This window comes from Streptomyces flaveus, assembly GCF_014647675.1.
GTDB classification, from domain to species: domain Bacteria; phylum Actinomycetota; class Actinomycetes; order Streptomycetales; family Streptomycetaceae; genus Streptomyces; species Streptomyces flaveus.
On sequence record NZ_BMPQ01000012.1, the window covers coordinates 139250 to 196172 of the forward strand.

Below are 56923 nucleotides of genomic sequence, written 5' to 3' on the forward strand. Positions count from 1 at the left end.
GCGACCGTGGCGATCAGCTCGGCGTGGCTGCGCTCGGTGCGGCGGCGGGCCTCGGTGTCGCGCAGCGAGACGACGACGCGGCGGACGGGGCCGGTGGGTGCGGTGCGTATGTAGCGCGCGGAGACCAGGACCTCGCGGCCGCCGGGAAGGAGCAGGTTGCGCTCGGGCTGTCCGACACGGATCGCGAGGCCGCCGTACGGGTCGGTCAGCTGCCACCAGCGGCGGCCTTCCAGGTCTTCTAACGGGAGCGCCCACTCCAGCTGCCGGCCGAGCGCGTCGGCGGCGGGGACGGCGGTGATGCGGGCGGCGGCGGCGTTGAAGCAGATGATGCGGCCGCGCTCGTCGGCGATCACCAGTCCGTCGGGCAGGTCGTCGGGGTCGATGCCGAGGTCGGTGAGATCACCGCGCAGGGATGCGGGTGCGCTGTGCACGTCCCGTGCTCGCAGTGCCCTTTTCGCACCGCTCGTTCCGACACTCATCCCCGTACCCCACCTCTCGGACCTGGCGAGTGGGCCCCCGAGCCCGTCACCCTACTAGCTCATAGTGACGGAACGGACCCCCTCAGGGACGTGCACCGCGGGTGCGTTGCGCACGGGCGGACGCGTAGAGACATACGGCGGCCGCGGTCGCGAGGTTCAGGCTCTCGGCCTTTCCGTGAATGGGTACGCGCACCACGGCGTCCGCCAGCGCACGCGTCTCCTCCGGGAGTCCCCATGCCTCGTTTCCGAACACCCAGGCGGTGGGCCCGCTCATGGTGCCTCGGTCGAGTTCGTCGTCCAGGTCGTGCTCACCGGCCCCGTCGGCGGCCAGTACGCGCACCCCGGCGCCCTTGAGCCCCGCGACGGCGTCCGCCACGGGCACCCCGACGGCGACGGGCAGATGGAACAGCGACCCGACCGACGCCCGCACCGCCTTGGGGTTGTAGACGTCCACGGACGCGTCGGTGAGGACGACGGCGTCCGCTCCCGCGGCGTCCGCGCACCGCAGCACGGTTCCGGCGTTCCCGGGGTCCCGTACATGCGCCAGTACGGCGACCAGCCTGGGTCCGGCCTCGATGATCTCCTCGAACGGCGTGTCCAGGAACCGGCAGATCCCGACGAGGCCCTGCGGGGTGACGGTCGTGGAGATGTCCGCGATCACGTCCTCGTCGGCGAGGTGCACACGGGCTCCCGCATCCCGGGCCTCCCCCACGATGTCGGCATACCGCTCCGCGGCGTCGAGGGTCGCGAACAGCTCGACGAGCGTGGGCCCGGTGCCGCCCCGATGCCCGGCCGCCTCCCGCACGGCCTGCGGCCCCTCGGCGAGGAACAGCCGCTCCTTGCCCCGGAAGTTCCGCTTGGCGAGCCGCCGCGCGGCGGACACACGGGCGGAGCGCGGGGAGATCAACTCGGGGGCGGATGGCATGGGTTCACCTTCGGTGGGATGGCGGAGGGGGTTCGTGTGGTTTCTCGCCCCCGCCGGCCCCGGACGCACTCGAACCCGCAGGCGGTGGGCAGCCTGCGGGTCCGGTTGACGTTACGTACGCGGCTGAAGCCGAGCGCAGCGTCACGCCGCCTTCGGCGCGTTCACGTCCGACGGCAGCGCCTTCTGCGCGACCTCGACGAGCGCGGCGAACGCGTTGGCGTCGTTGACGGCGAGGTCCGCGAGGATCTTGCGGTCGACCTCGACGTTCGCGGCCTTGAGGCCCTGGATGAAGCGGTTGTAGGTGATGCCGTTGGCGCGGGCAGCGGCGTTGATCCGCTGGATCCACAGCTGACGGAAGTCGCCCTTGCGCTTCTTGCGGTCGTTGTAGTTGTAGACCAGCGAGTGGGTGACCTGCTCCTTGGCCTTGCGGTACAGGCGCGAACGCTGACCGCGGTAGCCGGAGGCCTGCTCGAGGATCGCCCGGCGCTTCTTGTGGGCGTTGACTGCCCGCTTGACGCGTGCCACTTGATTAACTCCTTGTAGCGGGGCCGTGGTTGGACTCACACGACCCGAAATCGATTGGGTCCCGGTCAGAGATCAGGTACGCGATGCGTTCCTGACGTCACTTGCCGAGAAGCTTCTTGATCTTCTTGGCGTCGCCCGGGGCCATCTCGGCGTTGCCGGTGAGGCGACGCGTCAGACGGGACGACTTGTGCTCGAGATAGTGGCGCTTGCCGGCGCGCTCACGGAGCACCTTGCCGGAGCCGGTGATCTTGAAGCGCTTGCTGGAACCGCTGTGCGACTTGTTCTTCGGCATAGCGCCGTTCTCTCCTCGTCAGTGGCGTTCCGATGCCCGGTCGTGAAACCGGGCACGGCGGAACGTCAGATGTATCGGTTGGCATCCCCGGACTTTCGTCCAGGGACCTGGACCCCAGGACCTGCGCCCTGGAATCAGGCGTCGGCGGAAGCCTCGGCCGGAGCTTCCTCGGCGACGTTCTGCGACTTGCCAGGGTTGGCCTTCGCTTCCGCCTTCCGGGCTTCCTGCGCCTGGCGGGCCTCGGCCATCGCCTCGGTCTTCTTCTTGTGCGGACCGAGAACCATGATCATGTTTCGGCCGTCCTGCTTCGGGTTCGACTCCACGAACCCGAGGTCGGCCACGTCCTCCGCGAGACGCTGCAGCAGTCGGTAGCCGAGTTCCGGCCGGGACTGCTCGCGACCACGGAACATGATCGTGATCTTGACCTTGTCGCCCTGCTTGAGGAACCGGACGACGTGACCCTTCTTGGTGTCATAGTCGTGCGGGTCGATCTTCGGCCGGAGCTTCATCTCCTTGATGACCGTGTGCGCCTGGTTCTTGCGCGCCTCACGGGCCTTCATGGCCGACTCGTACTTGAACTTCCCGTAGTCCATGAGCTTGCAGACCGGCGGACGCGCGTTCGCGGCCACCTCGACCAGGTCGAGGTCGTACTCCTGCGCAAGCTCCAGGGCCTTGGCAAGCGGAACAATTCCGACCTGCTCGCCGCTGGGACCGACAAGTCGCACCTCGGGAACGCGAATCCGGTCGTTGATGCGGGGCTCGGCGCTGATGGATCCTCCTCGGTTAGCACCACACGGCTGTCTGGCAGACAGCTCGCGTACGTCTCTTCAACTGGGACCAACCACCGGGAGCCATGAAAAATGCCCCGGACGGGACGCAGGCGGGGCTCCAATGACAACCGGAGCACCGCCGCGGTAGCCCGCGGGGCGCATATCCTGCGGCTCCATCGTCCGTACGGAACGATGGTGGCCGCCTGACCGGGTGACCCGCCGTCCCGGAGGACGGCCAGGTGGGAGATCGGAGCCTCCACTTGCGGGTCGGGCACGCTGCGTGTTTCCTGGCGCGTCCGACCGGTCGTTACACAAGGTTAGCAGCGCCCTCCGGAAACCGCTAATTCGGGCTAGTCGGGTCTCCAGGAACCCCTGAAGACACCTGCGGTCGGGGCCGCCGGACGCCGGGCCTATCGTGTGGAGCATGAGTGACACCCCTCCTGAGACCCCCGACTTCGACGCCATGACCCGCGACATCGCCGAGGTCCCGGCGGTCGAGGTGATCGTGACGGTCGCCGTCAACCTGATGAGCGCCGCCGCCGTGAAGCTCGGTCTGACGGAGGAGGGTGAGAAGCACAAGGACCTGGACGAGGCGCGCAAGCTGGTGCACGCGCTGGCCGGGCTGCTGGACGCGAGCGCGACCGAGATCAGCTCCTTCCACGCGGCGCCGCTGCGCGACGGCCTGAAGTCGTTGCAGCTGGCGTTCCGCGAGGCGTCGGTCGTCGCGGACGAGCCGGGCCGGGGGCCGGGCGAGAAGTACACGGGTCCGGTCTTCGGCTGAGACCGGCTCCGGGGGCGTACGACGGACGTACGAGAAACGAGAGGCGTACGGGGCTTCAGGGCCGTACGTAAAGGGGCTCGCCCGGTGGGGTCGCCTCGGTCGGCAGGAGTGCCAGGTCGAGGCCGCGTACCAGGCGGGCCCTCAGTGTGTCGTCGGCGGCCAGGCGGCGGGCGACGGAGCGGGCGGTCTCGGCGGGCGTGGCGGAGGGGTCCAGTACGAGGGCGAGGGTGCCGTCGGCCTGGCCGGGGCCGAGGTGGGCGCGCAGGACGGCGGGCTCGGCGGCGACGGCGGCGCGTACGGCGTCGGTCACGGCGGGGTCGGCGAGCGGGTCCGTGCTGGTGCGGCCCTCGGCGAGGGCGAGCAGGGCGGGGCCGGTGAGTTCGTACGGCACGGGTCCTGCGAGGTCGAGCACGATCGTGTCGGCCTTCTCGTGGGCAGCGGCCTGCAGGGCCTGGTGCAGGGGTACGGCGACGGGGCGGGCAGCCGGGTCCCAGCGGGCGAGCGACTCGGTGGACGTGAAGGCGGGCAGGGCGGTCCGGGTGCCGGCCTTGAGTGTGGGGACGGCCATGTCGCTGGTCTTCTCGCGGCGCAGGCCCTTCTCGTCCTCCTCGGTCTCCCCCAGGACGGCCACGACGGGTACGAGGAGCCGGGCGCCCTTGAGCGCCTCCAGGACCGGCGCGTGTGCGGACCGATCCTCGGCCCAGGCCGCGAGCGCGGCGCTCAGCCGGGGGTCGGCGGAGCCGTCGTCGTCGGAGAAGCCGGAGTCGGGAATGTTCTTGTTCGCCACGGTCATCGACTCTATGCGGGTGTCACTCACAGGCTTCCCGCGGCCCTGGAAACACGTTGTTCACCTGGCTCAGGGTTTTCTCAGCGATCCCTTACACGTTTCTGACGTGCGGCTAACCGGAGACACAGCGCCGGGCCCCAGCATCGCGGGATGGACCCGCAGAGAGTTCGTCGGCCCGGCGCCCGCCCGTCCTGGCGCAGGCCTCTCCTCTACACCGGTGTGGCCTCCGTCGTGCTTGTCGGCGTCACGGCCTCCGGGTCCTCGTACGTGCGGGCGCAGCCGCCCGGCGGCACCGGCGGTCTCGTATCGTCCTCGGCAGCGCCCACCGCGGGCGCGCAGGCAGCGGACGCATCTCGGACCCCGGAGGCGGCAGTGGAATCCGTGGCGGCGGCTGTGAGCCCGACCCCCACCCCGACTCCTGCGGTGGACCGGGACGCGCTGCTCGCCGAGGCGATGGAGTCCGTGGCCGTGGAGGACGGCGCGGAGGTGTCGGTGGCGGTGCTTGATCCGGAGTCCGGGGAGAGCGCGGTGTACGGGGACGGGGCGTTCGACACCGCGAGCATCGTCAAGGTCGACATCCTGGCGGTGCTGTTGCTCCAGGCGCAGGACGCGGGGCGGGAGTTGACGGCGTCGGAGAAGACGTACGCCACCGCGATGATCAAGAACAGCGACAATGTGTCGGCGAGCGAGCTGTGGGACGCGATCGGGCGGGCGGAGGGTCTGGCGGCGGCGAACGAGCGGTTCGGGCTCAGCGGCACCGAGGGCGGGGACGGGGCGTTGTGGGGGCTGACGCAGACCACGGCGGTCGATCAACTCACCCTGCTTGAGCAGGTGTTCGGGGACGACTCGGAGCTGAGTGAGGCGTCGCGGGCGTATCTGCGGGGGCTCATGGGGGACATCGCGGTGGGCCAGGACTGGGGAGTTTCGGCTGTCGGATCCGAACAAGCCGAAGGCACGGCTGACGGGTCCGCCGGGTCCGCCGGGTCCCAATTCGCCCTGAAGAACGGGTGGTTGCCGCGCAGCCAGACCGGGCTGTGGGTCATCAACAGCATCGGTCGGGTGATGGTGGACGGCCGCGGGTATCTCGTCGCGGCGCTGTCGAAGGGCAACTCCACGAAGGCGAAGGGGGTTTCGCTGGTGGAAGCGGCGGCGAAGGCGGCGGTGTCGTCGCTGCGGGATGCGGACGTCTAGTAGTCGGGGTCGCCGTCAGTCGTGTGGCGTGGTTCGCGGCGGCCGCGCCAGAGCACGACCGCGCCGATCAGGAGCACCCCGCCGAGGCCGCCCGCGACGGGCCCCGCCCAGCCGGTCGAGGAGTCCTCGTCCGGGATGTCCGGGCCCGAGCCGAAGTACTTGTCGCCGTACGCGGCCGAACTCAGCCCCTCCGGCTTGAGCTTGCCGCCCTGCTCGATGGCGGCCGCGGGGTCGACGAAGCCGGAGCCGCGGGAGTCGTCGCGGCCGCCGGTGGGGGCGTTGCGGGCTGTGTCCTCCAGGAGCTCCTTGATCTGGGCCGGAGCCAGGTTCGGGTGGGCGGCGCGGATGAGGGCGACGGCGCCGGAGACGAAGGCCGAGGCGGCGCTGGTGCCCCAGCCTTCGTAGTACTTGCGGTCCGGGTCGGCGATGACGACGTCGACGCCGGGTGCGCTGACGGTGGCGTACCAGCGGCGGGTGGAGAACGAGGCGCGGGTGCCGTACTTGTCGACGGCGGTGGCGGCGATGACGCCCGGGTAGGCGGCCGGGTACGAGATGTGGTCGCCTTTCTCGCCGCCGTTTCCGGCCGAGGCGACGACGACGGAGCCCTTCTTCAGGGCGTACTGCACGGCGGCGTCCTCGGTGGCCTCGGGGTGGGCGGACTTGGAGTCGTCGCCGAGGGAGAGGTTGATGACGTCTGCGCCGTGGTCGGCGGCCCAGCGGATGCCTTCGGCGAGGGCGTTGCCGCGGGTGTTGCGGGCCTTGCCGCGGGCCGAGTCGCCGTCTTCGAGGATCACGCGGACGGGGAGGATCTTGGCCTCGGGGGCGATGCCCATGACGCCGTCGGCGTTGCCGGGACCGTGTCCGTTACCCGCGATGATGCCCGCCATCGCGGTGCCGTGACGGGCCCAGGCACGGTCGCCCCGGCCGGCGCCGAAACCGACCATGTCCTTGCCGGCGAGGACGTTGCCGGCGAGGTCCGGGTGCTGGGCGTCGACGCCCGTGTCGAGGACCGCGACGGTGATGCCCTCGCCCTTCGTCGTCTGCCAGGCCTCCTTGGCGCGCATCGCCTCCAGGGCCCACTGCTGGGCGCGTATGCCGTCGGCGTGGGCGGTGGTGGGCGGGACGAGGGCGAACGATGCGGCGAGGAGGGTGGCGAGGACTCCGGTCCTGCGGGCGCCGCCCAAGCCTGTGTTCTTACGGGCCTTACGGGTCATGACGGCTTCTCCGTGGCCGGGTTGACGGTTTTACGGAGGCCGCGCTCGATGCGGTCGGCGAGGCCTTGTGCGTCGTGGCCGAGGCCCGCCTGGGCGGGCGGTGTGGTGGCGTCGGTCTTCATGGCGTCCTCGGCGGGCTGCGGCTCGGTGACGGTGCGGCCGTCGGCGAAGCCGGAGACGGCGTAGACGACCACGGGGGCGTCAGTCAGGACCGACACCGTCCACGACGCGCGCTGGTCGTCGCCGAACCCTGCGGCGACGGTGCCCTTCGCCGCGTACGGGCGGGGCATCAGGTCGCGCCGCCCATCGAGCCCCTCGTCCTCGAACTGGCTGCTCAGCACGCCCATGGCCGCGGAGTCCGCCTTGGTGAACAGGAGGCCGACGGTGGTGACATGGCTGCGGGTCGCGTCCGTGTACGTCGCGCGCAGGAGGCGCAGGCAACCGGCCGGGGCGAGGGCCTTGCGCAGGAGCGGGTCGAAGGCGTCCGCGCAGCCGCTGTCCGGGGCGACGGCGATACGGGTCCAGGTACGGTCGGCTCCGCCGGGCCCCGCGCCCTCTCCCTGCACGGTCGGCGGAAAGAGCTCGTCCACAGGGACGCTGTGCCAGAGATCCCCGGCCGCCGTGAACGAGTCCCGCGCCCCGGCGTCCCCTCCACTGTCTCCGGTCAGCCAACTCCCGGCCACCGCACCCCCGATGAGCCCGAACCCGAGTACGACACAGGCCGCGGCAGCCGCGACCCGGGGCCGGACTCGGGCCCCTATGGGCCGCAGCCGCGCGGTGTCGTCGTCGTACGTGTCCGGGGGCGCGAGCGAGACGAAGGGGCGTCCGGCGGGAGCGCCGGCCGGTGCCGGTTTCGGCGGGGGATCGGCGGGCGGCTCGGCGGGAATGGGCCGAAGCCGTCTCGTGGTCTCGCTGAAGGTCTCCTCGGGCACGCTCGCACGCCGGGGCGGGACGACCGGAGGCGCCGGGACACTCGGCCTCGGCGGCGCGAAAGGCCGCTGGGGAAAGCCGGGAGCCACCCGCTGAGGCGTGACTGTCGCCTTCGGCTCGGCGACGGGGGGCGGCGGTACGAGTAGGCCGTCGCCGCTCCTGGTGGTCGAGCGCGGCTCGGCGGCCGGGCGCGGTGGGACGCCCGGGCTCTCGACGCGCGGCAGGGAACCGGTCGCCGAAGGCGGCGTGTCCGGGAAGCGGGCCGAGGCGGGCGGAGGCGGTGGCGTTGCCGGGGGCCGCTGCCGGCTGTCGGTGGGCCGGAGGTCCGGGAAACGGAGCGGCCCGACCGGTGGAGTCTCGCGATCGTCGTACCCCTCGAAGGCCCGGCGGCCGTCCTCGTCGAACCCACGTGCCGGAGCCGCCCCACCCCCGGGCAGCGCCCCCGCGATGCCGGACCTCCGCGGCGAGCCTTCGGGGTCGCGTCTCGGCAGCGGGACCGTCGTTTCGGCTTCCTCGGAGGCCTGGTCCGCCGGTGTGCCCGGAGCTCCGCCCGGTGGAGTCGACGGGCGTGGGGGGACGGGGGTACGACGCGCTTCCGTGCTCAATGCACCCCCCGTTTCCTCGTACTCGGGCAACCGGCCCGCCAAAGGAACTCCTCCCGGACCGTTCCCTTTCTGCGTGCGCGTCACTCTACGGGTTGACACTGTGCGAGTGGGAATCAGTACGCTGGCCCGCGGCATCTGCCCGGAACGTCCCCCTACCCTGCGGTAATCACGTCTGGCAGGCTTCGGGGCATGACTGGCCGCAGCGCAGACCGGGCCCGCTACGACCGGGCCACCGCTCACCTCGACGCCCCCGTCGCGATCGTGGACCTGGAGGCCTTCGACGCCAACGCGGAGGATCTCGTACGGAGAGCGGCGGGCAAGCCCATACGCGTCGCGAGCAAATCCGTACGCTGCCGGGCCCTTCTCGAACGCGTCCTGGCCCGGGACGGCTTCGCCGGGATCATGTCGTTCACGCTCGACGAGTCGCTGTGGCTGGCCCGCTCCGGATTCGAGGACGTACTGCTCGCCTACCCGTCCGCCGACCGCAAGGCGTACGCGGAACTGGCGGGCGACCCCAAGCTCGCCGCCTCCGTCACCGTCATGGTCGACGACCCGGCGCAGCTGAAGCTGATCGACGACGCCCGGGACGGCGGACGTGAAGTGGTGCGCGTCTGCCTGGAGTTGGACACCTCGCTGAAGCTGCTCGGCGGGCGGGTGCGCGTCGGCGCTCGCCGTTCGCCCCTGCACTCCCCCGCCCAGGTCGCCGAGATGGCCCGCGCGGTGGCCCGGCGGCCCGGCTTCCGGCTCGTGGGGATCATGGCGTACGAGGGGCACATCGCCGGTGTCGGCGACGCCCTGCGCGGACGGCCGCTGCGCTCGCGTGCCATCCGGCTGATGCAGGCCGCGGCCCGCAGGGAGTTGGCCCAGCGGCGCGGCGAGGTCGTGCGTGCGGTACGGGCCGTGGCGCCGGACCTCGAGTTCGTCAACGGCGGCGGCACGGGCAGTGTCCAGCACACCGCCGCCGAGGACTCCGTCACCGAGATCGCGGCCGGATCGGGGCTCTACGTCCCGCGTCTCTTCGACAACTACACCTCGTTCAGCGGGCGTCCGGCCGCGCTCTTCGCCCAGCCCGTCGTCCGCAGGCCGGGCGTGGGCGTCGTGACCGTGCTCGGCGGCGGCTACCCGGCCTCGGGCGCGGCGGGAGTCGACCGGCTGCCTGAGCCGTACCTTCCCGAGGGGCTGCGGTACGACCCCCAGGAGGGGGCCGGCGAGGTACAGACACCGCTGCTCGGCTCCCCCGCCGACGATCTGCTCATCGGCGACAAGGTGTGGTTCCGGCACGCCAAGGCCGGTGAACTGTGCGAGCGGTTCGAGGTGCTGCACCTCGTGGAGGGCGAGACGGTGACGGCGACGGTCCCGACGTATCGAGGGGAAGGCCACACCTTCCTGTAGACACACGCGATCAGCCGTACGCACTACCGCGTGGGACCGACGCTGCTGCCCACCCCTCCGCTCGTGTCCCCGTCGTCCACCGGCCGGATCCCCTTGGTGATCTTGTCCATGTCGGTGAGCGGCGGCCCGTCCTGACCGGCGTCGAAGACGAACCGCACCATGACCGGTGCCTGGGAGCCGACGCTGGACGGGAACGCCAGCGACTGGACGTAACCCCCGGGCCCCTTCTCGGTCTTGACCTGCCAGCGCACGAAGTACCCGGTGCGGCCCGCGACCGCGACCGGCCCCTGCTTGACCAGCTTCTTGGACGTGATGCCGCCGTAGGGACGCCGGTCGAGCTGGTCGCGGTCGTACGCCTGGTCCGCCGCCTCCGAGATGTCGTCCTTGGCGAGCGCCTCGGGGGACTTCTCGTCGTTCGCGGTCACCGTGCGCGAGATGACCCTGCCGTGGCGGCAGAGTCCGTCGTCGCCCGGGCAGGTGTAGGTGTCGGGCGTGGTCAGGACGACGTTGTCCTCGGCGACGTACTGGGGTCTGACCCAGCCGTCGAGGAGCGGGAAGGTGATGCCGTTGAGCTCGTCCACGACCACGGAGGGATCGTCGGCGGACGGTTCGGAGGTGGACTCCGAGGGCGTGGGCGAGGGCGGGTCGCCGACGGGCGCGGATGACTCGGGCGCCGGGGTGGTGTTCGCCTCCGGGGAGCCGTCGTCCCGGTTCAGGACGACGGCTCCGGTGACGATCGCGGCGACCAGGACGGCTGCCGCGGCGACGAGGGCGATGACCTTCGCACGGCCGGAGCCGCCGGGTGTGGGAGCGAACCCGGACTGTGCCGTGGGCTGTTGAGGTTGCGCTTCGGGGGCACGCATGTGCTCGGTCCACCTGGTGCCGTCCCACCAGCGCTCGACATGCGGCGCCGAGGGATCGCGGTACCAGCCGGGCGGGGGCGTCATGCTCATTCCGGAACTGTAAGCGCCCCTCCACCGTCAGTACACGGCCGTCTACACAGGTGTGACGTACGCGCCCGCGATCCCGCCGTCCACCAGGAAGTCGGTGGCGTTCACGAAGGACGAGTCGTCGCTGGCGAGGAAGGCGACCGCCGCGGCGAGCTCCTCGGCCTCCGCGAACCGCCCGACCGGGATGTGCACGAGACGGCGCGCGGCCCGCTCCGGGTCCTTGGCGAACAGCTCCTGGAGGAGCGGGGTGTTGACGGGCCCGGGGCACAAGGCGTTGACGCGGATGCCCTCGCGGGCGAACTGCACGCCCAGTTCGCGGGACATGGCGAGGACGCCGCCCTTGGAGGCGGTGTACGAGATCTGGGAGGTCGCCGCACCCATCCGGGCCACGAACGACGCCGTGTTGATGATGGAACCCTTGCCCTGGCGCCGCATGTAGGGGATCGCGGCCTTGCAACACAGGTACACGGAGGTGAGGTTGACCTCCTGGACCCGCTTCCAGGCCTCGAGGCCGGTCTCCAGGATGGAGTCGTCGTCGGGCGGCGAGATGCCCGCGTTGTTGAAGGCGATGTCGACCGAGCCGTAGGTGTCGTACGCGGTCTTGAACAGCGCCTCGACCTGCTCGGGGTCGGTGACGTCGACCTTCACGAAGATCCCGCCCACTTCCTCGGCGGCCCCCTTGCCGCGCTGCTCGTCCACGTCTCCGCAGACGACATGGGCGCCCTCGGAGGCGAGCCGGCGCGCGGTGGCGAGGCCGATGCCGCTGCCGGCACCGGTGATGACGGCGGTGCGGCCGACGAGGCGGCGGCAGATGGTTTCGTCGGTCACTGTGCGGGGCCCTCCGTGCTGATGAAGACGTTCTTGGTCTCGGTGAAGGCGGTGAGCGCGTCCGGGCCGAGCTCGCGGCCGAGTCCGGACTGCTTGTAGCCGCCGAACGGGGTCCAGTAGCGGACGCTGGCATGGGAGTTGACGGACAGGTTCCCGGCACGTACGGCCTGGGACACGCGCAGCGCCCGGCCGACGTCCCGGGTCCAGATGGAGCCGGAGAGTCCGTACTCGGTGGCGTTGGCGAGCCGGATCGCGTCCGCCTCGTCGTCGAAGGGCAGCACGACGGCGACCGGTCCGAAGACCTCCTCGACGGCCACGCGCGCGTGCGGCTCGATTCCGGTCAGGACGGTGGGCGGGAACCAGAAGCCGGGGCCTTCGGGGGCGGTGCCGCAGATCCCTTTCAGGTCGTCGGTGACGTACGAACGTACGCGTTCCAGCTGAGCCTTGGAGATCAGCGGGCCCATCGCGGTCTTCTCGTCGGCCGGGTCGCCGACGAGGACGGACTCGACGGCGGGGGCGAGGAGTTCGAGGAAGCGGTCGTACGCCGAGCGCTGGACGAGGATGCGGGTGCGGGCGCAGCAGTCCTGGCCGGAGTTGTCGAGGAAAGACATGGGGGTGGCCGCGGCGGCGGCTTCGATGTCGGCGTCGGCGAAGACGATGTTCGGGCTTTTGCCGCCGAGTTCGAGGGTCACGGGCTTCAGGAGCGCCGAGCCCTTGGCCAACACCTGTTTGCCCACGGGCGTTGATCCCGTGAAGACGATCTTCGCGACTCCGGGATGCTCGACGAGCGCGTTGCCCGCGACGGAACCCACGCCCGGGAGTACCTGGAAAAGCCCCTCGGGAAGCCCGGCCTCCAGGGCGAGTTCGGCCAGCCGCAGCGCCGTCAGCGGGGTCGTCTCGGCGGGCTTGAGGATGACCGCGTTGCCCGCCGCGAGCGCCGGAGCGGTGCCCCAGGCCGCGATGGGCATCGGGAAGTTCCAGGGCGCGATCACAGCGACGACACCGAGGGGTTCGAGGATCGTGACGTCGAGCCCGCCGGCGACGGGGATCTGCCGCCCGGTCAGCCGCTCCACTCCCCCGGCCGCGTAGTCGAGCAGATCGCGTACGTTGCCGGCTTCCCAGCGGGCGTTGCCGATGGTGTGTCCGGCCTCCCGCACCTCCAACTGGGCGAGTTCCTCGAGGTGTTCGTCGACGGCGACGGCGAAGCGGCGCAGCAGCCGGGCCCGCTCGCCCGGCGCGAGGGCGGCCCACCCGGACTGTGCCTTCGCCGCCCGTACGACGGCGGAGTCGACGTCCTCGGCGCCGGCGGCCGGGACGGTGGCGATGACCTCCTCCGTCGCCGGATTGAGGACCTGGAGCTCATGCTCGTACGACACGGACGGACCTCTCACATGCGTTCGAAGGAGCGGCGCAGCTCCCAGTCGGTCACCGCGGCGTCGAAGGCCTGGAGTTCGACGCGGGCCATGTTGCGGTAGTGGGCGACGACCTCGTCCCCGAAGGCGGCCTTGGCGATGGGGCTGTTCTCCCAGAGCTCGGCGGCCTCGTGCAGGGTGGTGGGGACGTGCTCGTACTCGCCGGTGTACGCGTTCCCGGTGCACGCCTCCGGCAGCTCCAGTTGCTGCTCGATGCCGTACAGACCGGCCGCGACGAGTCCCGCGACGGCCAGGTACGGATTGACGTCGCCGCCGGGCAGCCGGTTCTCGAAGCGCATCGAGCGGCCGTGGCCGACCACACGCAGGGAGCAGGTGCGGTTGTCGTAGCCCCAGGCGGCGGCGGTCGGCGCGAAGGAGCCGGCCTGGAATCTCTTGTACGAGTTGATGTTGGGCGCGTACAGCAGGGAGAAGTCCCTGAGTGCGGCCAGCTGTCCGGCGAGGAAGTGCCGCATCACGTCGGACATGCCGCCGGGCCCGTCGCCGGCCATGGCATTGCGGCCGTCCTTGTCCGCGAGCGAAAGGTGGATGTGGCAGGAGTTGCCCTCGCGCTCGTTGTACTTCGCCATGAAGGTGAGCGAGACGCCCTCCTGGGCGGCGATCTCCTTGGCGCCCGTCTTGTAGATGGCGTGCTGATCGCAGGTGACCAGGGCCTCGTCGTACTTGAACACGATCTCGTGCTGCCCGGGATTGCACTCTCCCTTGGCGGACTCGACGGTCAGCCCGGCGGCCTGCATCTCGTTGCGGATACGCCGCAGCAGGGGCTCGACACGGCCCGTGCCCAGCACCGAGTAGTCGATGTTGTACTGGTTCACCGGGGTCAGCCCCCGGTAGTTGGCGTCCCAGGCCTGCTCGTAGGTGTCCTTGAAGACGATGAACTCCAGCTCGGTGCCGACCTGCGCGGTGTAGCCGAGTTCGGCGAGGCGCTCCAGCTGGCGGCGGAGGATCTGGCGGGGCGCGGCGACGACGGGCGCGTCGTTGTTCCAGGCCAAGTCGGCCATGAGCATGGCCGTACCGGCGTTCCACGGCACCTTGCGCAACGTGCTGAGATCCGGACGCATGGCGAAGTCGCCGTAGCCGCGGTCCCAGGAGGACATCTCGTACCCGTCGACCGTGTTCATCTCGGTGTCGACCGCGAGGAGGTAGTTGCATCCCTCCGTACCGTGCTGGAGGACGTCGTCCAGGAAGAAGCGCGCGGCGAACCGCTTGCCCTGAAGTCGCCCCTGCATGTCCGGGAAGGCCAGGACGACAGTGTCGATCTCGCCACTCGCGACGAGTGCGTGCAACTCCTCGACACTGAGGGGTGATGTGCGATGGGCCACGGGAAAGGCCTCCTTCGGTCGGCCGAGAGCCATAAGGTATTGCCGAGAACCATTGCTTGGGAAGGGGGCACGGCCATATGACGCAGCCGGATGCGCGCGGCGTGAACGACCGGCCGGGCGATCAGCTGGCGCCCGTCCTTCGGCCGGTCCGCGCGGGCAACGGCTTCGAGGAGGCACTGGAGCAGATCCTCCAGGTGGTCCGGCTCGGTCTGGTGCCCGGTGGTGAACGGCTGCCCGCCGAGCGGGAGTTGGCGGAGCGGCTCGGGATCAGCCGGGTGACGCTGCGCGAGGTGCTGAAGGTGCTCCAGGACCAGGGTCTGGTCGAGTCGCGGCGCGGGCGGTACGGCGGCACGTTCGTCCGGCCCAGGACCGAGGCGCCCGGCGAGGCCGAGTTGCGCCGCCGGGTCGAGGGCGTGGACATCGAGGACGTACTGCGCTTCCGGGAGGTCCTGGAGGTGGGTGCGGCCGGCCTCTGCGCGACCCACGGCCTGTCCGCCGACCAGTCCGCGCGCCTGCGCGAGGCCCTCGCCCGCACCCACGACGCACCGCTCGCGGAGTACCGGCGCCTCGACACGCTCCTCCACCTCACGCTCACCGAACTGTGCGGCTCCCCGAGCCTCACCGCCCAGTACGCGGCCGTACGCGCGACCATGAACGACCTTCTCGACTGCATCCCGCTCCTGGTACGGAACCTGGAGCATTCCCAGCAGCAGCACACCGCGATCGTCGAGGCGGTGCTCGACGGGGACGCGGACGGTGCGCGGGAGATGATGCGCGAGCACTGCGCGGGCACTGCGGCCCTGCTGCGCGGCTTCCTCACGTGACGCGCCACCTGACGCGCTGACTCGGCTTCGGGACTCATGGCACGCACCACGGCCTCCCGACGCGAGGCCCGATTAACGGGCATGTAACGCACAGCTATTGCTTTCTGACCCCATGGCCCGCAAAGGTATGGATCCGTTCCATTGTGTGTCACTGCGCTGCCGGGGTCTTTCGTGTGCCTGGCGGCCCCTTCCGCCCGAGCGTCCGCCGCCCTGTGGGGAGTCCGCCCATGTCCACCGATTCCACCAACCCACCCGCCGCCCCTGAGGCGGACGACTATCTGGAGCGCAGAGCCCTGCGCCGGGGCAGCGCCGGCTGGCTGCTGCTCACCGGCCTCGGCGTCGCGTACGTCGTCTCCGGTGACTTCTCCGGCTGGAACTTCGGACTCGCCGAGGGCGGCTTCGGCGGCCTCGGGATCGCCATGGTCCTCATGGGCCTGATGTACACGTGCATGGTCTTCGCGCTCGCCGAGCTGTCCTCCATCCTGCCCACGGCGGGCGGCGGCTACGGCTTCGCGCGCCGGGCCCTCGGGCCCTGGGGCGGCTTCCTGACCGGCACGGCGATCCTCATCGAGTACATCCTCGCGCCCGCCGCCATCTCCATCTTCATCGGCGACTACGTCGAGTCGCTGGGCCTGTTCGGGCTCACCTCCGGCTGGCCGGTGTACCTGGCCTGCTTCGTGATCTTCATCGGCATCCACCTGTGGGGCGTCGGCGAGGCGCTGCGCTTCAGCTTTGTCGTCACCGGGATCGCGGTGTTGGCGCTCCTGGTGTTCGCGGTCGGGGCGCTCCCCGACTTCGACGCCTCGAACCTCAACGACATCCCGGTGGACGCGAGCGCCTTCGGCTCCAGTTCCTGGCTTCCCCTGGGCCTGCTGGGCATCTGGGCCGCCTTCCCGTTCGGCATGTGGTTCTTCCTGGGGGTCGAGGGCGTACCGCTCGCGGCCGAGGAGACCAAGGACCCGGCGCGTACGCTGCCGAAGGCGATCCGCTGGTCGATGGCCATCCTGGTGTTCCTGGCCCTGCTCACCTTCTTCGCCGCCGCCGGGGCACGCGGCTCGGACGCCATCCAGGAAGCGGGCAACCCTCTCGTCGAGGCGCTCCAGCCCGACGGTGAGGCGACGACGCTGAGCCGGATCGTCAACTACGCGGGTCTCGCGGGCCTGGTCGCGTCGTTCTTCTCCCTGATCTACGCGGGCTCGCGTCAGCTCTTCGCGCTCTCGCGGGCCGGCTACCTGCCCCGCTTCCTGTCCCTGACGAGCAGCCGCAAGGCCCCCTACCTGGGCCTGCTGGTGCCGGGCGCGATCGGCTTCGCGCTGGCCGCGGCGACGGGCGACGGGGCACGCATGCTGAACGTGGCGGTCTTCGGCGCCACCATCTCGTACGCGCTGATGTCGCTCTCGCACATCGTGCTGCGCCGCCGCGAACCGAACCTCGAGCGGCCGTACCGTACGCCGGGCGGTGTGCTGACGTCCTCGGTGGCGCTGGTGCTGGCGTGTTCCGCGCTGGTGGCGACGTTCCTGGTGGACGTGACGGCGGCGTTCATCGCACTCGCGGTCTACGTGGTGGCGGTCGCCTACTTCGGTCTCTACAGCCGCAAGCACCTGGTGGCGAAGGCACCGGAGGAGGAATTCGCGGCGCTGGCGGCCGCCGAGGCAGAGTTGGAGCGGAACTGATCCAGGAGAGCACGAAAAGGGGTTCATGGTGGGCGGCAGGCCGCTGATCGGAGTCAGTACGTATCTGGAGTCCGCGCGCTGGGGCGTGTGGGAGCTGGAGGCGGCGCTGCTGCCCGTCGGATATCCGCGGCTGGTGCGGGACGCGGGCGGGCTGGCCGCGATGCTGCCGCCTGACGATCCCGCGCACGCCGCCGCGGCCGTGGCCCGGCTCGACGGGCTGGTGATCGCGGGCGGCCCGGATGTGGATCCGGCACGGTACGGCGCCGTGCGCGAGCCACGTACGGGGCCCGAGGCCCGCGAGCGGGACAGCTGGGAACTCGCTCTGATCGACGCCGCGTTGGCCTCCGGCACTCCGCTGCTGGGGATCTGCCGGGGGATGCAGCTCCTGAACGTGGCCCTCGGCGGGACGCTCGTGCAGCACATCGAGGGGCATGCCGAGGTCGTCGGCGTCTTCGGCCGCCACACCGTGAAGCCGGTTCCCGGCTCCCTCTACGCCGGCCTGGTGCCCGAGGAGACCTCGGTCCCCACCTACCACCACCAGTCCGTGGACCACCTCGGCTCCGGCCTCACGGCTTCGGCCCACGCACCGGACGGAACGGTGGAGGCGCTGGAACTCTCGGGTCAGGGCTGGGTGTTGGGGGTTCAGTGGCACCCCGAGATGGGGGACGACGTCCGGGTGATGCAGGGGCTGGTTCGCGCCTGCATCTGACCGGGTGCCTCCATCGGAATGCTCGGTCCAGCGGACCCTCTCCAAGAGCCATGGCCGAAGCTCACGTACGACGGAAACTCAGGAGGCCGCCGACCCGGCAGTCTCCTGTTCCGCCTCCACCTGCGCGTTCCAGTCCCGCTTCGCCGCCTGCCAGCCGTCCTCGTTGTGGCCGAGGCGCCAGTAGCCGGAGATCGACAGGTTCTCGCGCGGGATCTGGTGCTCGACGCGCAGCAGTCGGCGCAGCTCCTTCACGAAGCCCGCCTCGCCGTGCACGAAGGCGCACACCCGGCCCTCCGGAAACTCCAGCGCCCGTACGGCCTCGACCAGCGCCTCGCCGATCGGGCGATCGCCGCGGTGCAGCCAGACGACCTCCACGTCGGAGGCGATCTTCTGCTCCTCGTCCTGGCCCTCGATCTCGACGAAGGCGTACACCTTGGCGCCGTCGGGCATCGCCTCCAGGGAGGCGGCGATGGCGGGCAGCGCGCTCTCGTCCCCGGCCAGCAGATGCCAGTCGGCATCGGCATCGGGCGCGTACGCCCCGCCGGGGCCCAGGAACCGGACGATCTCGCCCTGCTGGACCCGCATGGCCCACGGCCCGGCGAGGCCCTCGTCGCCATGGATCACGAAGTCGAGCGTCAGCTCACGCAGCTCGGGGTCCCAGGCGCGCACCGTGTACGTACGCGTCACGGGCCACTGCTCGCGCGGGAACTCCTCGCGGATCCGGGCCATGTCGAAGGGCTCCGGATACGTCACGCCCTCCGCCCCGAACAGCAGCTTGACGTAGTGATCGGTACTGCTGCCCACGGAGAATTCGGCGAGGCCTTCACCGCCGAGAACCACGCGCTGCATATGCGGGGTGAGCCGCTCCGTGCGGACCACCCGCGCGGAGTGGGGCTTCGGAACCCTGCGTGCCGGACGCTCTGCCATGACGGCCTCCCGAAATTTACTAAGGCTTACCTAAGTTAGCACCTCCTTCTAGTTAACACCTCGCGCTTGATAAGTCGATATCCACGCTTGGGGTGTTGATGACCACACCTTTAGAAATGGCGAAAGCCTGGCCCTGAAGGGCGAAGTGCGGGCTGTCACGGCTCACGATCCGAGCGTCACCAGCAGTCGCTGCAGTGAGCCACCCAGACCCCAGCGAGCCGCAAGCTCCTCCAAGGCCGCCGGGTCGCGGGGCGCACTCGGCAGTGTCGTGTCCACCACCGGCAGTGGTACGTCGTCGGCCACCTTGACGACCTTGGGCGCGACAGCCACGTACGGCCGCGCCTCGTCGAGGCGTTTGCGCTGCGAGGGCGTGAGCTTCGCCTTCGGGTCGTCGACCGCCGCCATGATCCCGGCCAGGTCGCCGAACTCGGCCAGCAGCTTGGCGGCCGTCTTCTCGCCGATGCCCGGCACCCCCGGCAGACCGTCGCTGGGGTCGCCGCGCAGCAGCGCCAGATCCGCGTACCCCGGACCGTTCACCCCGTACTTCTCGCGCAGCAGCGCCTCGTCCGTGAGCTGCATGCTGCCCACGCCCTTGAGCGGATACAGCACCCTCACCTGCCGCTTGTCGTCGACCAGTTGGAACAGGTCACGGTCGCCGGTGACGATGTCGACCGGGCCCGCGGCGCGGGCCGTGAACGTGCCGATCACATCGTCCGCCTCGTACCCCTCGACCCCCACGCGGGCGATGCCCAGCGCGTCCAGGACCTCCTCGATGACGGGCACCTGGGGCGAGAGGGTGTCGGGCACTTCCTCCTCGTCCGGGCCCGCCTCGCGCTCCTGAGCGACGCGGTGCGCCTTGTAGGAGGGGATCAGGTCTACGCGCCACTGGGGCCGCCAGTCCGCGTCCATGCACGCCACGAGATCGTCCGGGTGGCGGTCCCGCACGAGCCGGTCGATGAATTCGAGCAGCCCCCGCACCGCGTTCACCGGTGTGCCGTCCGGGGCCTTCACGGAATCCGGGACTCCGAAATAGGCGCGGAAGTACAGCGAAGCGCTGTCGAGAAGCATGATTCGGCGAGAAGGCTGCGTCTGCTGCGTCACGCCAAGCATCATGCCGTACGCCACTGACAGTCACTGTCCGAAGTGGTCTGCCGGTGAAACGGAACGCCGCTACCCATTAAACGTAAACAGCCTGTGAACCGGGACACCCTTGCGTTTGGTCCAGACAACCGGGGGCAGGTGCCGATCCGGAGCGAAGCCGGTCCCATTTTCAACCACACCTGACAAACAGGGAACAAAGGAGACCGGACGAGCGGGCGGAACCCGCGTCGCTCCACGGCCCGCCGGCGGGGGAGGCGGGCCGTCTTCGTTCGACTTGAGAGGTACAAGTGTCATCCAGGCTGCAAGCCGAACACCTCTACAAGGTGTTCGGCAGACGACCCGAGAAAGCGGTCGAGCGACTCCACAAGGGCGGTGACCGTGAGGAACTGCGCGCCGACGGCACCACCGCCGCGGTGATCGACGCGTCCTTCACGGTCGAACCGGGCCAGACCTTCGTCGTCATGGGTCTGTCCGGGTCCGGCAAGTCCACGCTGCTGCGCATGCTGAACGGACTGCTGGAGCCCACCGCGGGTCAGGTGCTCTTCGACGGTCAGGACCTGACCGCGCTGAGCGACCGAGAGCTGCGCGAGGTCCGCTCGAAGAAGATCAGCATGGTCTTCCAGCACTTCGCGCTGTTCCCGCACCGCAGTGTCCTCGAGAACGCCGCGTACGGCCTGGAGGTGCAGGGTGTACCGCGCGCCGAGCGCGAGATGCGTGCCGCCGACGCCCTCGCCATGTGCGGTCTTGGCGGCTGGGAGAAGTCCTGGCCCGACGAGCTGTCCGGCGGTATGCAGCAGCGCGTGGGCCTGGCCCGTGCTCTGGCCACCGACGCCGACCTGCTCCTGATGGACGAGTCCTTCAGCGCCCTCGACCCGCTGATCCGCCGCGATATGCAGGACCAGCTGATCGAGCTCCAGAAGAAGCTCAAGAAGACCATCGTCTTCATCACGCACGACCTCAACGAGGCCATGCGCCTGGGCGACCGTATCGCCGTGATGCGCGACGGCCGCATCGTCCAGATCGGCACCGCCGAGGACATCCTGGTCCGCCCCGCAAACGATTACGTCGCCTCCTTCACCAAGGACGTCGACCGCTCCCGCGTCCTCACGGCCGAAGCCGTCATGGACACGAACCTGCGGGGCGACGAGGCGGACTGCGGCTGTGAGACCGCGCGGCCCGACAGCTCCTTCGTGGACCTCTGCGCGATCAGCGCCCGCGTGCCGCACTCGGTCGCGGTGCTCGACAAGAAGCAGAAGCTCGTCGGGGTCGTACCGCGGCAGCGGCTGATCGGCTTCCTCGGGGACGAGCAGGGCGAGCCCAGGCCCTGTGACGCACCGCGTGACAAGGTTGTCAAGGTGGTGAAGACCGGTGCCTAGGATCCCCTTCGGCGACTGGGTCAACGACACGGTCGACTGGCTGCTCAGCAACATGGCGTGGCTCTTCGACTTCTTCAAGACCGTCTTCGAGGGCACGTACGACGGAATCAACGCCGTCCTGCAGGCCCCGGAGCCGCTCCTCCTCGCGGGCATCTTCGCCGTGATCGCGTTCTGGCTGCGCGGCACGTCCGCCGGTGTCCTCACCTTCGTGGGATTCGCCTTCATCGACTCCCTCGAACTGTGGGAGAACGCGATGGTGACCCTGTCGCTCGTCCTCGTGGCGACGATCATCGCGCTCGCCGTCGCGGTACCCGTGGGCATCTGGGCGGCGCGCTCCGACCGGGTGAGCAACCTGGTCCGGCCGGTGCTCGACTTCATGCAGACGCTGCCCGCGATGATCTACCTCATCCCGGCGATCCTGTTCTTCGGCACCGGCGCCCCCGCGGGCATCGTGGCCACCATGATCTTCGCGCTGGCACCCGGCGTCCGCATGACGGAGCTGGGCATCCGCCAGGTCGACAAGGAACTGGTCGAGGCCGCCGACGCGTTCGGCACCACCCCCGGCAACACCCTGCTGCGCATCCAGCTGCCGCTGGCGCTTCCCACGGTCATGGCCGGCGTCAACCAGGTCATCATGCTGGGCCTGTCCATGGCCGCCATCGCGGGCATGGTCGGCGCCGGCGGACTCGGCGGCGACGTGAACGAGGCCCTCGGCCAGCTGAACGTGGGCCTGGGCTCCGAGGCCGGCGTCGCCATCGTCATCCTGGCGATCTACCTGGACCGTATGACCAGCTCGCTGGGCACCCAGGTCTCGCCGCTCGGTCGCCGGGCCCTCGCCAAGGTGCGTGCCGCGCAGGGCCTGAAGATCTGGACCTACCGCCCCCGGCCCGCCGTGGCCATGATCGGCGTCGTCGTGCTCGCTCTGGTCGCCGGCGGCATGGGCGTCTTCGGCGGTACGAACTCCGAGACCACCGCCGCCGACTCCTCGAACGTCGGCCAGGGCAAGAAGATCACCATCGGCTACATCCCGTGGGACGAGGGCGTCGCCTCCACCTTCCTGTGGAAGGAGATCCTTGAGGAGCGCGGCTACGAGGTCGAGGCGAAGCAGCTCGAGGCCGGCCCGATGTATACCTCTCTCGCGGGCGGCGACATCGACTTCCAGACGGACGCCTGGCTGCCGACCACACACGAGCAGTACTGGACGAAGTACGGCAAGCAGCTCGAAGACCTGGGCTCCTGGTACGGACCGACGTCCCTGGAGCTGAGCGTGCCCTCCTACATGAAGGGCATCGACTCCATGGAGGACCTCAAGGGCAAGGCCTCGGAGTTCGGCGGCAAGATCACCGGCATCGAGTCCAGCGCCGGCATGATGAGCCTGCTCAAGAGCAAGGTGCTCAAGGACTACGGGCTCGACAAGGAGTACAAGGTCGTCGACAGCTCCACGCCCGCGATGCTGGCCGAGCTGAAGCGCGCGTACGCCAAGCAGGAGCCCATCGTCGTCACGCTGTGGTCGCCGCACTGGGCGTACAACGACTACAAGCTGACGAAGCTCAAGGACCCGAAGGGCGCCTGGGGCAAGGGCGACGGGGTGCACACGGTCTCCCGCAAGGGCTTCACCGAGGACAACCCGGTCGTCGGCCAGTGGCTGAAGAACTTCAAGATGACCGAGAAGCAGCTCACCAGCCTCGAGGCGGAGATCAACAAGGCGGGCGAGGGCAAGCAGCCGCAGGCCGTGAAGGCCTGGCTGAAGTCGAACCCCGGCGTCGTCGACAAGCTGGCCCCGGTCGAGAACTCCACGGGCGGCGACCTGGCGGAGGCGAAGCGTCCGGTGGACGTCGCCTTCTTCCCCTGGGACGAGAACGTCGCCGTCACCTACCTGTGGAAGAACGTCCTGGCCCGCCGCGGCTACACGCTGAACCTCAAGCAGATGGACGTCGGCCCGGTCTACACGGGCCTGTCCACCGGCGACATCGACGTCAACTTCGACGCGTGGCTGCCGTACGCCCAGGCGAACTACTGGGACAAGTACAAGAACAACCTGAGAGACCTGGGCACCTGGTACCAGCCGACCTCGCTGGAGCTCGCCGTGCCCTCGTACGTGAAGGACGTGAAGTCCCTGGCGGACCTCAAGGGCAAGGCCGACACCTTCGGCGGCAAGATCATCGGCATCGAGCCGGGCACCGGCGAGATGAACCTGCTCAAGAAGGACGTCCTGCCGGGCTACGGCCTGGACAAGGAGTACGAGGTCGTCGACGGCTCCACGCCCGCGATGCTGGCCGAGCTGAAGCGCGCGTACGCCAAGAAGGAGCCGATCATCGCCGTCCTGTGGTCCCCGCACTGGGCCTACAGCGAGTACGAGCTGACCAAGCTGTCGGACGAGAAGAAGCTGTTCGGTGAGGGGAACACGATCCGTACGATCACCAACAAGGCGTTCCCGGACCAGTACCCGCAGCTCACGAAGTGGATCAAGAACTTCAAGATGAGCGAGGACGAGCTCGGCACCCTGGAGGCCGAGATCAAGGACCGCGGCCAGGGCAACGAGGAGGAGGCCGTCGCCGCGTGGCTGAAGGAGCACCCGGACATGGTGAGCCGGATGACTCCGTAGCAGTGCGGTAGTACGGCAGCAGTCGGCCAAGGGGTGGGCTTCGCCCGCCGGGACCGTGTGGTTCCGGTGCGACGAAAGTCCACCCCTTTGTTTACAGCCTTGTGACGGGCGCATGAAACGGTTTGCCGAACGTGCGTAGGGTGCAAACAAAACATCGGGAGACATTGGCTCGTACGTTCTTCGTATGTAGTACCCCAGACGTACGAAGAGCGGGCCGTCACCGAGCCGCCCGCACCGACCCTGCACCGACGACGCACAGGAGGGAGCCGAAGCGATGGACGACAACAAAGATGCCCTTCGGGTGGGCGCGGCCGTCCGGCGGCGGCGCCGGGCACTGGAGCTCACCCTCGCCGTCGTCGCCGAGCGCAGCGGACTGTCGGTGCCCTTCCTGAGCCAGGTCGAGAACGAGCGGGCCCGGCCCAGCATGCGCTCCCTCCAGCGCGTCGCCGACGCCCTCGGGACGACCTGCGTCGAACTCCTCGCCGCCGCCGACCCGGCGCGCAGCGTGGACGTGGTGCGCTCCGACGACTCCGAGTTCACCCACGAGCCCCTCGTGCGCCCCCTGGTGCGCGGCCACCACCAGTTGCACGCCATGGAGTTCAGCGGGGACCACGACGCGGGCCGCGAATTCCAGCACCGCAACGACGAGTTGATGTATGTCGCGGACGGCGCCGTCGAGGTCGAGGCGGAGGGCCGCGCGTACCGGCTGGGGCGCGGCGACACGCTGTACATGACCGGTGGCGTACGGCACCGCTGGCGGGCGACCGTGCCGGACACCCGCGTACTGGTCGTGGCGGTCGCGGACCACATCGAGGCGGCGGAGGACACACAGCGGTGAGGGCGGTGTCCCTGGTGCCGTCCCTCACGGAGGCGGTGGCCGCCTCGGCGCCGGGCGTGCTGGCCGGGGCGACGGACTGGTGCACGCATCCCGTCGATCTCGATGTCGTACGGATCGGGGGCACGAAGAACCCGGACGTCGAGCGAATCGTGCGGCTCGCACCCGACCTCGTGATCGCCAACGAGGAGGAGAACCGGGAGCCGGATCTGACCGCCCTGCGGAAAGCGGGGCTCGAGGTACTGGTGACCGAGGTGCGGAATGTGCCGCAGGCGTTTCGTGAGCTGGAGCGGGTGCTTGAGGCATGCGAGGTTCGGGGTCGGCCCCGGTGGCTGGACGAGGCGGAGGCGGTCTGGGCAGACCTGCCGGCGCCGGAGCACCGCCTCCGTGCGGCCGTGCCGATCTGGCGGCGGCCGTGGATGGTACTCGGCCGGGACACCTTCGCGGGTGACGTACTGGCGCGACTGGGCGTGGACAACGCGTACGCGACGCACCCGGAGCGCTATCCACGCGTGCCCATCAAGGAGTTGCAGACCGCCGAGTTCGTGGTACTACCGGACGAGCCGTACCGTTTCACGGCCGAGGACGGCCCCGAGGCATTCGAGGGCCGACCCTGCGCATTGGTCAGCGGACGGCATCTCACTTGGTACGGCCCTTCATTGGCCGAGGCGCCTGGAGTACTCGGCAGAGCAATTGCCTCCACCGGTTGAGCAGCTTCCCGAAGAAGCCCGCACCCCCAACAACCCGCAGCCTCCCACCGGCGGGAGGGGTCGTGGGCCGGTGCGTCGTATGCCCGTCGCTTAGCTTCGGTCTCGGAGAACCAGGGCCTTGTACCAGGCCAGGGCCGTATGCCCGCCCTGCGACGGGCTGACGCACCGGCCCACGACCCCGACCCACCCACGGGCCCAAGGGGCGCGGGGAACGGCGCGACCAGCCACAACGCACCCGCCCCCAAAAAACGAACCCACCCGCCGGAGGCCAGGTGCGAGCCCCTAAGGGCTTGGCACTCCCACATAGAGTGGGCTTATGAGCGCGGCTGAACAGGAGTTTCCCGAGCCCACCGGAGGCCTCGCCCGCCGAGTGCCCGAACTCGGAGCATTGGAGTTGCTGCTTGCTGTGGCACGGCTGGGAAGTCTGGGACGGGCGGCGCGGGAGCTGGGGATCACGCAGCCGGCGGCCAGCAGCCGGATCCGGTCGATGGAGCGGCAGTTGGGCGTGGCTCTGGTGGACCGTTCGCCCACGGGGTCGCGGCTCACGGACGCCGGTGCGCTGGTGACGGACTGGGCGCAGCGGATCGTGGAGGCGGCGGAGGCGTTCGATGCCGGGGCGCAGGCGTTGCGTGACCGGCGTGACTCGCGGTTGCGGGTGGCCGCGAGCATGACGATCGCGGAGTATCTGCTGCCGGGGTGGCTGATCGCGCTGCGCGCCCAGCGTCCGGACACGGCCGTGTCGTTGCACGCCGGGAACTCCGCTGTCGTGGCCGAGCGGCTCCTCGCCGACGAGGCCGATCTCGGCTTCGTGGAGGGGCTGTCCGTGCCGACAGGGCTCGACTCGGCGGTCATCGCCCACGACCGGCTGATCGTGGTGACGGCGCCCGGGCATCCGTGGGCGCGGCGGCGTCGGCCGCTCGAGGCGACGGAGCTGGCGGCGACGCCGCTGATCCTTCGCGAGAAGGGTTCCGGGACGCGTCAGGTGCTGGACGCGGCGCTCGGAGGACTCGCTCGGCCGTTGATCGAGCTTTCGTCCACTACGGCAGTCAAGGCCTCCGCGGTGAGCGGCGCGGGGCCGGCGGTCCTGAGCGAGCTCGCTCTCGGCGAGGAGCTGTCGGCCCGTCGCCTCGTCTCGATCCCTGTGGCGGATGTGCGCCTCAGCCGGGCGCTTCGTGCGGTGTGGCCGGTGGGGCATCGGCCTACGGGGCCGGCGCGGGATCTTCTGTCGCTGACGGTCGCCTCCGGCGGCTGAGCGGGTGGGTTCGCGGTCGTTCGGTTCGTGGTCGTTCGGCTCGTCGTCGGGTGCGGGTTGATGGATCGCGTTTTTCCAGCATCCGCAACGGCGTGAGGACTTCGGCCCCCGGCAGACACGACCGCGTCATGCGAGCGAAACAGCTGCTGCCTAATTTCTGTCGCCCGACAGGAATTCCGCACTCCCCATTCCGCTCCCCTGTGCCCAAGGCAGGTGCCGCCGTGACGACGACCGCCCCCTCCGACGTCCATTCCGAGCCCCCGGACTCCCCCGGCGACGGCTCCCTCGCCGAGTTCGGCTACCGCCAGGAACTGCATCGCAGCCTGGGCCGCTATGCCTCGTTCGCCGCCGGGTTCTCCTTCATCTCGGTGCTGACGACCGTCTTCCAGTTCTTCGCGTTCGGCTACACCTTCGGCGGCCCGGTGTTCTTCTGGGCCTGGCCGGCCGTACTGATCGGCCAGTTGCTGGTGGCAGCCTGCTTCGCGGAGCTGGCCGCGCGCTATCCGATCTCCGGTGCCATCTACCAGTGGTCGTCCCGGCTCTCCAACCTCACGTTCGGCTGGTTCGCCGGCTGGATCATGGTGATCGGGCAGATCGTGGTGGTCGCTGCCGCGGCGCTCGCCCTGCAGGTGGTGCTGCCCGCGATCTGGTCCGGCTTCCAGCTGATCGGTGACGACCCGGCGCCGACGTCGGCGAGCGGCGCGGCCAACGCGGCGCTGTTCGGGGTGATCCTGCTGGTCCTGACGACCTTCGTGAACGTCATCGACATCCGCGTGATGTCCCTGATCAACCGCGTAGGCGTCACCGCCGAGATCATCGGCGCCGTCCTGATCATCGTGCTCCTGCTCACCCACTCCGAGCGCTCCCCCGGCATCACCTTCCACACCGGAACGGCCGCCCAGTCGGGCCTGTTCGGGGCGCTGCTGGTGGGTTCGTTCGCGGCGGCGTACGTGATGATCGGCTTCGACAGCGCGGGTGAGATGAGCGAGGAGACGCATCATCCGCGGCGTACCGCGCCCCGTACGATCCTCACCGCGCTCGGTGCGGCGGGACTGCTCGGCGGACTGATCATCCTCGGCGGTCTGCTGGCCGCGCCCAGCCTGACCGACGGCCGGCTCGGCGTCGAGGGCCTGAGTTACGTCCTGACCAGCAGCCTGGGCGACGGGGTGGGCCGGCTGCTGCTCGCCGACGTGGTGGTGGCCATCGCGGTGGCGACCCTCGCGATCCAGACGGCGGCCTGCCGCATGCTGTTCTCGATGGCCCGCGACGGCCAGCTGCCGTTCTCCCGACGGCTCGCGAAGGTCAACCCGCGCACCGGAATGCCGAGCGCGCCCGCCCTGGTCGTCGGCGTCCTCGCCGCGGCCCTCCTGCTCCTCAACTTCGCCTCGCCGGAGGCGTTCCTCGCCATCGGCACCACCTGCATCGTGATGCTCTATCTCGCGTACGCGATGGTGACCGGACCGCTCCTCTGGCAGCGCCTTCGCGGCAACTTCGCAGCCGAAGGAGCCGCAGGCACCGACGAAACGGGCCGCCCGTACTTCTCCCTCGGCCGCTGGGGTGTCCCCGTCAACGCACTCGCCCTGCTCTACGGCCTGTTCATGACGGTCAACCTCGCCTGGCCTCGCGCGGAGGTGTACGACCCGGCGGGCGGGCACTGGTACTTCCAGTGGTTCACCGTTCTGTTCCTCGGCGTGACGCTCGTCCTCGGTGGCGCCTATCGGGTGTACAGGGCGCGTACCACGGTCGCGGAGGCCCCTGCGTACGCTTGACCAGGTGAGACGTAGGAAACGGATTCCGTCCGCTCCCCTGCCGCAGCGTGCGGGGGTGGATCCGGTGCGGGTGCGGTTGCCCGTCGAGGGGGCGTGGGGCACCGTGCGGGAGCACCTGGTCGAGCGGCTCGCGGCAGGGGCCGGGGTGATCGACGGGATGCTCGACGCGGGGCTGATCGTCGGGGCGGACGGGCGGGCGGTGGCGGCCGACGCGGCGTATGTGCCGGGGATGTTCGTGTGGTTCCACCGGGAGCTGCCGGACGAGGTGCCGGTGCCGTTCGACCTCGATGTGGTGTATCGCGACGAGCACATCGTCGTGGTCGACAAGCCGCACTTCCTGGCCACGACGCCGCGCGGCAGTCATGTCGCCGAGACGGCTCTCGCGCGGCTGCGGCAGGAGCTGGGCATCCCCGCGCTCACGGCCGCGCACCGGCTCGACCGGCTCACGGCCGGCCTTGTGCTGTTCACGGTGCGGCCCGAGGAACGCGGCGCGTACCAGTCGCTGTTCCGCGACCGCCTCGTACGCAAGGAGTACGAGGCGGTGGCGCCGTACCGGGAGTCGCTGACGCTGCCGCGCACCGTGCGCAGCCGGATCGAGAAGGAGCGCGGGGTCCTGGCCGCCCAGGAGGTGCCGGGTGAGCCGAACGCCGTGACCCTGGTCGAACTGGTCGAGCACCGGGACCAACGCGCGCGCTACCGGCTGGGGCCCCGCACCGGGCAGACCCACCAGCTGCGGGTGCACATGAACGCGCTGGGTGTGCCGATCCTCGGCGACCCGCTCTACCCGGTGGTGACCGGCCCCGTACCGGCCGGTGACTTCCGGCGCCCGCTCCAACTGCTGGCGCGGGTGCTGGAGTTCACCGATCCGGTCACGGGGCGCAGCCACTCGTTCGTGAGCGGCCGGACGCTGGAGGCGTGGTCCGCGTACGAGAACTGGGCCACTCGGTGACACTCCGTCAGTAGCCGCGCCACCAGCGGACGAAGCGCTGCCAGGCGCCGAGGCGGCGCTCGGGCTCCGCGGCCGGAGCCACGGTCTCGGACTCGGGCTGGGGAGTCGCGGGCTGCGGTGCCGGGGCGGGTTCGGGCGCCGGGGCGGGTGTGGTGACCTGCCAGTCCGCACGCGGCCGCCGGCCGGCGGGATGTGCGCCGGGCTGTTGCGTGTCGTCCTGCGGCGGCTTCGCCATGAACGTCACCGGGAGCTCCACCATGTGCCGGGAGGAGATGGACGTGGTCCAGCGCAACTCGTGTTCCTCGCAGGCGAGTCGGACGTCCGGCAGCCGCATCAGGAGCGCGTCGACGCCGACGTCGGCGATGGCACGGCCGATGTCCTGGCCGGGGCATTCGTGCGGGCCGCCGCTGAAGGCGAGGTGCGAGCGGTTGCCCTGCATGTTGGCCGTGAGGTCCGGGCGGACGCGCGGGTCGACGTTGCCGGGTGCGATCCCGAGCAGCAGCCCGTCGCCCTTGCGGATCCGCTGACCGCCCAACTCGGTTTCCTGCTTGGCGAAGTAGCCCAGGACGGCGCTGAACGGCGGCTCGTCCCACAGGGACTGCTCGACCGCCTCGGGCACCGTCATCTGGCCGCCGTTGAGCTGGGCGCGGAAGCGCGGGTCGGTGAGCACCATGCGCAGCACGTTGGCGATGAGGTTGGTGGTGGCCTCGTACGCGGCGATCAGTACGAGCCGCAGGTGCTGCGCCACCTCGTCGTCGGTGAGCGCTGCCGGATGCCTGATGAGGTGGCTGGTGAAGTCGTCCTGGGGCTGGGCACGACGGCGGAGGGTGAGCCGGTTCAGGGCGCCCATGACGTATTCGTTGCTGGCGATCGCGGTCTCGGTGCCCTTGATCATGTCGCGGGCGGAGTGCACCATGCGGTCGTTGTACTCCTCGGGCATGCCGAGGATCTCGCACAGCACGGCCATCGGGAGGTGCTCGGCGAACTGGCTGACCAGGTCGGCGCTGCCGTCCTCGCAGAAGCGGTTGACCAGGAGCTGCGTCGAGCGGTTGATGGAGCGGCGGATGCCGCGGTGGTCGATGGTCGACATGGCGCCCATGACCGCCCCGCGCAGCCGCAGGTGCTCGTCGCCCTCGGCCATGGCGCAGATGGGCTGCCAGGCGAAGAGGGGCATGAGCGGGTGGTCGGGGCCCGCCGTGCCGTCCCGGAGGGGGTTCCAGATGCGGCTGTCGCGGGTGTACTGCGAGGGAGTGCGGACCATGTGCAGGTTCTCGGTGTGGCCGAGCACCACCCAGATCGGCACGTCGTTGTGGAGCAGCGCGGGGGCGACGTTGCCGTGTTCGGCGCGGAGTTTCTCGTACAGGGCCCCCAGGTCCTCCGCCTCGGGGCCGTACAGGCGGCGCAGTCCGCCGGGACCCATGCCGTGGGCCGGGCAGCCCGGCGGCGGGCCTGGCGTGGGGTCGTACATACCTGGGTCGTACATACCGGGGTCGTCCCTACCGGTTCGGGAGTGGGGTTCAGGCGTCACGGTGGTCGCTTTCGAAGCTGGGGTGAAGCTGGGGTCGAATTCGAAGCTGAAGTGGTGTCGTCGGCTTGGCAGTTGACGGGCAGGTCAGGCGGACGCGGAGGCCATGGCGATCGAGTGCAGGAAGCGCATCAGGGTCATCAGCACGTCACGGCTGGAGGCCCTGCGGCGCGCGTCGCACTTCACGATGGGGATCTCCTCGGGAAGGTCTAGCGCGGCGCGCAGGTCCTCCATGGGGTAACGGGGCGCGTCCGGGAAGTCGTTGACGGCGACGACGAACGGCACCCCGCGCTCCTCCAGGCGGCCGATGACGTCGAAGCTGACTTCCAGGCGCCGGGTGTCGATCAGTACGACCGCGCCCAGGGCGCCCTCGAACAGGCCGTTCCACAGGAACCAGAAGCGCTCCTGGCCGGGGGTGCCGAACAGGTACAGCACCAGCTGTTCGGTGATGCTGATGCGGCCGAAGTCCATGGCCACGGTGGTGGCCGTCTTGCTCTCCGAGCCGTAGTTGTCGTCGACTCCGACGCCGGCCTGCGTCATGGTCTCCTCCGTGGTCAGCGGCCTGATCTCGCTGACGGAGCCCACCATGGTCGTCTTGCCGACGCCGAAACCACCCACGATCACGATCTTCACGGCGGCCTGCGCCGTGTGCGGAAGATGGTCCTCGGCGCGAGGGCCCGTGATGGTGTCAGAGCTTTTGAAGTCCATGCATCACCGCTTCGAGGAGGGAACGGTCGGGCAGCTCCGAGCGGACGATCGGGGCTCGCGCCTGTACCAGTTCGGCCGCCAGCAGCTCCGTCAGCAGTACGGTCACCACGCTGAACGGCAGATCGAGATAGGCCGAGAGCTCGGCCACGGACAGAGGGGTCCTGCAGAGCTGGAGCAGTGCCGACTGTTCCGGCTGGGCGGTGGGCGGCGGCGCGTCGTCACTCGCCACGATGAGGGTCACCAGGTCGAGCGGGGCTCGATCGCCGTCCTCGACCTGGCCGGTGAGGATGTACAGCCTGCCCGGCTGGTTCGTCTCGCCCTGCCCCTCTCGTATCGCCGGGACCGGCGCCGGGTCCGGGATCTGCTCGGGACTGTGCTCCGGCGGTTCCTTGGGGAAGCGCCGTCGTCGTTGCGGAGGAGTCATACGGCCGTCCCGTTCCGCCGGGGCGGACTCGTCAGGTGGGCACCGATCCGTACGACGAGGTCGCGCATGCGGTTGCTCATGAGCCCGGCGTCGACGGTCTCGTCCGCGAGGACGGCGAGATAGGCGCCCGGGCCCGCGGCCATCATGTAGAAGTAGCCGCCGTGGATCTCGATGATCACCATCCGCATCCGGCCGTCGGTGTCCGGGATCTCGGTGGCGACGGCCGCGGCCAGGCTCTGCAGTCCGGCGCAGGCCGCGGCGATGCGGTCGGCGGCGTCGGGATCACCGCCGTACCGGGCGATGCGCAGGCCGTCAGCGGAGAGCACGACGACCTGCCGGGTTCCTTGCACCCCGTCGGACAGCTCCTTGAGCATCCAGTCGAAGTTGGCTCGCTGCTGGATCACTTGAGGTCCCCCTCGTCATCGGCCTCGGCAGGGGCCGGAGTGTTCTTCGCGCCTGTTGTCTTGTCCTGGTCGCCTTGGCCGTCCTGGTCGTCGTCTCCGCCCTTCAGGCCGGCCATGAACGCCTCGACCCACAGGCCGGGTTCGGGTTCGTCCTTCTTCGGCTCGGGCTGCGCCGCGGTGGAGGATGCGGACCAGTCGATGACGGGGCGGCCGGCCTTGCGCGCAGCCTCCGCCTCCGCCTCTGCCGCCCGGGCCTCGGCGATCCGCTGGCTGAACGGGATCTTGACCCGGCTGCGGCGCTGCGGCAGACCGTTCGCCGTCCACTCGGTCACCTCGGGGACGTCGTCCTCCATCGCGGCCACCGAGTCGGGGATACGGGGGCCGGTGGTGGGACGGCGCCGCTTGGGCTTGCGCTCCGGTCCCTCGACACCGCCGAAGTCCACCTTGGGCACGGAGGAGGCGCCGATGCCGTGGGCGAGGCCTGAGGCGGGTTCGGTTTCCTCGGTGAGCATGTCGCGGGGCACGACGATCACGGCGCGTACCCCGCCGTACGCCGACTGCCGCAGCGAGACCTGCATCTTGTACATCTGCGTGAGGCGGCCCACGACGGCCATGCCGAGCCGCGGGGCCTCGCCGAGGTCGTTGAGGTCGATGCCGACCTGGGCCTTCTCGAGCATGCCCTCGGCCCGGCGGCGCGCCTCCTCGCTGAGGCTGACGCCGGCGTCCTCGATCTCGATGGCGACGCCGGTCTGTACCTCGACGGCGGTGACGTGCACCTTGGTCTGCGGCGGCGAGTAGCGCGTGGCGTTGTCGAGGAGTTCGGCAGCGGCGTGGATGACCGGTTCGACCGACGGGCCGTCGACGTTGACCTTGGCGATGGAGTGCAGCTCGATGCGCCGGTACTCCAGGATCCGGGACATGGCACCGCGCAGCACGCTGTAGAGCGGTACGGGCTTGGGCCATACGCGGCCCGGGCGGGAGCCGCCGAGCACGGCGATGGAGTCGGCGAGGCGGCCGATCAGCGCGGTGCCGTGGTCGATGCGCAGCAGGTCGTCGAAGACCTCGGGGTTGCGCCCATGGTCCTCCTCCATCTCGCGCAGTTCCTTGTTCTGCTGGTGGACGATGGCCTGGACGCGCCGGGCGATATTGACGAAGGCGCGCTGCGAGGCGTCGCGCATCGCTTCCTCGTGATCCACGATCGACAGCAGGATGCGCAGCAACTCACGCTGGGACTCGGGGAGTTCCCGGACGGCGGGGTCCGCCTCGGCGGTTTTGCGGATCGCCTCATCGGGGGAATCGCCACTGCGCAGCCGGTACAACGCGGCGGGCAGCAGCTCCTTGCCGAGGTGGAAGATCTCGTCGTCCTGGGCGGCGATGCGCTGGTCCAAGTAGGCCGTACGGCGCGCGAGTTCGGCGCGGACGGCGCGGACGAGGCGCCCGCGGCGGACCGCTTCGGCCACGGTCGCGATCACCAGGAGCGTCGCGATGCCTCCGCACCAGCCGACGGCGACCCGGGCCGCTTCCGTGACGACGGCGACAGCGGCTCCGGACGCCGCGGCCATCAGTATGGCCGGCAGCAACAGCACGCGGGCGTAAGGAAGTTCACGGCCAACGGGAGGCGATTGAACACTCACCATGTATGCCCTCTAAGACAAATCGGCTGGGGATCTGGGGGGGGAGTTCTCTGGATCTTCAGAACATTGGGGAACAAGCGCACGAATACGCCGCAACTCGGGGCGCTGCGGGCGAGCTTAGTCCGACCAGATCATCGCCAAGTCATATTCAGCAAGCGCCTGAAATCGCCCGCGCGGCAGGAGTACGCTCAGCCTCATTTATACGCTCAGGCACTATTCGAACACGATGCGTCACTGCGTACGAGCGCACGAAAACCCCTCATCAGAAGGGGTGAGGCCCGGCTCGCCGAGGCGAATTCCGGCTCAGATTCCCGCGATGCGCAGCGCCGCGTCCGCGGTGGCTTCGGCGAAGGCCGTCACGGGCCGGTCGGGGTCGGAGCGGTGGACCAGGATGACGCCCTCGATCAGCCCGAACACCAGGTCCGTCCGCAGATCCAGCTCACTCTTGGCGAGCGCGCCGCCCGCCTCGGTCGCGGCGAGCAACTGCCGGTAGGTGTCCTTGAGTTCGGCCCGTACGGCATGGAAGCCGGCGAAGCGTTCGGCGCGCACCTCGGGCAGCAGATAGAGCCCGCCGAGGTTGTGCGGACCGCCGCAGAGCAGTTCGACGTCCGTGCGGCACAGGTCCCACAACCGGCCCTCGGCCGGAGTCATGTCCTCGGCGAGGAGCTCCCGGGCGAAGGCCAGCGAGGGGGTGACGGTGGACTCCAGGAGCTCGGCGAGGAGCTCCTCCTTGCCGGAGACGTAGTGGTACATCGACGCCTGCCGCATGCCCGCCCGCTCGGCGACGGCCCGGGTGGTCGTGGCCGCGTACCCACGCGTCGTGAACAACTCCGCGGCGGCGGCGAGCAGTTCGTCACGCGGCGAGAGACCGCTGTCCGGTCGCCGCTCGGCCCGTGGCCTGCCCACTCGTCGTCCGCTGGTGCCCATGTCTTCGATCGTCGCACACGGCCCCGGACGACGATCTCGGTGAGACATCGGTAACGGAGCGGCAACGCCGGGGCAATGGCGCGGACTCGCCCGGCTCCTAATTTCTGTCGGGCGACAGAAATTGCGTACGGACATGACGTACGGACATGACCGCCCCTGCCGAGCCGGAGGTCCCGCAATGGCGACAGCGACCACGTACGGAGCCCGGGCGCACGCCCGCGCACAGGAAGGCGCCCGCGCCGAGGCGATGCCGGTCGTCCCGGCGAGCGCCTGGCCCGCGCCGCCCTGCGAGGCGGGCCATCTGGTGTGGGCGGAGACCGTGGCGGGCGGCAACTACACGCACAGGGTGCTGGCCCGCGGCACGGAGCTGCGGCTGACCGACCTCAGGGGCGATGCCTGCGCGCATCTCCTCCTGTTCGCCGCCGACCGCCCCTGGGAACGACTGAACGTCGCGGACACGGTCAAGATCCAGTGGAACGCCTACCTCGGCGAGGACCGGCTGCTCCTCTCCGACCAGGGCCGCGTGCTCGCCTCGGTGATCGCCGACACCTCCGGGCGGCACGACGCGCTGTGCGGCACCTCCACCCTCGTACGGAACACGCAGCGGTACGGGGACGGAACGCCGCAGTCCGCGTCTCCGGCAGGGCGTGAGCTGTTCAAGCTGGCCGCCGCGAAGAACGGTCTGGCACCCCGGGATCTCCCGCCGTCGCTGTCCTTCTTCCAGGGCGTGGAGGTACGCGACGACGGCGCCCTCGACTTCACCGGCTCGGCCGGAGAGGGCGCGAGCGTGACGCTGCGGGCCGAGCAGGACGTCACGGTGCTGCTCGCCAATGTGCCCCACCCGGCCGACCCGCGCGCCGACTACACCAGCACCCCGCTGGAGGTGCTGGCCTGGCGCGCCGAGGCCACCCCACCCGGTGACCCGCTGTGGGAGGCCTCCCCCGAGGGCCGCCGTGCCTTCCTCAACACCGCCGAATTCCTTGCCGCGAGGGGGCTCGCATGACCGTCACCACGACCGTCGTCCCGGCCCGCTCCGCCTGGTCCGCCATTGTGCGGAGCGGCGAGACGCTCACCATCACCGACCTGCAAGGCAACCAGGCCGTCGACTTCCTCGCGTACGACGCCCATGACACGGCCGTCCGCTACAGCGCGCCCGACACGATCCACGCCCAGGGCAACATCTTCCTGACCACCGGCAGTGTGCTCATGTCCAACGAGCACACCCCGCTGATGACCGTGGTCGAGGACGAGGTCGGCCGGCACGACACGGTGGGCGGCGCCTGCTCCAAGGAGTCGAACACCCTGCGCTACGGCCACCACACCTGGTCGCAGCACGCGTGCGTCGACAACTTCCTCGCGGAGGGCGCCAGGTACGGCCTCGGGAAGCGCGATCTCGTCTCGAACATCAACTGGTACATGAACGTGCCGGTCGAGAAGGACGGCACCCTCGGGATCGTCGACGGTCTCTCCGCCCCGGGCCTGAAGCTGACACTGCGCGCCGAGCGCGACGTACTCGTCCTGGTCTCCAACTGCCCGCAGATCAACAACCCTTGCAACGGCTTCGAGCCGACGGCCGTGGAGATGACCATCGGTGAGGCGGGCGCCCGATGAGCGAGGGAGGAACGTCCTTCGACACGCTCCTCGTCGCCAACCGGGGCGAGATCGCGGTCCGGATCATGCGTACGGCACGGGAGTTGGGCCTGCGTACGGTCGCGGTGTACTCCGACGCCGATCGCTCGGCACCCCATGTGCGCCTGGCCGACCAAGCCGTCCGGCTGGGTCCGGCACCCGCCAAGGAGTCGTATCTCGACGCCGATCTCGTCCTCAAGGCGGCGAAGGACACGGGTGCCGGAGCGATCCACCCGGGCTACGGCTTCCTCTCCGAGGACGCGGCGTTCGCGCGGCGCTGCGAGGAGGCGGGGATCGTGTTCGTGGGCCCGACGCCCGAACAGCTGGAGCTGTTCGGGGCGAAGCACACGGCCCGGGCGGCGGCTGAGGCGGCCGGGGTGCCGCTCGCTCCGGGCACGGGACTGCTCGCCTCGCTGGACGAGGCTCTGGTGGCCGCGGACCGCATCGGCTACCCGGTGATGCTCAAGGCCACGGGTGGCGGGGGCGGGATCGGTATGTCGGCATGTCGCTCTGCCGATGAGTTGATCGATGCCTGGGACCGGGTGCAGCGCGTCGCCGCGGCCTCCTTCTCCCTGGCCGGGGTGTTCCTGGAGCGGCTCGTCGAGCAGGCCCGCCATGTCGAGGTGCAGGTCTTCGGCGACGGCGCGGGCCGCGTCGTCACCTTCGGCGACCGCGACTGCTCACTCCAGCGCCGCAACCAGAAGGTGGTGGAGGAGGCTCCCGCACCCGGGCTCCCCGCCCATGTACGCGAGCAACTGGCCTCCGCCGCCCGGGACTTGTGCGCTTCGGTCGACTACCGCTCCGCCGGAACCGTCGAGTTCGTGTACGACGCGGTGCGCGAGGAGGCGTACTTCCTGGAGGTCAACACCCGGCTCCAGGTGGAACATCCGGTCACTGAGGAGATCTATGGCGTCGACCTCGTCGCGTGGATGCTGCGTCTGGCGCGCGGGGACTTCGATGTCGTACGAGACCCTGGGGAGCCGCGCGGTCATGCTGTCGAGGCCCGCGTGTATGCCGAGGACCCGTCGCGTGAACACCGGCCCAGCGCGGGCCTGTTGACCCGGGTCGAATTCCCGTCTGGCGTACGCGTGGACGGCTGGGTCGAGACCGGCAGCGAGGTCACCACGTCGTACGACCCCATGCTCGCGAAGCTCGTCGCGTACGGCTCCGACCGTGCGCAGGCGCTCGCGCGGCTGGACGAGGCGCTGGCCGGGACCCGTCTCGACGGCATTGAGACGAACCTGGGGCTGGTGCGGGCGGCGCTCGCGTCGGACGACTTCCGGGCGGCGGCGCACTCGACGGCGACGCTCGCCGGTGTGAGCGACCCGACGTCGCGTATCGAGGTCGTCTCCGGCGGAACGCTGACGACGGTCCAGGACTGGCCGGGGCGGACCGGCTACTGGCAGGTGGGTGTGCCGCCCTGCGGGCCGATGGACGACCTGTCGTTCCGGCTCGGTAACCAGGCGCTGGGCAACGACGAGGGGGCACCCGGCCTCGAATGCACCTTGCGGGGACCGTCGTTGAGGTTCACGCACGCGACGACGGTGTGTGTCACGGGTGCTCCGGCGCCGGTGGCGGTCGACGGCGGGGCGGTCGCGCAGTGGGAGCCGGTGACCGTGCCGGCAGGGGGCGTACTGGAGATCGGCACTCCTGCCGAGCACGGCCTGCGGACGTACGTACTTTTCGCGGGCGGCCTGGATGTCCCGGCGTTCCTGGGGAGCGCCTCGACCTTCACGCTGGGCCGGTTCGGCGGCCACGGCGGGCGGGCGCTGCGGACCGGGGACGTGCTGCGCGGGGGCGCGGTCGCGTCCTCGGGGGCGGCGGTGCCGGAGGGCGCGCGGCCGGTGTTCGGCGGCGTATGGCAGGTGGGCGCGCTCGAAGGCCCGCACGCCGCACCGGAGTTCTTCACCGAGGAGGACATCCACGACTTCTACGCGGCCGACTGGAAGGTGCACTTCAACTCGGCACGCACGGGCGTACGGCTGGTCGGTCCGAAGCCCCGCTGGGCCCGCTCCGACGGCGGCGAGGCGGGACTGCACCCCTCCAACATCCACGACACCCCGTACTCGGTCGGCGCCGTCGACTACACGGGCGACATGCCGGTCCTGCTCGGCCCCGACGGCCCCTCGCTCGGCGGGTTCGTGTGCCCGGCGACAGTCCTCAGCGCGGAGCGCTGGAAGCTCGGCCAGCTGCGTCCCGGGGACACGGTGCGCTTCGTACCGGTGGACGATGGGGGTCCCCCCGCTCGAGCGAATTCGAGAGTGGGGGAAGGTGCGGCGCGGCCCGCGATCGTGGACGGTGGCGTGCTGGCGCGGGACGGTGACGTGACGTACCGGCGCAGCGGCGACGACCATCTGCTGGTCGAGTTCGGGCCCATGCAGCTGGACCTGGCGCTGCGCATGCGGGTGCACGCCCTGATGGAGGCGGTGGCAAAGGCCCGCCTCGAGGGAGTCACCGACCTCACGCCGGGCATCCGCTCCCTCCAGATCCAGACGGACCCGCGCCGCCTCCCCCAGCATCAACTCCTCGCGTCCGTACGGTCGTTGGTGGCCACACTGCCCTCGACGGACCAGCTGGTCGTGCCGTCCCGCACCGTCCACCTCCCCCTCTCCTGGGACGACCCGGCGACCCGCGAGGCGATCGCCCGCTATATGGCGGGCGTCCGCGACGACGCGCCCTGGTGCCCCTGGAACATCGAGTTCATCCGCCGGGTCAACGGCCTGGACTCGGTGGAGGACGTGTACCGGACGGTCTTCGACGCCGAGTACCTGGTTCTCGGCCTGGGCGATGTGTACCTGGGCGCCCCGGTGGCCACACCCCTGGACCCCCGCCACCGCCTGGTCACGACGAAGTACAACCCGGCCCGCACCTGGACCGCCGAGAACTCGGTCGGCATCGGCGGCGCGTACCTCTGCGTCTACGGGATGGAGGGCCCCGGCGGCTACCAGTTCGTCGGCCGCACGACCCAGGTCTGGTCCGGCTGGCAGCAACGCGGCGCCTTCGAACCGGGCTCCCCCTGGCTGCTGCGCTTCTTCGACCGCATCAAGTGGTACCCGGTGACCTCGGACGAACTGCTGGAACTACGGGCCGACATCATCTCGGGCCGCTTCGTGCCACAGATCGAGGAGGGCGTCTTCTCACTCGCCGAGTACGAGGCGTTCCTGACCGAGAACGCCGACTCGATCGCCGAGTTCAGGACCCGCCAGGGCGCCGCCTTCGCGGCGGAACGGGACGCCTGGGAGGCCTCGGGCGAGTTCACCAGGGCGGAGACGGCCTCGGTTCCGGCACCAGCCCGGCCGGAGGTGACGGTCCCACCGGGCGGCCACCTGGTGGAGGCCGAATTCGCCGCGTCGGTCTGGCAGCTGAACGTCGCCCGGGGCGACGAGGTGACCATGGGCCAGCCGCTCCTCGCCCTGGAGGCCATGAAGATGGAGTCGAGGGTGCACGCACCGATGGACGGCATGGTGACACAGATCCTCACCAAGCCGGGCGCCCAGGTGGAGGCGGGCACGGCGCTGATGGTGCTGGCGCCCACGAGCTGACTCCGCCCGGCGGTCTGTGGGCAGCCGTCCCGCCCGTCTGTGGGCAGGCGTCGCCGGTCTGTGGGCAGTCGTTCCGCAGGGCGGAACGGGTGGGCACAGACCGGCCACCGGGCCGCAGCCGACAACGAAACCCTCAGCAAGGAGCACAGATGTCGCCCTCCCTCGTCACCCGAGTCCAATTGGCCTACGCCCGCATCAAGACGGTGGACCGCCCCGAGATCTGGATCAACCTGCGCTCCCAGGCAGAGGTCGAGGCCGAAGCCCGAGCCATCGACACCCGCCTCGCCGCAGGCGAACACCTCCCCCTCGCAGGGCGACTGTTCGCAGCAAAGGGCAACATCGACGTAGCGGGCCTCCCCACAACCGCCGGCTGCCCTTCCTACGCGTACCAGCCGGAGGCAGACGCCCCGGCGGTCGCCCGCCTACGCGCGGCAGGCGCGATCGCCCTCGGCACCACGAACCTGGACCAGTTCGCCACAGGCCTCGTCGGCACCCGCTCCCCCCACGGCGCCGTGCGCAACGCCATCGCCCCGCAGAGAATCAGCGGCGGCTCCAGCTCCGGCTCAGCCGTAGCGGTAGCGCTCGGCATCGTCGACTTCGCGCTGGGCACGGACACCGCGGGCAGCGGCCGCGTCCCCGCCGCGTTCAACTCAATCGTCGGCCTCAAACCCACCCGAGGCCTCGTCCCCACGGAGGGCGTGGTCCCGGCCTGCGCCTCCCTGGACTGCGTAACGGTCTTCGCGCGCACCCTCCCGGAGGCGGAACAGGCCCTCACCCACATGACCTCCCCACCCGCCCGAGAACTCCCCGCACTCCCCCAGCGCACCCCGGGCCCCTGGCGCATAGCCGTCCCGCCCCGAGGCCAGCTCGGCGAAATGGACGAGGGCTGGGCACAGGCATACGAGGCAGCCGTGACCCGGCTACGGGCCGCAGGCGCCGAGTTGCGCACCATCGATCTCGCCCCCTTCACGGCGGCCGCCACGATGCTGTACGAGGGAGCCTTCGTGGCCGAGCGTTACACAGCAATAGGGAGCTTTGTCGACAAGTTGCTCTCCGAGGGTGGCGACGGCCTGGACCCCACGGTCGCCGGAATCATCACCCGCGCCCGGGACATCCCGGCCCACCAGCTCTTCGCCGACCAGGAGCGTCTGGCAGCCCTGCGCACCCGCGCACTGGAGTCACTCGGCGACGCGGACGCCCTGCTCCTGCCGACCGCGCCCGGCCATCCCACCCTCGCCGAGGTGGCCGCCGACCCGCTGGGCACGAACGCCCGCCTCGGCCGCTTCACCAACTCCACCAACCTCTTCGACCTGGCCGCCGTCGCCGTCCCTGCGGGCCAGGTGGCGGGGCTGCCCTTCGGCGTCATGCTGATCGGCCCCGCGTTCACCGACGAACGTCTCGTCCGCATCGCCCGAACCCTGGAAGCGCCACCCGTCCGCCTCGCCGTACTCGGCGCGCACATGTCGGACCAGCCCCTGAACGGGCAACTCCTCGCGCTGGGCGCCCAGCTGGAACGTACGACGAAGACCGCCTCCGTCTACCGGCTGCACGCCCTGACCACCGACCCGCCCAAGCCGGGCCTGGTCCACGTCGGCGCCGACGGAGCCGCGATCGAGGCCGAGGTGTGGCAACTGCCCGCCGAGGGCCTCGGCCGCCTCACCGCCGCGCTGCCCCGGCCGATGACGCTGGGCCGGGTGACGCTGGCCGACGGCAGCGACGTACCGGGATTCCTGTGCGAGCCGGGCGCGCTCGACGATGCGCGGGACATCACGGAGTACGGGGGCTGGCGCGCGTACCTGGAGTCGCTCGGCGACTGACACGGGAACCGGCCGGTGCCGGCAGACGAACGCCCGCTCGCCCGCGCGGTCCGCTCACCCCACCGACGAGTAGGCGACAACCCCCCGCAGCATCCCGTCCACAGCCTTGCGCGCGTTCTTCGCCACGGTGGAGTCCTTGGTGCCGGAAACCGGTGCCGCCGCCGATATCTGGCCGAGTACGTCGATGACCTGCTTGCACCAGCGCACAAAGTCGCCGGCAGGCATCTCAGCCTCGCGGAGCACCTCGTCGAGTCCCTTGCCGGAGGCCCACTCGTACGCCGCCCAGGCGAAGCCCAGGTCCGGCTCGCGCTGACCGACGCCCTCGGTCTGGCTGATCCGGAAGTCCTCCTCCAGGGCGTCGAGGCGACCCCAGATGCGGACCATCTCACCGAGCGCGGCTTTGGCCTTGCCGGACGGCACCTTCGGTGCGAGAGCGTCGTCGCTGACCCGGGCCTCGTACACCAATGCCGAGGCGCACGCGGCCAGTTCGGCCGGGGCGAGGCCTTCCCAGACTCCGGCGCGCAGGCATTCGCTGGCGAGCAGGTCCAGTTCTCCGTAGAGCCTGGCGAGCCGTTTGCCGTGCTCGGTGACCTCGTCGCCGCGCAGATAGTCGAGCTCGGTCAACAGCGCGACGATGCGGTCGAAGGTACGGGCGATGGTGTTCGTCCGCCCCTCGATGCGCCGCTCCAGCTGCGAGGTGTCGCGCAGCAGCCGGTGGTAGCGCTCGGCCCAACGGGCGTGGTCCTCGCGGTCGTTGCACCCGTGGCAGGGGTGTGCGCGCAGTGCGGTGCGCAGCCGGGTGATCTCCCGGTCGTCGGCGGCATCGGCGCGCCGCTTGCGGTGCCGGTCGGGAACGATGTGCCCGGCCTTCGTGCGCAGCGCGGAGGCGAGATCGCGGCGCGACTGCGGTGAGCGCGGGTTGAACGACTTCGGGATGCGCATCCGCTCCAGCGCCTCGACGGGCACCGGGAAGTCGATCGAGGCCAGCCGCTTGACCTGCCGCTCGGCGGTGAGGACCAGGGGCCGCGGCCCGTCGTCGTGCTCGAAGCCGCGGTGGCCGTTGGACCGGCCGGCGGACAGCCCGGGGTCCAGCACCAGCGCAAGACCCGCGAACTTGCCGGTCGGCACATGGATCACATCACCGGGCTTGAGCTTTTCCAACGCCACGGCCGCTTCCGCTCGCCGCTGCGCCGCGCCCTGCTTGGCCAGCTCGGTCTCGCGGTCCTTGAGTTCGCGACGCAGTCGCGCGTACTCGTCGAAGTCGCCCAGGTGGCAGGTCATGGAGGCCTTGTAGCCCTCAAGTCCCTCTTCGTTGCGCTGCACCTGGCGGGAGATCCCCACGACCGACTTGTCGGCCTGGAACTGCGCAAAGGACGTCTCAAGGAGTTCGCGCGAGCGGTGCCGGCCGAACTGCTCGACGAGGTTCACCGCCATGTTGTACGACGGCTTGAAGCTGGAGCGCAGCGGGTACGTACGGGTGCCCGCGAGGCCTGCGAGGTGCTCCGGGCTCATGCCGCGCTGCCACAGCACGACGGCGTGGCCCTCGACATCGATGCCACGGCGGCCTGCGCGGCCGGTCAGCTGGGTGTACTCGCCGGGTGTGATGTCTGCGTGCTGCTCGCCGTTCCACTTGACGAGCTTCTCCAACACCACCGAGCGGGCGGGCATGTTGATGCCGAGGGCGAGGGTCTCGGTGGCGAACACGGCCTTGACCAGGCCGCGAACGAACAGTTCCTCGACGACCTCCTTGAACGTCGGCAGCATGCCCGCGTGGTGAGCCGCGATGCCGCGCTCCAGGCCTTCCAGCCACTCGTAGTAGCCCAGGACGTGCAGGTCCTCGGCCGGTATCGAGGACGTACGTCCCTCGACGAGAGCGCGAACCTTGTGACGTGCCTCGTCGTCGTTCAGCCTGAGGCCCGCGTACAGGCACTGCTGGACGGCGGCCTCGCAGGCGGCGCGGCTGAAGATGAACGTGATGGCGGGCAGCAGCCCCTCGGAGTCGAGCCGCTCGATGACCTCGGGGCGGCCCGGTGTCCATACGCGCGATCTCTGCCGCCGCTCGCGCTCGCGGTCGGCCTCGCGCATGTTGCGGCCCCGTCTGCGGTCCTGGTACGAGGGCCGGGTCGCCTCCATACGGGCCAGGCGGGTGAGGTCGGGGTTGACGGCCTTCTTGTGGCCCTCGCCCTCCTCGAAGAGGTCGTAGATGCGGCGTCCGGCCAGTACATGCTGGAACAGCGGGACAGGCCGGTGCTCGGAGACGATCACCTCGGTGTCGCCGCGGACGGTGTCGAGCCAGTCGCCGAACTCCTCGGCGTTCGACACCGTCGCCGAGAGCGACACCAACGTCACCGACTCGGGGAGGTGGATGATCACTTCCTCCCAGACGGCACCGCGGAAGCGGTCGGAGAGGTAGTGCACCTCGTCCATGACGACGTGGCCGAGGCCGAGGAGGGTCTGCGAGCCCGCATAGAGCATGTTGCGGAGCACCTCGGTGGTCATCACGACCACCGGGGCGTCGGAGTTGACGCTGTTGTCGCCGGTGAGCAGGCCGACCTTCTCGGCGCCGTAACGCCGTGCCAGATCGGTGTACTTCTGGTTCGACAGCGCCTTGATGGGCGTGGTGTAGAAGCACTTCTTGCCCTGCTGGAGGGCGAGGTGGACGGCGAACTCGCCCACGATCGTCTTGCCCGAGCCGGTGGGCGCGGCCACCAGCACACCCTTGCCCGCTTCGAGTGCCTGACAGGCCTCGATCTGGAAGGGGTCGAGGCCGAAGTCGTACATCTCGCGGAAGGACGCGAGCGCCGTGGCCTGCTCGACAGCGCGCTGCCGCGCTGCCGCGTACCGCTCGGCCGGTGATAGATCCTCTGTCATCGTGCTTTCGAGCGTACCGTCAGCCACTGACAACAGGACGATCAATATCCGGATCCGACCCCGCCCACCGGGAATCCACCCAGCTCAGGTACGCGGGGCCGGTCTCGGTGCGCGTCTGTCAGGTCACGTCGTCGTAGCCGTTGACCCGGTCCGGATCGCGCCGGCGGTCGGAGTCCGGCTGCGCTGGCAGGGCGCGGCTGGCCGAGACGGACTCGACCTCCCCGACGTCCTCCGGGGTGAGATCGAGTTCGGAGGCCTCGTCGTCGTCGGGGCCGAGTGCTTCCTTGCGAGCGCGTCGCTTGTCGTTGAGCAGCGAGAAGCCCACCGCCATGAAGTACAGCACGATGATCGGTCCGGAAAGGGCGATCATGCCCACCGGGTCGGTCGTGGGCGTGGCGACGGCACCGAAGACGAAGACCCCCATGACCACGCCACGCCACCATCCCGCCATGCGCCGCCCGGAGACGATGCCCACCATGTTGAGCATGATGAGCAGCAGGGGCAGCTCGAATGCGACGCCGAAGATCAGCACCATACGGATGGTGAAGTCGAGCACCTCGTCCAGGGAGAGGATGTTGGCCGAGCCCCCTGGGGTGAGGCTCAGCAGCACCTTCATGCTGACCGGCAGGATGGCGTACGCGAGGAGGGCGCCGCCGATGAACAGCGGGACTGCCGCGGTGACGAAGGCGTACGTGTACTTCTTCTCGTGCTTGTGCAGACCGGGGGCGACGAACGCCCACAGCTGATACAGCCAGACCGGGCTCGACACCACGAGGCCGGCCATCAGGCTCACCTTGATCGTCGTGGTGAACGGCGACGTGAGGGTGTTGAACGAGACGATCGCACAGTTGCCGCCGTCGCTGTTCACGAGGTCCTCGCACGTGGGTACGGGGTCGGCGAGGAACTGCATCAACTGTTCGCTGTAGAAAGCAGCGACGATCATCACCAGGATGATCGCGATCATCGCCTTCGTGAGCCGGTTGCGGAGCTCGCGAAGGTGTTCCACGAGGGGCATCCGCCCCTCGGGATCCTTCTCTTCCTTCTTGCGGGCAGACTTCAGCAACCCACGTTCCCATCTCGTGCAGCGGGCCGGAGGTCACCGGCCCTGCGTCAGCGCTTGGTCGTGTCCGTCGGCTCAGCGACCGGGCGGGAGCTGGTCACGTCACCGGGAGCGGCCTGGATGGTGCGCTGAGCCGGGGTCTCGCCGTTCGGCGGCGCGGAGGCAGCCGTGGTGTCGTCCTGGCCCTCCGTCTTCATCGCCTTGGCCTCGCTCTTGAGGATGCGCGCAGACTTGCCGAGCGAGCGAGCCATGTCCGGAAGCTTCTTCGCGCCGAACAGCAGAATGATGACGACGAGGATGAGAATGATCTCGGTGGGGCCGAGCCTACCCATAGCTTTTACCTTCTTCACCGAGGCGACAGGAAGTCCTTGTGTCCGGCTGGTCGGACATCATCCGACCATCGGCTGTGGGCGATCGTAACCCGCAGGAGTAAACGTCAGGCAATGCCTGTGCATACTCCATGTTCGGCCAGCGCCTCGTCCCTGGGCCGCGCTCTTGAGCGTACCTGCCCCGGGTGAGAAGTTGACAGGCCGGAATGACTCAAAGCGCCCGGCAGGGACGGCTCACAGCGCATCGACAGAACGCGCCGCGGTCGCGGAGGCCCGTTCCAGGTCTTCTGCCGCGCGACTGATCCGATGTGCGGAATCCGTGACCTGCCTGCCCAGACGCTCGGCTTCCAGGAAGACCCGGACAGCAAGAACACCGAGTACAGCGATTCCCAGGAACCCCACAGCGATCGCGAGCATCGGCCAGAACATGCGCCGCCCCTAGACGGTGGAGTGCAGCCGCAGGGTCCGCACTCCCCCGCCGGTGAGGAGTTCCACGATCCGCTCACCGGCCGGCTTGCGCACGGCCGCCCCGCACTCGGGGCAGGTGAAGGAGTAGAAGGTCGTCTTCGGTGTGGCGCCGATCGCCAAGCGCAGAGCGTTCGCGGAGAGTTCGAAGTGGGCGCGGCAGTCGGGGCAGGCGGCCTTGAACACCACGGGATCCACTCTCGTCATGCCCGAGAACGCGGATGTCACGGACATTCCTTGCGTACCAGACATCGCCGACCTGCTCACAGCCCTTGCTCCTGCCTGCCGTACAGCCCGTCCTGAACTCCATGCGGCACCTCGGGGAGACTCTCCCCCACTCTCGGCTCCTCCCCCACTCTCGGCTTCGCTCGAGCGGGGGGACCCCCATGAGCGGGGGGACCCCCATCGCCCGGTGGCTCGTCGTACGCCGCGAGCGCCTCGCGTGCCGCCTGCCGGGCGCTGTCCGCGACCTCACGCGGCGAGACGATCCGGCCGTCCCGCCCGAGCCGCAGCGCGAGGCGGCGCAGCGAGGCGGGATCGGAGGCACGCAGGGTGATACGCAGCCCGCCGTCCGGGAGTTCATCGGCGCTGTCGTGGGGGTAGTACTCGGCGACCCAGCGCCCGCCCGGCCCGACCTCGACGACCACTTCGGGATCCTCGGCGGCGGGCTGCACCAGCCCCTCGGAGAGGTCCCGCAGTTCGATCTCGGGCGGCGCGGACGGCTCGTCCAGGATGCGGATCTCCGCGACCCGGTCGAGCCGGAAGGTGCGCCGCGCCTCGGAGCGGCGGCACCAGGCCTCCACGTAGGTGTGGCCGACGCTGACCAGGCGGATCGGGTCGATCTCGCGCTCGCTGAGCTCATCGCGCCCGGGCGAGTAGTAGCGGATCCACAGCCGGCGCCGCTCGGAGATCGCCCGGTCGACGTCCGCGAAGACCCCGCCCTCCGACTCGAACGTCACCGACAGCCGGGCACTGGCGCCCGCCGCCTCGCCCGCCGCGGCCTCCACCTTGGCGGTGGCCCGCAGCAGCGCCTGCCGGTCGCCCTCCCGCAGCCCGGGCAGGGTGGACACGGCCCGGGCGGCCACCAGCAGCGCGGTCGCCTCGTCGGCGGCGATCCGCAGCGGCTCGGCCGCCTCCGCGCCCAGGGCGCCCGGGTTGCGCCACCAGATCCGGTCGCCGTCGGTGTCGATGTCCAGCAGATCGCCGCCGCGGAAACTGGTCCCGCACAGCGGCAGCACATCGAGGTCGGAGATCAACTCGTCCTCGGTGATCCCGAAGGCCCGGGCGACATCGCTGACGCGCGCACCGGGGCGCTCCCGCAGATACGTCACCAGGGACAGCATCCGCCGCGTCTGGTCGATGGCACTCACTGGCCTGACCGGTTTTCCCGCCACTTCTCCTACGCCCCCTCAGCCCTTGGCCACGGCGCGCAGCCGGTCCACGACATCGGCCCGCAGTTCGGCGGGCTCCAGGACCACCACATCGGGCCCGAACTCCACGAGCCAGGCGTCCAGGCCATGCCCGTACGGAATCTCCAACTCGTCCCAGCCGTCGCCCAGTTCCCGTACGGAGACGGCCTTGGCGCGCAGCGGGTAGCCCGCCCCGCTGCGCAGCCGGATCAGCGCGGAGCGGTCGGCTGTCTCTCCGGCCCAGCTCGCGACGGTCTCCCGCACGGTGACGACATCGGGCACCTCGGCCGTGAACTTCCCGCTCCGGTTACGAACCTTGCCGGTGATCCGCGACAGCCTGAACACCCGCTCGGCGCCCCGGTCGCGGTCCCAGCCGGCCAGGTACCAGTGGCCGCGCCAGCACTCCAGCGCCCAGGGCTCGACGATGCGGGGCTCGGGGCGGGCGGCGGTGGCCTTGCGGTAGTCGAAGGAGACGGGACGGCGGTCTCGACAGGCCAGCATCAGCGGTTCGAAGGCCGCCTCGTGCACGGGGATGTGCGGCTCCAGGGCGCCATGGGCCTCGTACGGGTCGACGTCCTCGGGAAGTCCGGCCGCACGCAGCTTCTGCAGAGCGCCGCTCGCCGCGCCCGCGAGGCGGGCCTGTTGCCAGACCTTGGCGACCAGGCCCAGGGCGGCGGCCTCCTCGGCGTCGAGCGCGATGGGCGGCAGGCGATTGCTGTCCCGGCGGGCCAGATAGCCGACCTCGCCGTCCAGGCTCTCCACCGTCTCGATGACCAGGCCCAGCTCGCGCAGATCGTCCTTGTCGCGCTCGAACATCCGGTTGAAGGAATCGTCCGAACCGGTTGCGCCGCTGCCCGGCCTGAAGGCCTCGACGTAAGCCTCGATGGAATCGCGCAGCTCACGCTTGCTGAGCGGCCGCCGCGTCCCGAGCAGACACAGCGCCAGGTTCATCAGCCGCTCGGCCTTGGCAATGGCCATCGACGTCCTTCCTTATGGTGCTTCCGATCGATGACCGTACCGCTCCGGAGTGTCGTGGCAAAAGCCGAGGGCCCATGCCCGACAGGCATGGGCCCCAGCTGATCGGGTCCGGTCGGACCAGATCACACGGCGTACGAGGACCGGCCCGCGAGCCACTCGCGGCCGGCCCCCGCGAAGATCAGACCGCGACCAGGTCGCAGACGAAGATCAGCGCCTCGCCCGGCGCGATACGGCCGCCACCGGCACCGCGATCGCCGTACGCGAGGTGGGCGGGGATGGTCAGCTGACGGCGCCCGCCGACCTTCATGCCCTGCACACCCTGGTCCCAGCCGGAGATGACCTGGCCGACGCCGAGCTGGAACTCCAGCGGCGTACCGCGGTTCCAGGAGGCGTCGAACTCCTCGCCGCTGGAGTAGGCCACGCCCACGTAGTGGACCTTGACGAAGTCGCCGGCCTTCGCGACCGGCCCGTCGCCCTCCCAGATGTCCTTGATCTCGAGGTCGGCCGGGGGCTCGCCGCCCGGGAAGTCGATCTCGGGCTTCTCGATGCTCACTGCACTGGCTCCTGTGTCGTACGTACGTCATGCCTGACGAATGATTGGGCAACCTGCCCAGTCTTACATCACGGCCAGGATGTCGGCGGCGAAGACAAGAGTGGAGTTCTTCGGGATGCCCTGCGTCTCCTGCGCACCGAAAGCCTGGTCGGGGGGCAGAACGAGCAGCACCCGGCTGCCGACCTTCTTGCCCACGAGACCGTTCTTGAGACCCTTGATCGTCAGCTGGTCCAGCGGGAAGGTCTGGGTCTTGCCCGTCTTGTAGGTGCTGTCGAACTGCTTGCCGCCCTCCCAGAGCAGAGCGGAATAGTTCAGGACCACACTGTCGGTCCCCTTGACCTCGGCACCGTCGCCCTCCAGCACGTAGTTGGAGACCAGCTTCTTCGGCGGGTCGACGTCCTTCGGCATGGTCACCTTCGGCTCCTTGCCGTCGGTGTTGGTGCCGACCTTGGGCAGGCTGATGTTCTCCTGGGCAACCTCCGTGCCCTTCGCCGAGGCCGGGATCTTCGTGCCCTTCACGATGTCCACGACAAAGACCAGCGTGGCGTTCGCCTTGATGTCGCCCTGACCCTGCGCCCCGTACCCCTGGTCCGGCGGGATGACCAGCTCGACACGGCTGCCGACCTTCTGGCCCTCCAGACCCTTCTCCCAGCCCGGGATGACGCTGCCACCGCCCAGCGTGAGCGAGAACGGCTGACCCCGGTCGAAACTGTTGTCGAAGGGCTTCGCCTCGTCGTACTCCTGCCCGAGGTAGTTCACCTCGGTGGCGTCGCCCTTCTCCAGCTTCGCGCCGTCGCCCTCACTGATGACCTCGACCTTCAGCCCCTTCGGCGGAGTCCCCTCCCCCTTGGCGATGGTCGGCTTCTTCCCGAACTCGGTACCCTTGGTGATCGCGGGCACTCCGTTCTTCGCGGCGGTGGAGTCGGAGCCCTTGTCGTCATCACTTCCGCAGGCCGCTGTGGAGAGCAGCAGCAGGGGGACGAGAAGGCCGGCAATTCGGCGCACGTGTTCCTCAGATCTCAGACGGCACTGTGGTTGCCCGCCACCCTAAGGTGTGCCACGGGCTCCGTACGAGAACGTACGGAGCCCGTGGCCGGTTCCCCTCAATGCGCGCTTACATGCCCGCGATGAGCTTCTCCACCCGGTCGTCGACGGAACGGAACGGGTCCTTGCACAACACCGTGCGCTGTGCCTGGTCATTGAGCTTGAGATGGACCCAGTCGACGGTGAAGTCCCGGCGCTGCTCCTGCGCCCGCCGGATGAAGTCGCCGCGCAGCCGCGCCCGAGTGGTCTGCGGCGGCACGGACTTGCCCTCGAAGATCTTCAGGTCATTGCAGATCCGGGTGGCCTGTCCCCTCTTCTCCAGCAGGTAGTACAGCCCTCGACGACGGTGGATGTCGTGATACGCGAGGTCTATCTGCGCGACCCGAGGATGCGACATCGTCATGTTGTGCTTGGCGCGGTACCGCTCGATGAGCTTGTACTTCATCACCCAGTCGATCTCGGTGCCGATCCGGTCGAGGTCCTCGGCCTCGATCGCGTCCAGCGTGCGACCCCACAGCTCGAGGACCTGCTCGACGGTGCCGGTGCGGATGCCGCGCCGATCGACGAAGTCCACCGCCTTCTCGTAGTACTCGCGCTGCACCTCCAGGGCGGAAGCCTCACGGCCGCTGGCCAGGCGCACCTTGCGGCGGCCCGTGATGTCATGGCTGACCTCGCGGATCGCCCGGATCGGGTTCTCCAGGGTCAGATCGCGCATCACCGTGCCCGCCTCGATCATGCGCAGTACGAGATCGGTGGCGCCGACCTTGAGGAGCATGGTCGTCTCGGACATGTTCGAGTCGCCCACGATGACGTGCAGGCGACGGTAGCGCTCGGCGTCCGCGTGGGGTTCGTCACGCGTGTTGATGATCGGCCGGGAACGGGTCGTCGCCGAGGAGACGCCCTCCCAGATGTGCTCGGCCCGCTGACTGACGCAGTACACCGCGCCACGCGGCGTCTGCAGCACCTTGCCGGCACCGCACAGAAGCTGCCTGGTGACGAGGAACGGGATGAGGATGTCCGCGAGCCGGGAGAACTCCCCGTGGCGGGCCACCAGATAGTTCTCGTGGCAGCCGTAGGAGTTGCCCGCCGAGTCGGTGTTGTTCTTGAAGAGGTAGACGTCGCCCGCGATTCCTTCCTCGTGCAGGCGTCGTTCGGCGTCTACCAGGAGTCCTTCCAGAATGCGCTCGCCGGCCTTGTCGTGGGTGACGAGTTCTGTCACGTTGTCACATTCCGGTGTGGCGTATTCCGGATGTGACCCCACGTCGAGATAGAGGCGGGCGCCGTTTCGCAGAAAGACATTGCTGCTGCGGCCCCATGACACGACACGGCGGAAGAGGTACCGCGCCACCTCGTCGGGAGACAGTCGACGCTGTCCCCTGAACGTACACGTGACGCCGTACTCGTTCTCCAGCCCGAAAATGCGGCGGTCCATGACTGAACATTACGCCTGATGCCCTGTGCTGAAACGAGGTTCGGGTGCACCGTTTCGATCATTTTCCGATGCGGCTTCAACCACCGCACCGCTGCCCGTAGCTGCGAGGACCCGCCCCGTGGCCAGCAGAACAAGCAGCGCCACGGCCCCCGCGACACCCGGCAGAGCGAAGCCCGACACCGCGCCTCCCCACTCGACGACCGGTCCCGCGAGACCCGTCCCGACCGACATTCCCACCGTGAACGTCGTCACAAGCCAGGAGAACGCCTCGGTGACGGTCCCCCTCGGCGCATGCCGGTCGACCAGGACGAACGAGCAGGCGATACAGGGCGCCAGAAACACCCCGGAGAGCGCGATCAGCATCGCCATGGCGACCACACCCGGCGTCAGCGTCAGCGGTACGTAGAACACCGCCAGAAGCGTGACCAGCACCCGCAGTCGCCGCTCCGGCGCACCGCTCCACTGCCGCGCCCCGTACACGGTGCCCCCGACGAGCGCGCCGAGCCCGATGGCCGCCATCAGCCAGCCGTACGTCACATCCCCGCCGTTGTCGTCCGCGTACGACATCGCCGCGACATTGATCGAGCCCAGCGCGATACCCACGAAAAGGAACGCGCCGAGCAGGACGAGCAGACCGGCCGAGCGCAACGCACCGAGCCAGTGCGCCTCACGCGGCGCCGAACGCCACGCGCGCGAAGGTCGCGACACCACCACGGAGAGCGCGCCCAGCACCCCTATGACGTTCAACACAAGAAGCGCGGCCTGCGCCGACCACAGCGACACGCACAGCGTGACGAGCAACGGCCCCACGGTGAACATGACTTCCTGCGCCACGGCATCCATCGCATACGCCGTGTGCACCTGGTCCTCCTTACGGAGGACCGTGGGCCACAACGCCCGCAGACCGCCCTCCAGAGGCGGCGTGAAGAACCCGGCGACCACCATCAGGACGTACGCGAGCGCAAGCGCCCCGATGCCCGTGAAAGCGAACACCGCCATACCGAGGGCGGAGACGAGCGCGGCGGGCAGCTGCACACGCGGCTGCCCGAGGAGGTCCACCAGACGCCCGAGAACCGGCTGCCCCACGGCATTCGACACCCCGTACACCGCGGCCAGCGCGCCGGCGAGGCTGTAGCTGCCGCCCTCGGTGCGGACGAACAGCAGGACGGCGATCGCGGCCACGGCGTTCGGCAGCCGTCCCACAAGAGTGCCGGCCAGCAGCCGAGCGGCGTGCCTCGTTCTGAGGATCTCCAGGTAACGCGCGGCCATGTCACGCCCTTCTCGTAGCCCGTGGCAGCTGACGTTGTACGTATAACTTCCTTGGTCATACGTACCATGTGGCCAGTCCGCGAGTCCAGCAGAAAGAGCAGGTCGACGGTGGCACGAGGAAGCACCCGCCCCACGAGCCGCGACGTCGCCCAGGCCGCCGGAGTCTCCCAGGCCGCCGTCTCCCTCGTACTGGGCGACAAATGGCGCGGACGAGTCTCCGAGGCAACAGCCGAACGAGTACGCCAGGCCGCACGGGAACTCGGCTACCGGCCGAACCTCGCCGCCCGCAACCTACGGCTCGGCCAGGCACGAACAGCCCTCCTGGTAGTGCCCGCACTCACCAACGAGTTCTTTGCCGCCGTCTACGAAGGAGCCGCCCGCATCGCCGCCAAACACGGCTTCGGCGTCGTCCTGTACCCCTCACCCGAAGGCATCGGCCCCGCCCGGGACCCCTTCGCCTCCGCCCGAGCCGCCCTGGACGGCGTCATCGCCTCCTCCATGGCCTCCGAAGCCCTCACAGAAATCCGCGGCGACGACCTCCCCCTCGTCATGCTGGACAGCGACCCGGCCGGCAGCCTGGGCGCCACCACCGTCAACCTCGACATCACCGACGGCATGCGCCAGATCACCGAACACCTGCTGACACTTGGCCACCGCCGGTTCCTCCACCTCGCCGCAGACATCGACTCCTGGACCTTCGACGTACGCGCCCGGGAACTCGCCGCCCGCGTGGCAGAACGAACCGGCACCGACGTACGCACGGCAAAGGCGCCCATCACCATCGAAGGGGCACGTACCGCGGCCGAAGACGCCCTACGCGCCCCGGGCCCCCGGCCCACCGCCGTCATCTGCGACGACGACAAACTCGCCGTCGGCGCCTACAAGGCCGCCCGCCACCTCGGCCTGCGCATCCCCCACGACATCTCCGTGACCGGCTTCGACGACCTCGCCCTCGCCACAGCCATCGAACCCGAACTCACCACCGTCCGCCTCGACGCCGAACTCTTCGGCGAACGCGGCATGACAGCCCTCCTCGCAGTCCTGGAAGGCGAAACACCACCGGAAGGCAACATCCCCGTCGAACTCGTCGTACGAGGCTCCACAGCGCCACCACACCCATCCTGAACGCCACTGCGCCCCGGCCCCGCAGCGAGGCGGGACAGGGGCGCAAGGTGACGACTGGCGGACTTACTTCTCGTCGGACGCGTCCGACCCATCGGCATCATCAGACCCATCGGACTCGGCGACGTCCGCAGCCCCGTCCGAACTGCCACCCTCCAACAGGCGGGACAACTGGCCACCCACAATGCGCTTGAACTTGCGCTGCTGCGGACGCGTACGGTCCAGAACCGCCACCTCAAGACGCTCCGCGGGAATGTCCCGCTCACTGCCATTGGTATCGCGGGACAGGGCCTGAACAGCCAGCTTCAACGCCTCGGCCAGCGTCATACCATCCCGGTGACGCTGATCCAGATAGGTGCTGATCTGCTCGGCATTGCCACCCACCGCGACCGAGCCATGCTCGTCCACGATCGACCCATCGTGCGGCAACCGGTAGATCTGATCACCATCGGGCGTCACCCCGACCTCGGCCACCACAAGCTCCACCTCATACGGCTTCTCCGCCGAACTGGAGAAGATCGTGCCGAGCGTCTGGGCATACACATTGGCCAGACCGCGAGCAGTCACATCGTCACGATCGTAGGTATAACCCCGCAGGTCGGCGTAGCGAACACCACCGATGCGGAGATTCTCGTACTCGTTGTACTTGCCGGCGGCCGCAAAGCCGATCCGGTCATAGATCTCGCTGAACTTGTGCAGCGCACGGGACGGGTTCTCGCCGACGAAGACAATGCCGTCGGCGAACTGCAGCACAACCAGGCTGCGGCCACGGGCGATGCCCTTGCGCGCATACTCCGCCCGGTCGGCCATGGCCTGCTGAGGTGAGACATAGAACGGCGTCGACACCGGCTATCCGTCCCTTTCTGTGGAAGTCACTCGATCACCTGAACAAGAGGGGCCCACAAGGGCCGCAGTCAGAGCAACGCCGCACGCGGACCGTCAGGCCGCTCCATACGCCGCTCCAGGATCGAGCGGGCGATCTCAGAGGACTCCTCATCCGTGAGACGGCGGAACCCGTCCTCGGTGATCACGGTGACGATCGGATAGATCCGACGCGCGACATCGGGACCACCGGTCGCCGAGTCGTCATCGGCCGCGTCATACAGAGCCTGCACGACCAACGTCGTGGCCTGCTCCTCGGTCATGTCCTCGCTGTACAGCTTCTTCATGGCACCGCGCGCGAAGATCGAACCCGAACCCGTCGCCGCGAAGCCGTGCTCCTCGGAACGACCACCCGTGACGTCGTACGAGAAGATGCGCCCCTTCCCGCGATCCACGTCGAACCCCGCGAAGATCGGCACCACGGCGAGACCCTGCATGGCCATGCCGAGGTTCGACCGAATCATCGTCGACAGACGGTTCGCCTTGCCCTCCAAGGAGAGCTGCGCACCCTCGACCTTCTCGAAGTGCTCCAGCTCCAACTGGAAAAGCTTCACCATCTCAACAGCCAGACCCGCCGTACCCGCGATCCCCACCGCCGAGTACTCATCAGCCGGGAACACCTTCTCGATGTCCCGCTGCGCGATGACATTCCCCATGGTGGCCCGCCGGTCACCGGCGAGCACGACGCCGCCGGGGAACGTGGTGGCCACGATCGTGGTGCCGTGCGGCGCCTCGATCACTCCCTTGACAGCGGGCAACTGCCGGTTCCCCGGCAGGATCTCGGGCTGGTGATCGGACAGAAAGTCCATGAAGGACGACGAACCGGGCGTCAGGAAGGCAGCCGGTAGACGCCCGGTGCTACGAGTGTTGGCTTCCACGCGTTTCCTTCCACGTATGTCGCAGCCCGCCTTATGACGTCGGGCCGATCCTTGAACTGCCCCAGCGCGGCGTTGCGGCTGAAGCACAGTACGTCTCGGACCCTACCCGTCTCGTGGCAGTGATCCACATGAATGACCGGAGCCTTTGGACTGATCACGCAGGGCCCGTCCGGGAGGTGATCATCTCGGCGCGCTGGGCGCCGGTCGTGCCGTACTGGCGCTTCAGGTTGACCCTCGTCCCTGGGTCGCCTTACCAGGTGTCGGACGTTCTTCCCACGTGCGTTCTGATGCCTTTGCCGACTCTCCGCCCAGCACTCTCTGCGGTGCGGCTGGGGGCCCGTCACGAGACGCCTTGTTACGCGAAGGCGTCCCGTGACCGGACCCTCTGACAGCGAGAGCACTTCTCCCGCCCGAGAGAATCGGACATTAACCCCTATTCCCCACCTTTTTGGACAAATGACCGAACGAAGTCCTCGGCATTCTCCTCGAGGACATCGTCAATCTCGTCCAGGACGGAGTCCACGTCGTCGCTCAGCTTCTCCTGGCGTTCCTTGAGGTCTTCCGATGCCTGCGCGTCCTGCGCAGTCTCCTCGACCTCCTCGGTGGAACGCGTTGCCTTCTGCTGGCCGCCGCCGGTGTCCTTGGTCGCCATAACCCTCACCCCGCTCGGTTCGACGTTCTTGATCAGACCCTACAAGCAGGGTCCGACATTGGCCCCACAGTTGCTACAACGTCCGGGGACCACCTTCATGATTCCCGGACGCTGCCCTTTCCACCCCGCCGGCCTCGTTCCGCTGGTGGGGCCGGCCGGGTCCGTTCAGCCGCCGGAGAGGACCTTGACCAGGTCTTCTGCGGTACGGCAGCGGTCCA

At 69.6% G+C, this 56923-nt stretch carries 54 protein-coding genes (2 of these 54 cut by a window edge); 18 read left to right on the forward strand and 36 right to left on the reverse strand.

Going from position 1 to position 56923, the window contains the following annotated elements:
* The 5 genes from IEZ21_RS24125 to infC form a co-directional block, all read right to left on the reverse strand.
* Positions 1 to 479 carry the 5' portion of a sensor histidine kinase gene (locus IEZ21_RS24125; RefSeq protein ID WP_189323987.1) on the reverse strand. The gene continues 667 nt to the left of window position 1, outside the view, so 479 of the gene's 1146 nt are visible here — the first part of the coding sequence; the start codon lies at positions 477 to 479; the stop codon falls past the left edge of the window.
* A gap of 82 nt (positions 480 to 561) precedes the next feature.
* A complete protein-coding gene (locus tag IEZ21_RS24130; RefSeq protein WP_189323988.1) occupies positions 562 to 1404 on the reverse strand; it encodes a TrmH family RNA methyltransferase in 843 nt (280 codons plus the stop codon).
* Positions 1405 to 1545: 141 nt separating this feature from the next.
* Positions 1546 to 1929 (reverse strand): 50S ribosomal protein L20, encoded by a 384-nt coding sequence (gene rplT, locus IEZ21_RS24135; RefSeq protein ID WP_033323444.1) that lies wholly within the window; start codon positions 1927 to 1929, stop codon positions 1546 to 1548.
* A gap of 97 nt (positions 1930 to 2026) precedes the next feature.
* Complete coding sequence (gene rpmI / locus IEZ21_RS24140; protein ID WP_033323442.1) at positions 2027 to 2221, reverse strand: 50S ribosomal protein L35; 195 nt, start codon at positions 2219 to 2221, stop codon at positions 2027 to 2029.
* 134 nt (positions 2222 to 2355) lie between these two features.
* Positions 2356 to 2991: a translation initiation factor IF-3 gene (infC, locus tag IEZ21_RS24145; RefSeq protein ID WP_078492013.1), complete on the reverse strand. Its 636-nt coding sequence runs from the start codon at positions 2989 to 2991 to the stop codon at positions 2356 to 2358.
* Positions 2992 to 3415: 424 nt separating this feature from the next.
* On the opposite strand from infC, the gene IEZ21_RS24150 reads away from it, so the two are divergent.
* Positions 3416 to 3772, forward strand: a complete 357-nt coding sequence (locus IEZ21_RS24150) for a DUF1844 domain-containing protein (RefSeq protein WP_033323439.1) — start codon at positions 3416 to 3418, stop codon at positions 3770 to 3772.
* 55 nt (positions 3773 to 3827) lie between these two features.
* Here IEZ21_RS24150 and IEZ21_RS24155 read toward each other — a convergent pair whose 3' ends face one another.
* Positions 3828 to 4559 (reverse strand): SseB family protein, encoded by a 732-nt coding sequence (locus IEZ21_RS24155; protein WP_189324061.1) that lies wholly within the window; start codon positions 4557 to 4559, stop codon positions 3828 to 3830.
* 150 nt (positions 4560 to 4709) lie between these two features.
* On the opposite strand from IEZ21_RS24155, the gene IEZ21_RS24160 reads away from it, so the two are divergent.
* Positions 4710 to 5750 (forward strand): serine hydrolase, encoded by a 1041-nt coding sequence (locus tag IEZ21_RS24160; RefSeq protein ID WP_189323989.1) that lies wholly within the window; start codon positions 4710 to 4712, stop codon positions 5748 to 5750.
* Here the strand turns inward: IEZ21_RS24160 and mycP are convergent.
* Entirely contained in the window at positions 5747 to 6964 is a 1218-nt protein-coding gene (mycP, locus tag IEZ21_RS24165) for a type VII secretion-associated serine protease mycosin (RefSeq protein WP_189323990.1), read from the reverse strand. The genes IEZ21_RS24160 and mycP overlap by 4 nt on opposite strands.
* Positions 6961 to 7896, reverse strand: coding sequence for a hypothetical protein (locus tag IEZ21_RS24170; protein WP_246568090.1), 936 nt, complete (start codon positions 7894 to 7896; stop codon positions 6961 to 6963). The genes mycP and IEZ21_RS24170 overlap by 4 nt, the downstream gene beginning before the upstream one ends.
* Positions 7897 to 8688: 792 nt before the next feature.
* On the opposite strand from IEZ21_RS24170, the gene IEZ21_RS24175 reads away from it, so the two are divergent.
* On the forward strand, positions 8689 to 9891 hold the full coding sequence (locus tag IEZ21_RS24175; RefSeq protein ID WP_189323991.1) for an amino acid deaminase/aldolase: 1203 nt from the start codon (positions 8689 to 8691) through the stop codon (positions 9889 to 9891).
* 23 nt (positions 9892 to 9914) lie between these two features.
* Here IEZ21_RS24175 and IEZ21_RS24180 read toward each other — a convergent pair whose 3' ends face one another.
* The 4 genes from IEZ21_RS24180 to IEZ21_RS24195 are packed head-to-tail and all read right to left on the reverse strand — an operon-like array spanning position 9915 to position 14421.
* A complete protein-coding gene (locus IEZ21_RS24180) occupies positions 9915 to 10838 on the reverse strand; it encodes a DUF2510 domain-containing protein (protein ID WP_189324063.1) in 924 nt (307 codons plus the stop codon).
* A 48-nt stretch (positions 10839 to 10886) separates the two neighbouring features.
* The gene (locus tag IEZ21_RS24185) at positions 10887 to 11669 is read right to left on the reverse strand and encodes a 3-oxoacyl-ACP reductase (RefSeq protein ID WP_189323992.1); all 783 of its coding nucleotides are present in this window, start codon (positions 11667 to 11669) and stop codon (positions 10887 to 10889) included.
* The gene (locus IEZ21_RS24190; protein ID WP_189323993.1) at positions 11666 to 13045 is read right to left on the reverse strand and encodes an aldehyde dehydrogenase family protein; all 1380 of its coding nucleotides are present in this window, start codon (positions 13043 to 13045) and stop codon (positions 11666 to 11668) included. Before IEZ21_RS24190 ends, IEZ21_RS24185 begins: the two co-directional genes overlap by 4 nt.
* 11 nt (positions 13046 to 13056) lie before the next feature.
* Entirely contained in the window at positions 13057 to 14421 is a 1365-nt protein-coding gene (locus tag IEZ21_RS24195) for a glutamine synthetase family protein (RefSeq protein WP_033323427.1), read from the reverse strand.
* Between the two features lie 77 nt (positions 14422 to 14498).
* On the opposite strand from IEZ21_RS24195, the gene IEZ21_RS24200 reads away from it, so the two are divergent.
* From IEZ21_RS24200 to IEZ21_RS24210, 3 genes are all read left to right on the forward strand, one after another.
* A complete protein-coding gene (locus tag IEZ21_RS24200; protein WP_189323994.1) occupies positions 14499 to 15245 on the forward strand; it encodes a FadR/GntR family transcriptional regulator in 747 nt (248 codons plus the stop codon).
* Between the two features lie 227 nt (positions 15246 to 15472).
* Positions 15473 to 16918 carry an ethanolamine permease gene (gene eat / locus IEZ21_RS24205; protein ID WP_189323995.1) on the forward strand — a complete coding sequence of 482 codons (1446 nt, stop codon included), beginning with the start codon at positions 15473 to 15475 and terminating at the stop codon, positions 16916 to 16918.
* Positions 16919 to 16946: 28 nt separating this feature from the next.
* Positions 16947 to 17627: a gamma-glutamyl-gamma-aminobutyrate hydrolase family protein gene (locus IEZ21_RS24210; RefSeq protein WP_373302287.1), complete on the forward strand. Its 681-nt coding sequence runs from the start codon at positions 16947 to 16949 to the stop codon at positions 17625 to 17627.
* A gap of 78 nt (positions 17628 to 17705) precedes the next feature.
* Here IEZ21_RS24210 and IEZ21_RS24215 read toward each other — a convergent pair whose 3' ends face one another.
* Positions 17706 to 18554 (reverse strand): siderophore-interacting protein, encoded by an 849-nt coding sequence (locus tag IEZ21_RS24215; RefSeq protein ID WP_189323997.1) that lies wholly within the window; start codon positions 18552 to 18554, stop codon positions 17706 to 17708.
* Between the two features lie 162 nt (positions 18555 to 18716).
* Positions 18717 to 19664 (reverse strand): 5'-3' exonuclease, encoded by a 948-nt coding sequence (locus IEZ21_RS24220; RefSeq protein ID WP_246568101.1) that lies wholly within the window; start codon positions 19662 to 19664, stop codon positions 18717 to 18719.
* Between the two features lie 278 nt (positions 19665 to 19942).
* Between IEZ21_RS24220 and IEZ21_RS24225 the strand changes: the two genes are divergently transcribed.
* The 7 genes from IEZ21_RS24225 to IEZ21_RS24255 all read left to right on the forward strand — a co-directional run bounded on the left by IEZ21_RS24225 (position 19943) and on the right by IEZ21_RS24255 (position 29151).
* On the forward strand, positions 19943 to 21031 hold the full coding sequence (locus IEZ21_RS24225; protein ID WP_189323999.1) for a quaternary amine ABC transporter ATP-binding protein: 1089 nt from the start codon (positions 19943 to 19945) through the stop codon (positions 21029 to 21031).
* On the forward strand, positions 21024 to 23636 hold the full coding sequence (locus tag IEZ21_RS24230) for an ABC transporter permease/substrate binding protein (RefSeq protein ID WP_189324000.1): 2613 nt from the start codon (positions 21024 to 21026) through the stop codon (positions 23634 to 23636). Before IEZ21_RS24225 ends, IEZ21_RS24230 begins: the two co-directional genes overlap by 8 nt.
* Positions 23637 to 23910: 274 nt before the next feature.
* The gene (locus tag IEZ21_RS24235; protein ID WP_033323415.1) at positions 23911 to 24474 is read left to right on the forward strand and encodes a helix-turn-helix domain-containing protein; all 564 of its coding nucleotides are present in this window, start codon (positions 23911 to 23913) and stop codon (positions 24472 to 24474) included.
* Positions 24471 to 25181 (forward strand): helical backbone metal receptor, encoded by a 711-nt coding sequence (locus tag IEZ21_RS24240; protein WP_189324001.1) that lies wholly within the window; start codon positions 24471 to 24473, stop codon positions 25179 to 25181. Before IEZ21_RS24235 ends, IEZ21_RS24240 begins: the two co-directional genes overlap by 4 nt.
* Positions 25182 to 25497: 316 nt before the next feature.
* Positions 25498 to 26433 carry a LysR family transcriptional regulator gene (locus IEZ21_RS24245; RefSeq protein ID WP_189324002.1) on the forward strand — a complete coding sequence of 312 codons (936 nt, stop codon included), beginning with the start codon at positions 25498 to 25500 and terminating at the stop codon, positions 26431 to 26433.
* A 221-nt stretch (positions 26434 to 26654) separates the two neighbouring features.
* Positions 26655 to 28202 carry an amino acid permease gene (locus IEZ21_RS24250; protein WP_189324003.1) on the forward strand — a complete coding sequence of 516 codons (1548 nt, stop codon included), beginning with the start codon at positions 26655 to 26657 and terminating at the stop codon, positions 28200 to 28202.
* A 4-nt stretch (positions 28203 to 28206) separates the two neighbouring features.
* On the forward strand, positions 28207 to 29151 hold the full coding sequence (locus IEZ21_RS24255; protein ID WP_189324004.1) for an RluA family pseudouridine synthase: 945 nt from the start codon (positions 28207 to 28209) through the stop codon (positions 29149 to 29151).
* A 7-nt stretch (positions 29152 to 29158) separates the two neighbouring features.
* Here the strand turns inward: IEZ21_RS24255 and IEZ21_RS24260 are convergent, their stop codons facing one another.
* From IEZ21_RS24260 to IEZ21_RS24285, 6 genes are all read right to left on the reverse strand, one after another.
* A complete protein-coding gene (locus IEZ21_RS24260) occupies positions 29159 to 30679 on the reverse strand; it encodes a cytochrome P450 (RefSeq protein WP_373302282.1) in 1521 nt (506 codons plus the stop codon).
* Positions 30680 to 30763: 84 nt separating this feature from the next.
* Positions 30764 to 31384 carry a GTP-binding protein gene (locus IEZ21_RS24265; RefSeq protein WP_189324006.1) on the reverse strand — a complete coding sequence of 207 codons (621 nt, stop codon included), beginning with the start codon at positions 31382 to 31384 and terminating at the stop codon, positions 30764 to 30766.
* Positions 31365 to 31808 carry a DUF742 domain-containing protein gene (locus IEZ21_RS24270; RefSeq protein WP_189324007.1) on the reverse strand — a complete coding sequence of 148 codons (444 nt, stop codon included), beginning with the start codon at positions 31806 to 31808 and terminating at the stop codon, positions 31365 to 31367. The genes IEZ21_RS24265 and IEZ21_RS24270 overlap by 20 nt, the downstream gene beginning before the upstream one ends.
* Entirely contained in the window at positions 31805 to 32212 is a 408-nt protein-coding gene (locus tag IEZ21_RS24275; protein WP_033323402.1) for a roadblock/LC7 domain-containing protein, read from the reverse strand. Before IEZ21_RS24275 ends, IEZ21_RS24270 begins: the two co-directional genes overlap by 4 nt.
* Positions 32209 to 33849 carry a sensor histidine kinase gene (locus tag IEZ21_RS24280; protein ID WP_189324008.1) on the reverse strand — a complete coding sequence of 547 codons (1641 nt, stop codon included), beginning with the start codon at positions 33847 to 33849 and terminating at the stop codon, positions 32209 to 32211. The genes IEZ21_RS24275 and IEZ21_RS24280 overlap by 4 nt, the downstream gene beginning before the upstream one ends.
* Before the next feature lie 300 nt (positions 33850 to 34149).
* Positions 34150 to 34773, reverse strand: a complete 624-nt coding sequence (locus IEZ21_RS24285) for a TetR/AcrR family transcriptional regulator (RefSeq protein WP_033323398.1) — start codon at positions 34771 to 34773, stop codon at positions 34150 to 34152.
* Between the two features lie 178 nt (positions 34774 to 34951).
* Between IEZ21_RS24285 and IEZ21_RS24290 the strand changes: the two genes are divergently transcribed.
* The 4 genes from IEZ21_RS24290 (at position 34952) to atzF (ending at position 41761) form a co-directional block, all read left to right on the forward strand.
* Positions 34952 to 35776 carry an urea amidolyase associated protein UAAP1 gene (locus tag IEZ21_RS24290; RefSeq protein WP_189324009.1) on the forward strand — a complete coding sequence of 275 codons (825 nt, stop codon included), beginning with the start codon at positions 34952 to 34954 and terminating at the stop codon, positions 35774 to 35776.
* Positions 35773 to 36384: an urea amidolyase associated protein UAAP2 gene (locus IEZ21_RS24295; protein ID WP_189324010.1), complete on the forward strand. Its 612-nt coding sequence runs from the start codon at positions 35773 to 35775 to the stop codon at positions 36382 to 36384. The genes IEZ21_RS24290 and IEZ21_RS24295 overlap by 4 nt, the downstream gene beginning before the upstream one ends.
* Positions 36381 to 39944 carry an urea carboxylase gene (gene uca, locus IEZ21_RS24300; protein ID WP_189324011.1) on the forward strand — a complete coding sequence of 1188 codons (3564 nt, stop codon included), beginning with the start codon at positions 36381 to 36383 and terminating at the stop codon, positions 39942 to 39944. Before IEZ21_RS24295 ends, uca begins: the two co-directional genes overlap by 4 nt.
* A gap of 149 nt (positions 39945 to 40093) precedes the next feature.
* On the forward strand, positions 40094 to 41761 hold the full coding sequence (atzF, locus tag IEZ21_RS24305; RefSeq protein WP_189324012.1) for an allophanate hydrolase: 1668 nt from the start codon (positions 40094 to 40096) through the stop codon (positions 41759 to 41761).
* Between the two features lie 54 nt (positions 41762 to 41815).
* Here atzF and IEZ21_RS24310 read toward each other — a convergent pair whose 3' ends face one another.
* From IEZ21_RS24310 to IEZ21_RS24360, 11 genes are all read right to left on the reverse strand, one after another.
* Positions 41816 to 44677 carry a DEAD/DEAH box helicase gene (locus IEZ21_RS24310; protein WP_189324013.1) on the reverse strand — a complete coding sequence of 954 codons (2862 nt, stop codon included), beginning with the start codon at positions 44675 to 44677 and terminating at the stop codon, positions 41816 to 41818.
* A gap of 73 nt (positions 44678 to 44750) precedes the next feature.
* A complete protein-coding gene (gene tatC, locus IEZ21_RS24315) occupies positions 44751 to 45647 on the reverse strand; it encodes a twin-arginine translocase subunit TatC (protein ID WP_189324064.1) in 897 nt (298 codons plus the stop codon).
* Positions 45648 to 45742: 95 nt separating this feature from the next.
* Positions 45743 to 46024 carry a Sec-independent protein translocase subunit TatA gene (gene tatA / locus IEZ21_RS24320; RefSeq protein WP_189324014.1) on the reverse strand — a complete coding sequence of 94 codons (282 nt, stop codon included), beginning with the start codon at positions 46022 to 46024 and terminating at the stop codon, positions 45743 to 45745.
* A gap of 231 nt (positions 46025 to 46255) precedes the next feature.
* Entirely contained in the window at positions 46256 to 46450 is a 195-nt protein-coding gene (locus IEZ21_RS24325) for a hypothetical protein (protein WP_033323384.1), read from the reverse strand.
* Between the two features lie 9 nt (positions 46451 to 46459).
* Positions 46460 to 46720, reverse strand: a complete 261-nt coding sequence (locus IEZ21_RS24330; protein WP_373302283.1) for a hypothetical protein — start codon at positions 46718 to 46720, stop codon at positions 46460 to 46462.
* Positions 46721 to 46749: 29 nt separating this feature from the next.
* A complete protein-coding gene (locus IEZ21_RS24335) occupies positions 46750 to 47880 on the reverse strand; it encodes a helix-turn-helix transcriptional regulator (RefSeq protein WP_189324016.1) in 1131 nt (376 codons plus the stop codon).
* 15 nt (positions 47881 to 47895) lie between these two features.
* A complete protein-coding gene (locus IEZ21_RS24340; RefSeq protein ID WP_033323378.1) occupies positions 47896 to 48873 on the reverse strand; it encodes a helix-turn-helix transcriptional regulator in 978 nt (325 codons plus the stop codon).
* Positions 48874 to 49051: 178 nt separating this feature from the next.
* The gene (locus tag IEZ21_RS24345; RefSeq protein ID WP_033323376.1) at positions 49052 to 49426 is read right to left on the reverse strand and encodes an FKBP-type peptidyl-prolyl cis-trans isomerase; all 375 of its coding nucleotides are present in this window, start codon (positions 49424 to 49426) and stop codon (positions 49052 to 49054) included.
* Between the two features lie 63 nt (positions 49427 to 49489).
* Entirely contained in the window at positions 49490 to 50431 is a 942-nt protein-coding gene (locus tag IEZ21_RS24350) for an FKBP-type peptidyl-prolyl cis-trans isomerase (protein ID WP_189324017.1), read from the reverse strand.
* Positions 50432 to 50540: 109 nt separating this feature from the next.
* On the reverse strand, positions 50541 to 51902 hold the full coding sequence (gene pafA / locus IEZ21_RS24355) for a Pup--protein ligase (protein ID WP_033323372.1): 1362 nt from the start codon (positions 51900 to 51902) through the stop codon (positions 50541 to 50543).
* A gap of 9 nt (positions 51903 to 51911) precedes the next feature.
* Positions 51912 to 53171 (reverse strand): MFS transporter, encoded by a 1260-nt coding sequence (locus tag IEZ21_RS24360; protein ID WP_189324018.1) that lies wholly within the window; start codon positions 53169 to 53171, stop codon positions 51912 to 51914.
* 108 nt (positions 53172 to 53279) lie between these two features.
* Between IEZ21_RS24360 and IEZ21_RS24365 the strand changes: the two genes are divergently transcribed.
* Entirely contained in the window at positions 53280 to 54296 is a 1017-nt protein-coding gene (locus IEZ21_RS24365) for a LacI family DNA-binding transcriptional regulator (protein WP_189324019.1), read from the forward strand.
* Positions 54297 to 54359: 63 nt separating this feature from the next.
* On the opposite strand, the gene prcA is transcribed toward IEZ21_RS24365, so the two are convergent.
* From prcA to dop, 5 genes are all read right to left on the reverse strand, one after another.
* The gene (gene prcA, locus IEZ21_RS24370; RefSeq protein WP_189324020.1) at positions 54360 to 55139 is read right to left on the reverse strand and encodes a proteasome subunit alpha; all 780 of its coding nucleotides are present in this window, start codon (positions 55137 to 55139) and stop codon (positions 54360 to 54362) included.
* A 68-nt stretch (positions 55140 to 55207) separates the two neighbouring features.
* Entirely contained in the window at positions 55208 to 56053 is an 846-nt protein-coding gene (gene prcB, locus IEZ21_RS24375) for a proteasome subunit beta (protein WP_189324021.1), read from the reverse strand.
* Complete coding sequence (locus IEZ21_RS48875; RefSeq protein WP_373302284.1) at positions 56005 to 56454, reverse strand: endonuclease domain-containing protein; 450 nt, start codon at positions 56452 to 56454, stop codon at positions 56005 to 56007. The genes prcB and IEZ21_RS48875 overlap by 49 nt, the downstream gene beginning before the upstream one ends.
* Positions 56455 to 56486: 32 nt before the next feature.
* Positions 56487 to 56705: a ubiquitin-like protein Pup gene (locus tag IEZ21_RS24385; RefSeq protein WP_033323361.1), complete on the reverse strand. Its 219-nt coding sequence runs from the start codon at positions 56703 to 56705 to the stop codon at positions 56487 to 56489.
* 165 nt (positions 56706 to 56870) lie between these two features.
* Positions 56871 to 56923 carry the 3' portion of a depupylase/deamidase Dop gene (gene dop, locus IEZ21_RS24390; protein ID WP_373302285.1) on the reverse strand. 1459 nt of this gene lie beyond the right edge of the window, so the window shows 53 of its 1512 coding nt (coding positions 1460-1512); its start codon lies beyond the right edge, outside the window; the stop codon is at positions 56871 to 56873.

Excerpts from the sequence above, each read along its gene's own strand:
- IEZ21_RS24130 (WP_189323988.1), bottom strand. The coding sequence starts at position 1,404 with ATGCCATCCGCCCCCGAGTTGATCTCCCCGCGCTCCGCCCGTGTGTCC.
- rpmI (WP_033323442.1), bottom strand. The coding sequence starts at position 2,221 with ATGCCGAAGAACAAGTCGCACAGCGGTTCCAGCAAGCGCTTCAAGATC.
- IEZ21_RS24150 (WP_033323439.1), top strand. The coding sequence starts at position 3,416 with ATGAGTGACACCCCTCCTGAGACCCCCGACTTCGACGCCATGACCCGC.
- IEZ21_RS24160 (WP_189323989.1), top strand. The coding sequence starts at position 4,710 with ATGGACCCGCAGAGAGTTCGTCGGCCCGGCGCCCGCCCGTCCTGGCGC.
- mycP (WP_189323990.1), bottom strand. The coding sequence starts at position 6,964 with ATGACCCGTAAGGCCCGTAAGAACACAGGCTTGGGCGGCGCCCGCAGG.
- IEZ21_RS24175 (WP_189323991.1), top strand. The coding sequence starts at position 8,689 with ATGACTGGCCGCAGCGCAGACCGGGCCCGCTACGACCGGGCCACCGCT.
- IEZ21_RS24180 (WP_189324063.1), bottom strand. The coding sequence starts at position 10,838 with ATGACGCCCCCGCCCGGCTGGTACCGCGATCCCTCGGCGCCGCATGTC.
- IEZ21_RS24200 (WP_189323994.1), top strand. The coding sequence starts at position 14,499 with ATGACGCAGCCGGATGCGCGCGGCGTGAACGACCGGCCGGGCGATCAG.
- eat (WP_189323995.1), top strand. The coding sequence starts at position 15,473 with ATGTCCACCGATTCCACCAACCCACCCGCCGCCCCTGAGGCGGACGAC.
- IEZ21_RS24215 (WP_189323997.1), bottom strand. The coding sequence starts at position 18,554 with ATGGCAGAGCGTCCGGCACGCAGGGTTCCGAAGCCCCACTCCGCGCGG.
- IEZ21_RS24220 (WP_246568101.1), bottom strand. The coding sequence starts at position 19,664 with ATGCTTGGCGTGACGCAGCAGACGCAGCCTTCTCGCCGAATCATGCTT.
- IEZ21_RS24235 (WP_033323415.1), top strand. The coding sequence starts at position 23,911 with ATGGACGACAACAAAGATGCCCTTCGGGTGGGCGCGGCCGTCCGGCGG.
- IEZ21_RS24245 (WP_189324002.1), top strand. The coding sequence starts at position 25,498 with ATGAGCGCGGCTGAACAGGAGTTTCCCGAGCCCACCGGAGGCCTCGCC.
- IEZ21_RS24265 (WP_189324006.1), bottom strand. The coding sequence starts at position 31,384 with ATGGACTTCAAAAGCTCTGACACCATCACGGGCCCTCGCGCCGAGGAC.
- IEZ21_RS24270 (WP_189324007.1), bottom strand. The coding sequence starts at position 31,808 with ATGACTCCTCCGCAACGACGACGGCGCTTCCCCAAGGAACCGCCGGAG.
- IEZ21_RS24280 (WP_189324008.1), bottom strand. The coding sequence starts at position 33,849 with ATGGTGAGTGTTCAATCGCCTCCCGTTGGCCGTGAACTTCCTTACGCC.
- IEZ21_RS24285 (WP_033323398.1), bottom strand. The coding sequence starts at position 34,773 with ATGGGCACCAGCGGACGACGAGTGGGCAGGCCACGGGCCGAGCGGCGA.
- IEZ21_RS24290 (WP_189324009.1), top strand. The coding sequence starts at position 34,952 with ATGGCGACAGCGACCACGTACGGAGCCCGGGCGCACGCCCGCGCACAG.
- IEZ21_RS24295 (WP_189324010.1), top strand. The coding sequence starts at position 35,773 with ATGACCGTCACCACGACCGTCGTCCCGGCCCGCTCCGCCTGGTCCGCC.
- uca (WP_189324011.1), top strand. The coding sequence starts at position 36,381 with ATGAGCGAGGGAGGAACGTCCTTCGACACGCTCCTCGTCGCCAACCGG.
- atzF (WP_189324012.1), top strand. The coding sequence starts at position 40,094 with ATGTCGCCCTCCCTCGTCACCCGAGTCCAATTGGCCTACGCCCGCATC.
- tatC (WP_189324064.1), bottom strand. The coding sequence starts at position 45,647 with ATGCCCCTCGTGGAACACCTTCGCGAGCTCCGCAACCGGCTCACGAAG.
- tatA (WP_189324014.1), bottom strand. The coding sequence starts at position 46,024 with ATGGGTAGGCTCGGCCCCACCGAGATCATTCTCATCCTCGTCGTCATC.
- IEZ21_RS24325 (WP_033323384.1), bottom strand. The coding sequence starts at position 46,450 with ATGTTCTGGCCGATGCTCGCGATCGCTGTGGGGTTCCTGGGAATCGCT.
- IEZ21_RS24330 (WP_373302283.1), bottom strand. The coding sequence starts at position 46,720 with ATGTCCGTGACATCCGCGTTCTCGGGCATGACGAGAGTGGATCCCGTG.
- IEZ21_RS24340 (WP_033323378.1), bottom strand. The coding sequence starts at position 48,873 with ATGGCCATTGCCAAGGCCGAGCGGCTGATGAACCTGGCGCTGTGTCTG.
- pafA (WP_033323372.1), bottom strand. The coding sequence starts at position 51,902 with ATGGACCGCCGCATTTTCGGGCTGGAGAACGAGTACGGCGTCACGTGT.
- IEZ21_RS24360 (WP_189324018.1), bottom strand. The coding sequence starts at position 53,171 with ATGGCCGCGCGTTACCTGGAGATCCTCAGAACGAGGCACGCCGCTCGG.
- IEZ21_RS24385 (WP_033323361.1), bottom strand. The coding sequence starts at position 56,705 with ATGGCGACCAAGGACACCGGCGGCGGCCAGCAGAAGGCAACGCGTTCC.